At 70.0% G+C, this 55,578-nt stretch carries 55 protein-coding genes, 1 tRNA gene and 2 riboswitches (2 of these 58 running past the window's edge); of the genes, 16 read left to right on the top strand and 40 right to left on the bottom strand.

The genetic code is table 11. The annotated features are described in order from the left end of the window. From IEZ08_RS18750 to IEZ08_RS18725, 6 genes are all read right to left on the bottom strand, one after another. Positions 1 to 135 carry the start of a TIM barrel protein gene (locus IEZ08_RS18750; protein ID WP_068928082.1) on the bottom strand. The gene continues 816 nt to the left of window position 1, outside the view, so 135 of the gene's 951 nt are visible here — the first part of the coding sequence; the start codon lies at positions 133 to 135; its stop codon lies off the left edge, out of view. A 372-nt stretch (positions 136 to 507) separates the two neighbouring features. After that, positions 508 to 3,009 (bottom strand): ATP-dependent Clp protease ATP-binding subunit, encoded by a 2,502-nt coding sequence (locus IEZ08_RS18745; RefSeq protein ID WP_068928083.1) that lies wholly within the window; start codon positions 3,007 to 3,009, stop codon positions 508 to 510. A gap of 483 nt (positions 3,010 to 3,492) precedes the next feature. After that, on the bottom strand, positions 3,493 to 3,825 hold the full coding sequence (locus IEZ08_RS18740; RefSeq protein WP_068928084.1) for a histone-like nucleoid-structuring protein Lsr2: 333 nt from the start codon (positions 3,823 to 3,825) through the stop codon (positions 3,493 to 3,495). A 538-nt stretch (positions 3,826 to 4,363) separates the two neighbouring features. Then, positions 4,364 to 4,894, bottom strand: coding sequence for an RDD family protein (locus tag IEZ08_RS18735; protein ID WP_268249345.1), 531 nt, complete (start codon positions 4,892 to 4,894; stop codon positions 4,364 to 4,366). Positions 4,895 to 5,349: 455 nt separating this feature from the next. Continuing rightward, positions 5,350 to 6,450: an RDD family protein gene (locus IEZ08_RS18730; RefSeq protein WP_203863161.1), complete on the bottom strand. Its 1,101-nt coding sequence runs from the start codon at positions 6,448 to 6,450 to the stop codon at positions 5,350 to 5,352. Between the two features lie 215 nt (positions 6,451 to 6,665). Further along, a complete protein-coding gene (locus IEZ08_RS18725; protein ID WP_084780817.1) occupies positions 6,666 to 7,250 on the bottom strand; it encodes an amino-acid N-acetyltransferase in 585 nt (194 codons plus the stop codon). 345 nt (positions 7,251 to 7,595) lie between these two features. Continuing rightward, positions 7,596 to 7,741: riboswitch (cyclic di-AMP (ydaO/yuaA leader) on the top strand. Positions 7,742 to 7,746: 5 nt separating this feature from the next. On the opposite strand from IEZ08_RS18725, the gene IEZ08_RS39625 reads away from it, so the two are divergent. After that, positions 7,747 to 8,805 carry a C40 family peptidase gene (locus tag IEZ08_RS39625; protein ID WP_229803257.1) on the top strand — a complete coding sequence of 353 codons (1,059 nt, stop codon included), beginning with the start codon at positions 7,747 to 7,749 and terminating at the stop codon, positions 8,803 to 8,805. Between the two features lie 182 nt (positions 8,806 to 8,987). Here the strand turns inward: IEZ08_RS39625 and IEZ08_RS18715 are convergent, their stop codons facing one another. The 7 genes from IEZ08_RS18715 to IEZ08_RS18685 all read right to left on the bottom strand — a co-directional run bounded on the left by IEZ08_RS18715 (position 8,988) and on the right by IEZ08_RS18685 (position 16,973). Further along, positions 8,988 to 9,155, bottom strand: coding sequence for a helix-turn-helix domain-containing protein (locus IEZ08_RS18715; protein WP_362799447.1), 168 nt, complete (start codon positions 9,153 to 9,155; stop codon positions 8,988 to 8,990). 489 nt (positions 9,156 to 9,644) lie between these two features. Further along, entirely contained in the window at positions 9,645 to 11,144 is a 1,500-nt protein-coding gene (gene lysX / locus IEZ08_RS18710; protein WP_084780818.1) for a bifunctional lysylphosphatidylglycerol synthetase/lysine--tRNA ligase LysX, read from the bottom strand. A gap of 57 nt (positions 11,145 to 11,201) precedes the next feature. After that, on the bottom strand, positions 11,202 to 11,984 hold the full coding sequence (locus IEZ08_RS18705; RefSeq protein WP_068928089.1) for a type III pantothenate kinase: 783 nt from the start codon (positions 11,982 to 11,984) through the stop codon (positions 11,202 to 11,204). Further along, on the bottom strand, positions 11,984 to 14,539 hold the full coding sequence (locus IEZ08_RS18700; protein ID WP_189242579.1) for an L-aspartate oxidase: 2,556 nt from the start codon (positions 14,537 to 14,539) through the stop codon (positions 11,984 to 11,986). The genes IEZ08_RS18705 and IEZ08_RS18700 overlap by 1 nt, the downstream gene beginning before the upstream one ends. Before the next feature lie 106 nt (positions 14,540 to 14,645). Further along, positions 14,646 to 15,062, bottom strand: coding sequence for an aspartate 1-decarboxylase (panD, locus tag IEZ08_RS18695; protein ID WP_068928091.1), 417 nt, complete (start codon positions 15,060 to 15,062; stop codon positions 14,646 to 14,648). Between the two features lie 181 nt (positions 15,063 to 15,243). Continuing rightward, positions 15,244 to 16,092, bottom strand: a complete 849-nt coding sequence (gene panC / locus IEZ08_RS18690; protein WP_189242578.1) for a pantoate--beta-alanine ligase — start codon at positions 16,090 to 16,092, stop codon at positions 15,244 to 15,246. Continuing rightward, on the bottom strand, positions 16,083 to 16,973 hold the full coding sequence (locus tag IEZ08_RS18685) for a Rossmann-like and DUF2520 domain-containing protein (protein ID WP_068928093.1): 891 nt from the start codon (positions 16,971 to 16,973) through the stop codon (positions 16,083 to 16,085). The genes panC and IEZ08_RS18685 overlap by 10 nt, the downstream gene beginning before the upstream one ends. A gap of 487 nt (positions 16,974 to 17,460) precedes the next feature. Between IEZ08_RS18685 and IEZ08_RS18680 the strand changes: the two genes are divergently transcribed. Next, positions 17,461 to 18,447 (top strand): SAM-dependent methyltransferase, encoded by a 987-nt coding sequence (locus tag IEZ08_RS18680; RefSeq protein ID WP_189242577.1) that lies wholly within the window; start codon positions 17,461 to 17,463, stop codon positions 18,445 to 18,447. On the opposite strand, the gene IEZ08_RS18675 is transcribed toward IEZ08_RS18680, so the two are convergent. Then, positions 18,444 to 19,646 carry a cytochrome P450 gene (locus IEZ08_RS18675; RefSeq protein WP_189242576.1) on the bottom strand — a complete coding sequence of 401 codons (1,203 nt, stop codon included), beginning with the start codon at positions 19,644 to 19,646 and terminating at the stop codon, positions 18,444 to 18,446. The genes IEZ08_RS18680 and IEZ08_RS18675 overlap by 4 nt on opposite strands. Positions 19,647 to 19,694: 48 nt before the next feature. Continuing rightward, positions 19,695 to 20,459 carry a TerC family protein gene (locus tag IEZ08_RS18670; protein ID WP_189242575.1) on the bottom strand — a complete coding sequence of 255 codons (765 nt, stop codon included), beginning with the start codon at positions 20,457 to 20,459 and terminating at the stop codon, positions 19,695 to 19,697. Between the two features lie 290 nt (positions 20,460 to 20,749). Then, positions 20,750 to 20,865: riboswitch (SAM riboswitch) on the top strand. Between the two features lie 51 nt (positions 20,866 to 20,916). Between IEZ08_RS18670 and IEZ08_RS18665 the strand changes: the two genes are divergently transcribed. Further along, positions 20,917 to 22,251 carry an aminotransferase class V-fold PLP-dependent enzyme gene (locus IEZ08_RS18665; RefSeq protein ID WP_373294365.1) on the top strand — a complete coding sequence of 445 codons (1,335 nt, stop codon included), beginning with the start codon at positions 20,917 to 20,919 and terminating at the stop codon, positions 22,249 to 22,251. A 92-nt stretch (positions 22,252 to 22,343) separates the two neighbouring features. Beyond that, positions 22,344 to 23,504: an NADH-quinone oxidoreductase subunit D gene (locus tag IEZ08_RS18660; RefSeq protein WP_068928097.1), complete on the top strand. Its 1,161-nt coding sequence runs from the start codon at positions 22,344 to 22,346 to the stop codon at positions 23,502 to 23,504. An 83-nt stretch (positions 23,505 to 23,587) separates the two neighbouring features. Here the strand turns inward: IEZ08_RS18660 and IEZ08_RS18655 are convergent, their stop codons facing one another. From IEZ08_RS18655 to dacB, 11 genes are all read right to left on the bottom strand, one after another. Further along, entirely contained in the window at positions 23,588 to 24,058 is a 471-nt protein-coding gene (locus IEZ08_RS18655; RefSeq protein ID WP_068928098.1) for a DUF3180 domain-containing protein, read from the bottom strand. Continuing rightward, positions 24,055 to 24,576, bottom strand: a complete 522-nt coding sequence (gene folK / locus IEZ08_RS18650; RefSeq protein WP_084780820.1) for a 2-amino-4-hydroxy-6-hydroxymethyldihydropteridine diphosphokinase — start codon at positions 24,574 to 24,576, stop codon at positions 24,055 to 24,057. The genes IEZ08_RS18655 and folK overlap by 4 nt, the downstream gene beginning before the upstream one ends. Beyond that, positions 24,573 to 24,944, bottom strand: coding sequence for a dihydroneopterin aldolase (folB, locus tag IEZ08_RS18645; protein WP_084780821.1), 372 nt, complete (start codon positions 24,942 to 24,944; stop codon positions 24,573 to 24,575). Before folB ends, folK begins: the two co-directional genes overlap by 4 nt. Then, on the bottom strand, positions 24,941 to 25,378 hold the full coding sequence (locus IEZ08_RS18640; RefSeq protein WP_068928100.1) for a nuclear transport factor 2 family protein: 438 nt from the start codon (positions 25,376 to 25,378) through the stop codon (positions 24,941 to 24,943). The genes folB and IEZ08_RS18640 overlap by 4 nt, the downstream gene beginning before the upstream one ends. Further along, entirely contained in the window at positions 25,375 to 26,181 is an 807-nt protein-coding gene (gene folP / locus IEZ08_RS18635) for a dihydropteroate synthase (RefSeq protein ID WP_068928101.1), read from the bottom strand. The genes IEZ08_RS18640 and folP overlap by 4 nt, the downstream gene beginning before the upstream one ends. Before the next feature lie 222 nt (positions 26,182 to 26,403). Beyond that, positions 26,404 to 27,015: a GTP cyclohydrolase I FolE gene (folE, locus tag IEZ08_RS18630; RefSeq protein WP_068928102.1), complete on the bottom strand. Its 612-nt coding sequence runs from the start codon at positions 27,013 to 27,015 to the stop codon at positions 26,404 to 26,406. Between the two features lies 1 nt (position 27,016). Continuing rightward, a complete protein-coding gene (gene ftsH, locus IEZ08_RS18625) occupies positions 27,017 to 29,008 on the bottom strand; it encodes an ATP-dependent zinc metalloprotease FtsH (protein WP_068928103.1) in 1,992 nt (663 codons plus the stop codon). A gap of 294 nt (positions 29,009 to 29,302) precedes the next feature. Next, positions 29,303 to 29,860 carry a hypoxanthine phosphoribosyltransferase gene (gene hpt, locus IEZ08_RS18620; protein WP_068928104.1) on the bottom strand — a complete coding sequence of 186 codons (558 nt, stop codon included), beginning with the start codon at positions 29,858 to 29,860 and terminating at the stop codon, positions 29,303 to 29,305. 27 nt (positions 29,861 to 29,887) lie between these two features. Continuing rightward, the gene (gene tilS, locus IEZ08_RS18615; RefSeq protein WP_189242574.1) at positions 29,888 to 30,970 is read right to left on the bottom strand and encodes a tRNA lysidine(34) synthetase TilS; all 1,083 of its coding nucleotides are present in this window, start codon (positions 30,968 to 30,970) and stop codon (positions 29,888 to 29,890) included. Positions 30,971 to 30,995: 25 nt separating this feature from the next. After that, the gene (locus IEZ08_RS18610) at positions 30,996 to 32,090 is read right to left on the bottom strand and encodes an Rv3626c family coenzyme F420 biosynthesis-associated protein (protein ID WP_176728640.1); all 1,095 of its coding nucleotides are present in this window, start codon (positions 32,088 to 32,090) and stop codon (positions 30,996 to 30,998) included. A gap of 129 nt (positions 32,091 to 32,219) precedes the next feature. Continuing rightward, positions 32,220 to 33,602: a D-alanyl-D-alanine carboxypeptidase/D-alanyl-D-alanine endopeptidase gene (gene dacB / locus IEZ08_RS18605; protein ID WP_229803253.1), complete on the bottom strand. Its 1,383-nt coding sequence runs from the start codon at positions 33,600 to 33,602 to the stop codon at positions 32,220 to 32,222. A 103-nt stretch (positions 33,603 to 33,705) separates the two neighbouring features. Between dacB and IEZ08_RS18600 the strand changes: the two genes are divergently transcribed. After that, complete coding sequence (locus tag IEZ08_RS18600; RefSeq protein WP_068928106.1) at positions 33,706 to 34,203, top strand: inorganic diphosphatase; 498 nt, start codon at positions 33,706 to 33,708, stop codon at positions 34,201 to 34,203. Between the two features lie 3 nt (positions 34,204 to 34,206). Here the strand turns inward: IEZ08_RS18600 and IEZ08_RS18595 are convergent, their stop codons facing one another. The 5 genes from IEZ08_RS18595 to IEZ08_RS18575 all read right to left on the bottom strand — a co-directional run bounded on the left by IEZ08_RS18595 (position 34,207) and on the right by IEZ08_RS18575 (position 40,831). After that, complete coding sequence (locus tag IEZ08_RS18595; RefSeq protein ID WP_068928107.1) at positions 34,207 to 35,430, bottom strand: C40 family peptidase; 1,224 nt, start codon at positions 35,428 to 35,430, stop codon at positions 34,207 to 34,209. Positions 35,431 to 35,767: 337 nt separating this feature from the next. Continuing rightward, entirely contained in the window at positions 35,768 to 37,219 is a 1,452-nt protein-coding gene (locus tag IEZ08_RS18590; protein ID WP_189242573.1) for an RNA polymerase sigma factor, read from the bottom strand. Between the two features lie 208 nt (positions 37,220 to 37,427). Further along, positions 37,428 to 38,219, bottom strand: coding sequence for a hypothetical protein (locus IEZ08_RS18585; RefSeq protein WP_068928109.1), 792 nt, complete (start codon positions 38,217 to 38,219; stop codon positions 37,428 to 37,430). Between the two features lie 333 nt (positions 38,220 to 38,552). Continuing rightward, a complete protein-coding gene (locus IEZ08_RS18580) occupies positions 38,553 to 39,038 on the bottom strand; it encodes a hypothetical protein (protein WP_068928110.1) in 486 nt (161 codons plus the stop codon). A 182-nt stretch (positions 39,039 to 39,220) separates the two neighbouring features. After that, positions 39,221 to 40,831, bottom strand: coding sequence for an ABC-F family ATP-binding cassette domain-containing protein (locus IEZ08_RS18575; RefSeq protein ID WP_068928111.1), 1,611 nt, complete (start codon positions 40,829 to 40,831; stop codon positions 39,221 to 39,223). Between the two features lie 197 nt (positions 40,832 to 41,028). On the opposite strand from IEZ08_RS18575, the gene IEZ08_RS18570 reads away from it, so the two are divergent. Continuing rightward, a complete protein-coding gene (locus tag IEZ08_RS18570; protein WP_189242572.1) occupies positions 41,029 to 41,622 on the top strand; it encodes a MarR family transcriptional regulator in 594 nt (197 codons plus the stop codon). Between the two features lie 228 nt (positions 41,623 to 41,850). Continuing rightward, positions 41,851 to 42,597 carry an MBL fold metallo-hydrolase gene (locus tag IEZ08_RS18565; protein WP_068928113.1) on the top strand — a complete coding sequence of 249 codons (747 nt, stop codon included), beginning with the start codon at positions 41,851 to 41,853 and terminating at the stop codon, positions 42,595 to 42,597. An 85-nt stretch (positions 42,598 to 42,682) separates the two neighbouring features. Here IEZ08_RS18565 and IEZ08_RS18560 read toward each other — a convergent pair whose 3' ends face one another. Further along, positions 42,683 to 42,979, bottom strand: coding sequence for a hypothetical protein (locus tag IEZ08_RS18560; protein ID WP_141704310.1), 297 nt, complete (start codon positions 42,977 to 42,979; stop codon positions 42,683 to 42,685). 214 nt (positions 42,980 to 43,193) lie between these two features. On the opposite strand from IEZ08_RS18560, the gene IEZ08_RS18555 reads away from it, so the two are divergent. The 5 genes from IEZ08_RS18555 (at position 43,194) to IEZ08_RS18535 (ending at position 48,373) form a co-directional block, all read left to right on the top strand. After that, positions 43,194 to 44,438, top strand: coding sequence for a cytochrome P450 (locus tag IEZ08_RS18555; RefSeq protein ID WP_068928115.1), 1,245 nt, complete (start codon positions 43,194 to 43,196; stop codon positions 44,436 to 44,438). Between the two features lie 140 nt (positions 44,439 to 44,578). Beyond that, positions 44,579 to 45,574 (top strand): LLM class flavin-dependent oxidoreductase, encoded by a 996-nt coding sequence (locus tag IEZ08_RS18550; RefSeq protein WP_068928116.1) that lies wholly within the window; start codon positions 44,579 to 44,581, stop codon positions 45,572 to 45,574. Positions 45,575 to 45,632: 58 nt separating this feature from the next. Next, the gene (locus tag IEZ08_RS18545; RefSeq protein ID WP_068928117.1) at positions 45,633 to 46,112 is read left to right on the top strand and encodes a hypothetical protein; all 480 of its coding nucleotides are present in this window, start codon (positions 45,633 to 45,635) and stop codon (positions 46,110 to 46,112) included. 136 nt (positions 46,113 to 46,248) lie between these two features. Next, positions 46,249 to 47,427, top strand: a complete 1,179-nt coding sequence (locus IEZ08_RS18540) for an NAD(P)/FAD-dependent oxidoreductase (protein WP_068928118.1) — start codon at positions 46,249 to 46,251, stop codon at positions 47,425 to 47,427. Positions 47,428 to 47,437: 10 nt separating this feature from the next. Next, on the top strand, positions 47,438 to 48,373 hold the full coding sequence (locus IEZ08_RS18535; protein ID WP_068928119.1) for a sigma-70 family RNA polymerase sigma factor: 936 nt from the start codon (positions 47,438 to 47,440) through the stop codon (positions 48,371 to 48,373). A gap of 167 nt (positions 48,374 to 48,540) precedes the next feature. On the opposite strand, the gene IEZ08_RS18530 is transcribed toward IEZ08_RS18535, so the two are convergent. Beyond that, positions 48,541 to 48,900: a 5-carboxymethyl-2-hydroxymuconate Delta-isomerase gene (locus tag IEZ08_RS18530; protein ID WP_068928120.1), complete on the bottom strand. Its 360-nt coding sequence runs from the start codon at positions 48,898 to 48,900 to the stop codon at positions 48,541 to 48,543. Here IEZ08_RS18530 and IEZ08_RS18525 point away from each other — a divergent pair. Next, a complete protein-coding gene (locus IEZ08_RS18525; RefSeq protein ID WP_176728641.1) occupies positions 48,899 to 49,042 on the top strand; it encodes a hypothetical protein in 144 nt (47 codons plus the stop codon). The two genes, IEZ08_RS18530 and IEZ08_RS18525, sit on opposite strands and share 2 nt — an antisense overlap. On the opposite strand, the gene IEZ08_RS18520 is transcribed toward IEZ08_RS18525, so the two are convergent. After that, positions 49,023 to 49,370, bottom strand: a complete 348-nt coding sequence (locus IEZ08_RS18520) for a MarR family transcriptional regulator (RefSeq protein WP_068928121.1) — start codon at positions 49,368 to 49,370, stop codon at positions 49,023 to 49,025. The two genes, IEZ08_RS18525 and IEZ08_RS18520, sit on opposite strands and share 20 nt — an antisense overlap. A 253-nt stretch (positions 49,371 to 49,623) precedes the next feature. Between IEZ08_RS18520 and IEZ08_RS18515 the strand changes: the two genes are divergently transcribed. Both IEZ08_RS18515 and IEZ08_RS40275 read left to right on the top strand, forming a co-directional pair. Next, positions 49,624 to 50,022, top strand: a complete 399-nt coding sequence (locus tag IEZ08_RS18515) for an STAS domain-containing protein (protein WP_189242571.1) — start codon at positions 49,624 to 49,626, stop codon at positions 50,020 to 50,022. Positions 50,023 to 50,032: 10 nt separating this feature from the next. Further along, on the top strand, positions 50,033 to 50,278 hold the full coding sequence (locus IEZ08_RS40275; RefSeq protein WP_268249344.1) for a tyrosine-type recombinase/integrase: 246 nt from the start codon (positions 50,033 to 50,035) through the stop codon (positions 50,276 to 50,278). A gap of 51 nt (positions 50,279 to 50,329) precedes the next feature. On the opposite strand, the gene IEZ08_RS18505 is transcribed toward IEZ08_RS40275, so the two are convergent. Both IEZ08_RS18505 and IEZ08_RS18500 read right to left on the bottom strand, forming a co-directional pair. Further along, positions 50,330 to 50,406 (bottom strand) — tRNA-Thr (locus IEZ08_RS18505). A 116-nt stretch (positions 50,407 to 50,522) separates the two neighbouring features. Then, positions 50,523 to 51,296, bottom strand: a complete 774-nt coding sequence (locus tag IEZ08_RS18500; protein WP_189242570.1) for a metallophosphoesterase family protein — start codon at positions 51,294 to 51,296, stop codon at positions 50,523 to 50,525. A gap of 147 nt (positions 51,297 to 51,443) precedes the next feature. Here IEZ08_RS18500 and lepB point away from each other — a divergent pair, with 147 nt between their 5' ends. Further along, positions 51,444 to 51,980, top strand: coding sequence for a signal peptidase I (gene lepB, locus IEZ08_RS18495; RefSeq protein ID WP_068928132.1), 537 nt, complete (start codon positions 51,444 to 51,446; stop codon positions 51,978 to 51,980). A 15-nt stretch (positions 51,981 to 51,995) separates the two neighbouring features. Here lepB and IEZ08_RS18490 read toward each other — a convergent pair whose 3' ends face one another. The 4 genes from IEZ08_RS18490 to IEZ08_RS18475 form a co-directional block, all read right to left on the bottom strand. Next, positions 51,996 to 52,853: a PSP1 domain-containing protein gene (locus IEZ08_RS18490; RefSeq protein ID WP_373294362.1), complete on the bottom strand. Its 858-nt coding sequence runs from the start codon at positions 52,851 to 52,853 to the stop codon at positions 51,996 to 51,998. A gap of 272 nt (positions 52,854 to 53,125) precedes the next feature. Then, complete coding sequence (locus tag IEZ08_RS18485) at positions 53,126 to 54,280, bottom strand: glycosyltransferase family 4 protein (protein ID WP_189242569.1); 1,155 nt, start codon at positions 54,278 to 54,280, stop codon at positions 53,126 to 53,128. Next, positions 54,277 to 54,981, bottom strand: coding sequence for a hypothetical protein (locus IEZ08_RS18480; RefSeq protein ID WP_141704313.1), 705 nt, complete (start codon positions 54,979 to 54,981; stop codon positions 54,277 to 54,279). The genes IEZ08_RS18485 and IEZ08_RS18480 overlap by 4 nt, the downstream gene beginning before the upstream one ends. A gap of 282 nt (positions 54,982 to 55,263) precedes the next feature. Continuing rightward, on the bottom strand, positions 55,264 to 55,578 hold the final stretch of the coding sequence (locus IEZ08_RS18475; protein WP_068928136.1) for a DNA polymerase III subunit delta'. The gene runs 876 nt beyond the window's last position; only the last 315 of its 1,191 coding nucleotides appear in the window; its start codon lies off the right edge, out of view; its stop codon occupies positions 55,264 to 55,266.

Genomic DNA, 55,578 nt, shown 5'->3' with positions numbered 1-55,578 from the left:
CACGCCCAGGCGCCTGCGCACCGGGACCGCGTAACGGGTCAGGTGGGCGATCAGGTTCTCCAGGTCCTCCGCCGGGTGCACACCCGCGTTGTAGGCCAGGTGAACGAGCGTTCCATCCTCGTGCCGCAAACGCATCCGATGCCTCCCAGGCGTGCTCTGGGTAAGAGGCTTGATCGCCCCACACCCGTGGTCCCGGCCTCATGGGCCGGAGTCCCTCTCCTGCCGGGAACTCGGCCCCGTCCGCCGAGAGCATCTCGCGTGCACACCGGTCTCCGCGTCACTCCTGGAGCGGATTCCGCCGTACGCCGCTGGGCTGATCTCGGGAACGTTCCGGTCCCGTGCGGGCGGCTGGTGAGCCGCGGGACAGGACGTGACCCAGTTCGCTCTACAGAGTGTAGTACTACTTGTGGTGGCGGAAAGGTGTTCCTTGGGTAACGAATAGGCAGACCCCGCGGTGAGCCTGGTCACCGCGGGGTCTGCCTATTGTGCTTTTTCGTGCTTGTGGCGTCAGTGCTGGATGGGCTCCGCGATGGACGCCGCCGAGTCGGGAACCGGGTTGGTGGCCTCGCCGCTGAAGATGAACTTGGCGTTGTCGCCCTCACCCTCAATGGTGATCTTGATGGTCTGGCCCGGGCGGAGCTCGCCGTACAGGATCTTCTCGGAGAGGGTGTCCTCCAGCTCGCGCTGGATCGTACGGCGGAGCGGACGGGCGCCCATCACCGGGTCGTACCCGCGGTCGGCCAGCAGCTGCTTGGCCTCCGGCGAGACCTCCAGGCCCATGTCGCGGTCCTTCAGGCGTTCGGCGACCTGGCCGAGCATGAGGTCCACGATCTGGATGATCTCCTTCGGCGTCAGCTGGTGGAAGACCACGATGTCGTCGACGCGGTTGAGGAACTCGGGCCGGAAGTGCTGCTTGAGCTCCTCCTGGACCTTCGCCTTCATCCGGTCGTAGTTCGACTCGGTGTCGTTGGACTTGGCGAACCCGACCCCGATGCCCTTGGAGATGTCCCGGGTGCCGAGGTTGGTCGTCATGATGATGACGGTGTTCTTGAAGTCCACCACACGACCCTGGGCGTCGGTCAGGCGACCGTCCTCCAGGATCTGCAGCAGCGAGTTGAAGATGTCCGGGTGGGCCTTCTCGATCTCGTCGAAGAGGACCACGGAGAACGGCTTGCGCCGCACCTTCTCGGTGAGCTGGCCGCCCTCCTCGTATCCGACGTAGCCGGGCGGGGAGCCGAACAGCCTGGAGACGGTGTGCTTCTCCATGAACTCGGACATGTCCAGCATGATCAGCGCGTCCTCGTCCCCGAACAGGAACTCGGCCAGCGACTTGGACAGCTCGGTCTTACCGACACCGGACGGGCCGGCGAAGATGAACGAGCCACCCGGGCGGCGCGGGTCCTTCAGACCGGCGCGGGTGCGGCGGATCGAGCGGGACAGACCCTTGACGGCGTCTTCCTGACCGATGATCCGCTTGTGCAGCTCCTCCTCCATGCGGAGCAGCCGCTGGGACTCCTCCTCGGTGAGCTTGAAGACCGGGATGCCGGTGGCGGTGGCGAGGACCTCGGCGATGAGCTCCTCGGTGACCTCGGCCACGACGTCCATGTCGCCGGCCTTCCACTCCTTCTCCCGGCGCTCGCGCTTGAGCTGGAGCTGCTTCTCCTGGTCACGCAGGGCCGCGGCCTTCTCGAAGTCCTGCGCGTCGATCGCGGACTCCTTCTCGCGCCGCACGTTGGCGATCTTCTCGTCGTATTCGCGCAGGTCCGGCGGGGCGGTCATGCGGCGGATGCGCATGCGCGAGCCGGCCTCGTCGATGAGGTCGATCGCCTTGTCCGGCAGGAACCGGTCGCTGATGTAGCGGTCGGCCAGCTGCGCGGCGGCCACGAGGGCCCCGTCGGTGATGGAGACCCGGTGGTGCGCCTCGTAGCGGTCACGCAGACCCTTGAGGATCTCGATCGTGTGGCTGAGGCTGGGCTCGGCCACCTGGATGGGCTGGAAGCGCCGCTCCAGGGCGGCGTCCTTCTCCAGGTGCTTGCGGTACTCGTCCAGGGTGGTGGCACCGATGGTCTGCAGCTCGCCGCGGGCCAGCATCGGCTTGAGGATGCTGGCGGCGTCGATCGCGCCCTCGGCGGCGCCCGCACCGACGAGCGTGTGCAGCTCGTCGATGAACAGGATGATGTCGCCCCGGGTGCGGATCTCCTTCAGGACCTTCTTCAGGCGCTCCTCGAAGTCGCCTCGGTAGCGCGAACCCGCCACCAGCGCGCCCAGGTCCAGGGTGTAGAGCTGCTTGTCCTTGAGCGTCTCGGGGACCTCGCCCTTGACGATCTTCTGGGACAGGCCCTCCACGACGGCGGTCTTGCCCACGCCGGGCTCGCCCACCAGGACCGGGTTGTTCTTGGTCCTCCGGGAGAGGACCTGCATGACCCGCTCGATCTCCTTGTCACGGCCGATGACCGGGTCCAGCTTGCCCTCGCGGGCGGCCTGGGTCAGGTTGCGGCCGAACTGGTCGAGCACGAGCGAGGTCGAGGGCGCGGCCTCCTGGGGCCCGCCCGAGGCGGCCGGCTCCTTGCCCTGGTAACCGTGGAGCAACTGGATGACCTGCTGCCGCACCCGGTTGAGGTCGGCGCCCAGCTTCACCAGCACCTGGGCCGCCACGCCCTCGCCCTCACGGATGAGGCCGAGCAGGATGTGCTCGGTGCCGATGTAGTTGTGCCCCAGTTGCAGGGCCTCGCGGAGCGACAGCTCAAGGACCTTCTTGGCGCGCGGGGTGAAGGGAATGTGCCCCGACGGCGCCGACTGGCCCTGGCCGATGATCTCCTCGACCTGCTGCCGCACACCCTCAAGACTGATGCCGAGGCTCTCCAGAGCCTTGGCGGCAACGCCTTCACCTTCGTGGATCAGACCAAGAAGAATGTGCTCCGTACCGATGTAGTTGTGGTTGAGCATCCTTGCCTCTTCCTGGGCAAGGACGACAACCCGCCGTGCGCGGTCGGTGAACCTCTCGAACATCTCGTCGCTCCTCACAGAGCGGTCAGGCAGGTCCGGGATATCCGGGCCCTGTCCTCCCGCATGGTAGCCCTGACCCGGAGACCGCTCTATGCCATAGGACGTTCCCCGAGAGCAGGGCGTTCACGCTCCATCCAACTACTTGTCGGGGGTGTGATGTTCCCACTACGCCGCAAGCGAACGACGTTTATTGACCATCGAGAGCCGTCGTGAAGCTCATCGGCCGTCAACGGCGATCCGGAAGGACGGCTCGGAGCGGAAGAAGGGGGCGCGACAGGGCCCCGTACGGCGGTCATCCGGCGGGGAGAGCCGGGGAAGGGAACGGGAAAGCGGGACGGCCGCCGGGAAAGCGAGGACGGCCGGACAGGAAAGCCGGGGCAACGGACGACCCCGAAATGCATCATGCGGTCATGGCCGCCACCGGACCCCACCGTGGCCGCCATAACCGCATGATCACGAACGGCGAACCGTTTCGCCGGCCGTGCCTCAGTGAGCCTGCTCGTACTTCTCGACGATCGAGGATGCGATCCGGCCGCGCTCGCTGACGTTCATACCTTGGGACTTCGCCCACGCACGAATGTCGGCGCTCTTCTCCCGGGTCAGGGCACGGGCGCTGCCACCACGACGGCGCCGAGGGGCCACAGCGGTGGAACGGCGGGCGCTGCTGACGAAAGGAGCGAGGGAGTCGCGGAGCCTCTTCGCGTTTACGTCGCTCAGGTCAATCTCATAGCTGGCACCGTCAATCGCGAAGCTGACGGTCTCATTGGCCTCGCCTCCATCGAGGTCGTCGATGAGAATCTCCTGGATCTGCTTGGCCATGTAAGGAACCCTTTCACGGGGCATTGTTTCATTGCTAGCTAAACATATACCCGCGCTGTCTGGGCAGCAATTCCAGGATCCCGGGCGATTCCTCGGGCAAACCGGGAGGAAGGAAGGAGGGGGGATCAGCCGTTCTGAGAGTCGGCTTGATCGATTGGTTTCGACGACCGGCGACCTGCGGCCTCACTGCGGAAGAGCTTGAAAACTGCATACACAATAACCCCGCCGACCACCACGGGGGGCGTCAGCGCCGCTATTACGTCGTACATGTCCTCGCTCCGCAGGGTCGGCATTCAGGATCCGCGAAATCGTCGGCCACAGGGCCCCGGCTGACCGGGAACACACCCGCGCGGGCGTATCCGCTCACCTATGACCATAGCGGCTTCCAGGAGCGATGTGCGTCCCAGGGGCAACTCTACCGCTCCTCCGTCCACTCTAATACGTCTCTCCAGACGTCTTACCGGTTGCACTCGTAAAGTGCTCCAGAAAAGTCCGGCGGAGTGGTCACACGATGATCTTTATGCCGCCTGAGCCAATGTCAGCCCAGGTCTTTGACCACGAGAGTACCCGCCACCCGATCGTGGAACCCCCGCAGAAGAGGCCCGTCGAGGAGGATCGACAGACCCATCAGGAAGCCGAAGACGGCCGCCGGCAGGTTCAGCACGGGAATGCCGACGGTCAGGAGAACGCCCGGATACAGAACCGCCCGCTTCAGCAACCCGCCGGGTTCCGGAGCCGCCCCGCACGGGACCACGCGGATCCCCATCACTTTCTTGCCGAGGGTGCGGCCGCTCCGGCGGTGCAGCGCATAGTCATAGAGCGTATAAGCGCCAAAGGCGATCAGTCCGGCGAACAACCCCGGAAGCACCCGGGGGTCCCTCACCTGATCTCCACCCTCCGGCGCGAAGGCGGCGTAGAAGAGGAATGACAGAATCCAGTGGAGCACCACGAAGGGGGCGCCGTCGATGATGCGGGCGAGCAATCGTTCCCGCCACCCGGCCGGCGGTGCGGGAACTCCGGGGGGCGGTATCCCGCCTATCGGGGCTTCCGGGAGGCCCGCCGATCCCATTGCGGCCGGTCCCATTGCGGCCGGGTCCATTGCCTCCGGCCCGATCGGCGTTGAGCTCATTGCCGCCGCGCCGGGGCCTATTGGAGCCTCACGGCGGGCATCAGGAGCGCCGGACGGTCGGTGACGGTTCTCGCCTCCGGAGCGCGAGGAAGAGTCCATGACACTCCTCTCACCGACGTGAATGGGTTTGCCCTTCGGACCGAGCCTGCCCTCGGAGCGTTACTCCACACGGTTTTCCCGCCGGGAAGTGAAGGCGGCCCGATGCGTGCCTCCGCGGCCGTAGTCCGATACGTGCCCACGTCGGCACGACCTGATACGTGCGTCGGCGGGGACGTGCCCGCGAACCTCTGAAGCCCGCCCGCGAACCGCTCAAGAGCCCGCCCGCATATGAAAGCGCATATGAAAGCGGGGCCGGTGGACGAACCACCGGCCCCGGCAATCACCGAACCAGGGGACTACTTGACCTTGACGACCACCGTCGAGGCGACCTTGTCGTGCAGGGCCTGCTGGAGAGGCTTGTCCCACAGCAGCCAGAGCACGTTCAGCAGGCTGAAGAGGCCGACGACGGCGTCGAGAATGCCGATGTACCCCCGCAGCAGCTGCGGGCCGTAGAGCACACCCGCCCGCTTCAGGGCGGCGTCGGCGGGCAGGCCGCCGGCGGTCGAGCCGCTGCCCACCTGGACCACCTTGATGCCCATGACCATCTTCCCGACGGTCTGCCCCTTCTGCTTGAGCATGAAGAACTCGTAGGCGATGAAGATCAAGCCCGAGATGATGGCCGTGAGGAGGCTGGCGAGGAAGTACCCACCCCCCGGAGTGACCTCGCCGGTCTCCAGGTTGAAGTCAGGACTCGTGATCAGGATCGCTGCCAGCACGAAGGTCAGGATGAACAGCGGGATCGCCAGGATGACGGCGTCGATGAGCCGCGCCACCAGGCGCTGCCACCACTCCGCGAGGGGCGCCGGAGCACCCGGGACCATCGCGCCCTGCGGACCGTAACCCTGGCCGTAGGCGGGCGCCTGGTGGCCGTAGGACTGCGGCTGCCCGTAACCGGGCTGCTGACCGTAGCCGGGCTGCTGGCCGTAGGCCGACGGGTCGCCGTAGCCGGGCTGCTGACCGTAACCAGACTGCTGCTGACCGTAACCCTGCTGCTGGCCATAGCCGGACTGCGGCTGCTGGCCATAGCCCTGCTGCCCGTAACCGGGCTGCTGACCGTAGCCGGGCTGCTCCTGGGACGCGGCCTGCTGACCGTAGCCCTGCTGCTGGCCGTACCCGGACTGCGGCTGCTGCCCATAACCGGACTGCTGCTGGCCATAGCCCTGCTGCCCGTAACCGGGCTGCTGGCCGTAGCCGGGCTGCTCCTGGGACGCGGCCTGCTGACCGTAGCCCTGCTGCTGGCCATAGCCGGGCTGCGGCTGCTGCCCATAACCGGACTGCTGCTGGCCGTAGCCCTGCTGCTGACCGTACTCCTGCTGCTGACCGTAGGACTGCTGGCCGTAGCCGGGCTGAGTCTGCCCGGGTCCGGTGTTCTCCGACCGGTATCCGACGATCGTCACATCGGGGTCGAGCCCGCCCTGGGCGCGACCCGCGTTCTGCTGTCCGTATTCCGGCTGCCCCGACGGTGTGCGATCGCGGTCGGGATCATCCTGCGGATACGGCGGCTGTCCGGTGCTCACCGCGTCACCTCACTTCGACTGGGCATGTGACTTATGCCAGGCACATGCGTGCTGGTGCACAAGGTATCGATATAGGTAACAACAGTCACCTTTTCCTATGAGTCAGCGCCCGGTTCACTCGCCTCCAGATGGAGCAGCATCCTGGTGTTTCCCAAGGTGTTGGGCTTGACGTGTTCCAGGTCCAGGAACTCGGCGACCCCTTCATCGTAGGAGGCGAGGAGTTCCGCGTAGACCTCGGGTGACACGGGCGTGCCCTGGATCTCCCGGAAACCGTGCCCGGCGAAGAACGCCACCTCGAAAGTCAGGCAGAAGACCCGGCGCAGGCCGAGCTCGCGGGCGGTGCGGATGAGGGCGGCGACGATCAGGTGACCGACGCCCATCCTCCGGCAGGAGGGGTCGACGGCGACGGTCCGGATCTCGGCGAGGTCCTCCCAGAGCACGTGGAGCGCCCCGCAGCCGACCACCTCGCCCTCCCGCTCGGCGACCCAGAACTCCTGGACGTCCTCGTACAGCGTGACCGTGGCCTTCTCCAGCAGGCGCGGGCCGGCTCCCGCGTAGGTGTCGACAAGCCGCCGGATGGCGCGTACGTCCGGGGTGCGGGCGCGCCGGACCGTGATCGCGCCGGAGTCCCTCCGCTCCGAAGCCTCCTGACCCGGCGATTGCTCCACAACCTGCTCCATGACTGATCAGAGTACGTCCTCGGAGCACCTGGATTACGGCCCATCCCTAACTCGCGTCCCATTGTTATCCGTGACGACGCGTGGACAGCCGATCACGATGCGCTGGCCGCACCGGCCGTACCCGGCTATCAGCCCGCAGAAGGCGGACGGACCTGCGAAGACCTGGGCGAAGTCCGGCCGTGAACAGACGTGAGCAGATCAGCCCAGGGTAATACCCATGTTGATCAATCTTTCATGTGATCTGTCCGTGATCTTCCGGTTGTGGAACCTCTACCCAGTTAGCAGTTCTGGTTGAGCACGAACCTCCATTGCACTAATGTCCAGGCTCGGTACCGGCCTGCCCGAAGGGCCGGTTCGCCGAATCTCCGAACCTGGGGAACCGGGGACCCATACCTCCGGGGTGAATCCGTGGTGCGCCCGCGCGCCACGGTAGGGCTGTCTCCCGGCCCGAACCCGTCAGCTAACCCGGTAGGCGGCAGAGGAGAGGAGCCTGTTGGTGAAGCGCACGCGCGATCGTGGAGGAAGGCATGCGGGCAAGCGCGCCCGCTGCCGAGAACGCGGCCCGCACGAATTCTCCCGGAGGTTCTCCGGAAAGATTGCGATCATCGGGATCGCCTTCGCCTCTCTCACCCTCGGCACCCCGTTGAGCACGGCCGTCGCCGATCCCCAGCCCAGCATCCGCGAGCTCGCCAAGCAGGCCGACAAGCTCCACACGGAGATCGCCCGGCTCACCGAGCAGTACAACGGCGAGCGGGTCAAGCTCAAGCAGGCCGAGCGGGTGGCCGAGGCGGCCAAGAAGACCCTGTCCATCAGCGAGGCCGAGCTGGAGGAACGGCGACGCAAGGCCCGCCTGGTGGCGCAGCGGAACTACATGACCCGCGGCATGGGCCCCGGGCTCACCTTCATCTCCTCCGGCGACCCCGACGCCTTCCTCGACCAGGCCACCACCGCCTACGCGCTCCAGCAGCGGCAGAGCGAGGAGGTCGCGCAGGTCAGCCGGGCGATGGAGGTCGCCGAGAAGGCGAAGGTCACGGCCAAGGCCCGGACCACCGAGGTCAAGGAGCTCCTCTCCGAGATCGGCACCAAGCGCACCAAGATCGAACGGTTGGTCGCCAGGGTCGAGAGCGACCTGTTCAGGGAGGTGCGCGAGCAGGCCGGGGGCCGGGGCCGCCGCGTGAAGGTCGACATGCCCATCATCGGCGACGGCAAGGCCGCGGAGGCCGCCCGCTGGGCGCTCACCCAGCAGCTCAAGCCGTACGTCTGGGGTGCCGAGGGTCCCAACGGCTTCGACTGCTCAGGCCTGGTCATGTGGGCCTACCAGAAGGTCGGCATCAGCCTTCCGCACTACACCGGTGACCAGTGGACCGCGGGCACCCGCATCTCCAAGGAGCAGTTGCGCCCCGGCGACCTGGTCTTCTTCTACAGCGACCTGCACCACGTCGGGATCTACATCGGCGGAGGCCTGATGGTTCACGCGCCCCGGACCGGGGACGTCATCCACATCGCCCCGATCGCGGGGCGCCCGTTCGCCGGAGGCGTCCGGATCGCGGAGTGACGCGGGGCGCCACGGGGTCCGCGGAGCGGATCCCGCCATCGGGCACCAGGACGCCTGACGCCCTGACAGCGGGCACTCAGCCGACGGCCACCGGGATGCCGGACATCCGGACACCCTCGGGCGCCGGACATCCGGATAACGGAGACCCGGACGACGACGGCCCGGGTCCGGATCGGGCGGCTTCAGATCAGGCGGCGGCGGGCCGCCCAGGCCACCGCCTCGATCGCGGTGGCCACGCCGATGCGGTCGCAGATGCCGCGGAGCCTGCGCCGGACCGTCCGCCCGCTGATATCCAGGCGCCTCCCCACACGGTCCACGGTGACCCCCTTGGCGAGCTCCGCCAGGAGCACAAGGTCGTCGTTACTCAGGCCGGCCGCACGCGCGTCCGGAAGACTGTCACTGCGATGGGAATCCACAACAGCTTCTGGATATGCCATCTCTAGATCCTCCCCCCGCACCGGAACCCAGCCGAGTGTGCTCGGGTGAAACGCCGCCCGCCGGGAACGGTACCGTCAGGAACGTTAAACGCCTTCTTCAAAGGTCGTCAAGCTTCGTTCTCCATAGAGCCGATACGCAACGTTGACATAACAGACAGCCCATGAACTACTCACGATATGTCCACGCCTTTCCGGTTAAGCGGATTAGATACACGACTCATGTGATATGCGCACGCGCAAATGAGGTTTCCGAACTGCGCGTTAATCCGCCCGGAGGCGTGCCCCGGCTCCCCGCGAACCGCACACCGATCCGGCCCCGGCCACGTCATGATCTACTCCGGACCGTGGGGGACAACGACGAGCCGCCCGGCCCGTGATCGGGCCGGGCGGCTCGCCCCGAACTCATCCAGCCGGCTTGACCAGCGGGAACAGGATCGTCTCGCGGATGTTCCTACCGGTGAAGGCCATGATCATACGATCGATGCCGACCCCCACGCCTCCGGTGGGCGGCATCGCGTATTCCAGGGCGGTGAGGAAGTCCTCGTCAAGCTGCATGGCCTCCGGGTCACCGCCCGCGGCCAGCAGCGACTGCTCCACCAGCCGGCGGCGCTGCTCGATCGGGTCGTTCAGCTCCGAGTAGGCGGTGCCCAGCTCGGTGCCGAACCCGATCAGGTCCCACTTCTCCGTCACCAGCGGGTTGTCGCGGTGCTGGCGGGCCAGCGGGGAGGTCTCCAGCGGGTAGTCCATGACGAACGTGGGCTGGATGATCCTGTGCTCGACCAGCGCCTCGAACAGTTCCTGGACGACCTTGCCCTGCCCCCACTTGGGGTCCCAGTGGATCTCCCGGGCGTCGGCCAGCTTGCGGACCGTCTCCAGGGGGGTCTCGGTGGTGATCTCCTCGCCGACCGCCTCCGAGACGGAGCCGTACAGCGTGATCCGCGGCCACTCGGGCAGCCCGAGATCGACCTCCTGGCCCTCGTGCACCACGACCGTGCTGCCCAGCGCGGCGACCACGGCCTTCTGGTACATGCGCTGGGTCAGGTCGGCCATGTCGTTGTAGTCGAGATACGTCCCGTACGCCTCGAGCATGGTGAACTCGGGGTTGTGGGTGGCGTCCGCGCCCTCGTTGCGGAAGTTGCGGTTGATCTCGAAGACCTTCTCGACACCGCCCACCACGAGCCGCTTGAGGTAGAGCTCGATCGCGATGCGGAGGTAGAGCTCCATGTCGTAGGCGTTGATGTGGGTCTTGAAGGGCCGGGCCGCCGCGCCGCCGTGGATCGGCTGCAGCATCGGCGTCTCGACCTCCAGGTAGCCCTCCTGGTGCCAGAAGTCGCGCACGGCCCGCACCGTGTCACTGCGCAGCCGGGCCATCTTGCGGGCCTCGTCGTTGACGATGAGGTCCACGTAGCGCAGCCGGACCCGCGCCTCGGGGTCGGTGAGCCCTGCGTGCTTCTCCGGCAGCGGGCGCAGGCACTTGGAGGTGATCATCCACCGGTCGGCCAGGATGGACAGCTCGCCCCGCTTGGAGGTGATCACCTCGCCCTCGACGCCGATGTGGTCGCCGAGGTCGACGTCGCGCTTCCAGGCGGCGAGGGACTCCTCGCCGACCTTGTCCAGCGAGATCATGACCTGGAGGTCGCCGGAGCCGTCCCGGATCGTGGCGAAGCAGAGCTTGCCGCCGGTCCGGGAGAGCATGACGCGGCCAGTGACGCCCACTTTGTCGCCGGTCGCGGTGTCAGCAGCGAGATCGGCGTACTTCTCGCGGATCTCGGCGTTGGTCGCGGTGCGCGGGAAGTTCACCGGATAGGGGTCGACGCCCTCGGAGCGGAGGCGGTCGAGCTTCTCCCGGCGCACGCGCATCTGCTCGGGCAGATCCTCGGCTGGAGTCACATGGTCGGTCACGCAGCCAAGGGTACCGACATCACGGAACTGACGCTGATTCGCACGGACAGGTAGCGATCAGGCGGTGTTGCGGTGATAGATGAGCCGGAGCCCGATCAGCGTCAGCCACGGCTCGTGCACGTCGACCGTGGCGGCCTCGCCGACCACGAGCGGCGCCGCGCTGCCCGTCGCGACCACGGTGACGTCGTCGGGGTCCTCGGCCAGCTCCGCGGCCATCCGCTCCACGATCCCGTCCACCTGACCGGCGAAACCGTAGATGATGCCCGACTGGAGCGCCTCGACCGTGTTCTTCGCGATCACCGACCGGGGCCGGACCAGCTCCACCTTGTGCAGCTGCGCCCCGGCGGCGGCCAGGGCGTCCACCGAGATCTCGATCCCGGGCGCGGTGACGGCCCCGACGTACTCCCCCTTGGCGGAGACGGCGTCGAAGGAGGTGGCGGTGCCGAAGTCGACGATGATGCACGGCCCGCCGTACAGCTGGATGGCCGCCAGCGCGTTGACGATCCGGTCGCTGCCGACCTCCTTGGGGTTGTCCATCCGGACCGGCACCCCGGTCCGCACGCCGGGCTCCACGATGACCGCGGTGACGTCGCCGTAGTAGCGCCGGCACATCTCGCGCATCTCGTTGAGCACGGAGGGGACCGTGGAGCAGATCGCGATGCCGTCGACGTCGGCCCCCTTGAGCAGGGGCGACTGGGCGAGCAGACCCTGCAGCACGACGGCGATCTCGTCGGCCGTGCGCCGGGCGTCGGTCGCGATCCGCCAGTGCTCGATGACCTCCTCGCCCTCGAACAGGCCGAGAACGGTGTGCGTGTTGCCGACGTCGATGGCGAGCAGCATCAATTCCCCCGAAGGTCCAAGGCGATGTCCAGGGCCGGCGCCGAGTGCGTGAGGGCGCCCACGGCAAGGTAGTCAACGCCAGTTTCGGCTACGTCACGGGCCGATTCCAAGGTCAACCCCCCGCTGGACTCCAGCCGTGCCCTGCCGTTCACCAGCCGTACGGCCTCCGTCAGCTCGGCGACCGTGAAGTTGTCCAGCAGGATCTCCTCCGCCCCCTCCGCGAGCACGGGCTCGATCTGGTCGATCCGGTCGACCTCGACCTCGATCGGCAGGCCGGGGTAGGCGTCCCGGACCGCCCGGAAGGCCTCGGCCACCCCGCCCGCGGCCACGACGTGATTGTCCTTGATCAGTGCGGCGTCCGACAAGGACATGCGGTGGTTGACCCCGCCGCCCGCGCGGACGGCGTACTTCTCCAGCGCGCGCAGGCCCGGCAGGGTCTTGCGGCTGTCCCGGATGCGGGCCCCCGTCCCCTCGACCGCCCGGACCCACCGGCCGGTGAGCGAGGCGACGCCGGACAGGTGGGTGAGCAGGTTCAGCGCGGTCCGCTCGGCCGTCAGCAGGTCGCGGGTGGCGCCGGTGACGGTCATCAGCACGTCCCCCCGGCTCACCCGCTCGCCGTCCTTGACGTGCCGCTCGGCGCGGCTCACGCCGAAGCGCGCGAACACCGCCTCGGCGACCGCGAGGCCCGCCACCACGCCGTCCGCCCGCGCCACCACGTCGGCCGTGGCGACCTGGCCGGCCGGGATCGTGGCGATGCTCGTCACGTCGCCGGCCTCCTGGACGTCCTCCCGGATCGCGGTCTCGATCACGGCGCCGACCTCCGCGGGGTCCAGCCCCGCCGCGGTCAGCTCGTCGGCCACGTGCGCGGGCAGGGCCTGCCGGGCGGCGGAGTGCGGGCGGTAGCTCATCGTCAGTCCCTCTCCTGTCAGGGTCGTGTCGAGGTGGCTCAGCCACCGGGCGTCGTCGCGCTCGGGGAAGTCCTCCCGCCAGTGTGACCCGCGGGTCTCCTGACGCGTGCGAGCGGCCTCCACCAGCGCCGAGGCGACGGTCAGCAGGTTGGTGGTCTCCCACGCCTCGGTGCACGGCTCGACCGCCACCGGGGTCCAGCGGAAGTTGACCAGCGCCCGGCTGACCTCGTCGAGGCTCTGGCCGCTGCGCAGCACGCTCGCGCCCCGGCTCATGTGCCACTGGAGCCTGGACCGGGCCCGGGGGTCCACCAGGCCGGTGGGGCGGCCGTCGGCCACCGGTTCACGGGGCGAGAGCCGTACGGCCTCGTCCGCCCCCGGAGCCCGCCGCGCGTGGATGTCGGCGGCGATCCGCTCGGCGAAGACCAGTCCCTCCAGCAGCGAGTTGGAGGCCAGCCGGTTGGCGCCGTGCACGCCGGTGCAGGCCACCTCGCCGCAGGCGTACAGGCCCGGCACGCTGGTACGGCCGTGCAGGTCGACGCGGACGCCGCCGCTGGCGTAGTGGGCGGCCGGAGCGACCGGGATGGGCCGCGTCACCGGGTCGATGCCGTGCTCCAGGCAGACGGCGTGGATGGTCGGGAAGCGGATGCGCCACTTCTCCTCGCCGAAGTGCCGGGCGTCGAGGTACATGTGGTCGGCGCCCGTCTCGCGCATCCGCCGCATGATCGCCTTGGCCACGACGTCGCGGGGCGCGAGGTCGGCGAGTTCGTGCACGTCCTTCATGAAGCGGACCCCGCCGGCGTCGATCAGCACCGCGCCCTCGCCCCGCACCGCCTCCGAGATCAGCGGCTGCTGGCCGGTGGAGCCCTCGCCGAGCCAGAGCACGGTCGGGTGGAACTGGACGAACTCCAGGTCCCGGACGACGGCCCCGGCCCGCAGCGCGAGCGCCACCCCGTCCCCGGTGGAGACCAGCGGGTTGGTCGTGGCGGCGTAGACCTGCCCCATGCCGCCGGTGGCGAGCACCACCGCCGGGGACCGGACCGCGCCCACGCCGTCGCGCGTGCCCTCCCCCATCACGTGCAGGGTCACTCCGGCCGTACGGCCTTGCGCGTCCTTGAGCAGGTCGAGGACCAGCGCGTGCTCGATCACCTCGATGCCCGGCGTCGCCCGGACCGCCGCGATGAGGGCCCGCTGCACCTCGGCCCCGGTGGCGTCGCCGCCCGCGTGCACGATCCGGTCGCGCCGGTGGCCGCCCTCCCGCGTGAGCTGGAGCTCGCCCGCGGCGTCGGTGTCGAAGCGCGCGCCCGCCGCGATCAGGCGGCGCAGCGCGTCCGGGCCCTCGGTCACCAGGACCCGGACCGCCTCCTCGTCGCAGAGGCCGACTCCGGCGATGAGCGTGTCGGACAGGTGCTCGGCGGGACTGTCCTCGGGGTCGAGCACGGCGGCGATGCCACCCTGCGCCCAGCGTGTGGAGCCCGCCGAGAGCACGTCCTTGGTGACGACCAGGACGCGCGCCCCGGGGTCGAGCACGGCCTGGCGCAGCGCCAGGGTCAGGCCCGCGATCCCGGAGCCCACCACGGCCACGTCTGCCTCGACCGTCCAGCCCGGCTCGGGCGCGGTCAGCCGCTGGGGGATGGCGGGGATGCTCATGATCGTCTCCTGTTCGTGGCGACGCTGCGAGGGACCACATATTCGTCAACATGACGATAACGCCCCGCAGGAGACGGATCTTCCCCGGGTACCCCGGCCGGCGGGATCAGCCCGTGACCAGGTCACCCCGGAGATCGGCGGAGCCGGGGACGGGCTCGGCGGGGTCGTCGCCGAGGTCGACGATCCGGTTCTCCCGGTCGACGTGGACGACGCGGGGGCGGAAGACCCGGGCCTCGGCGTCGTCCATCTGGCCGTAGGCGATGATGATCACCAGGTCGCCCTGGTGGACGAGACGGGCGGCGGCGCCGTTGATGCCGATGACCCCCGAGCCGCGCGGCCCGGTGATGGCGTAGGTGACCAGCCGGGCGCCGTTGTCGATGTCCACCACGTGGACCTGCTCGCCGGGGAGCAGCCCCGCCGCGTCCATCAGGTCCTCGTCGATGGTGATCGATCCCACGTAGTGCAGATCCGCCTGGGTGATGGTGGCCCGGTGGATCTTGGAGGTCAGCATGGTTCGCAGCATGCGTCGTCTGCCTTTCTCAGGGTCGCGTCGCCGTGTGGCTCAGGGTCGTCCGTAGAGCTCAGGGTCGTGTCGCCATGGGGCTCAGGATCACTTCGCCACGGGGCGTGCACGCCGGACAGAAGAGATGCCAGGGTATAGATCGACCTTGTACGAGGACAATGCCGCCGATCGATACCGCCGATCAGCCCAGCGTGAGGACAACGTTGTCGATCAGGCGGGTAGTCCCGACCCGGGCCGCGACGGCGAGGATCGCCTCTCCCCGGTGGTCGTCGCCCGCCTCGGCGAAGGTCGCCGGGTCCGCCAGGATCAGGTAGTCGACGTCCACCGCGGGCTCGGCGTCGAGTACGGCGCGCGCCGCCCGCCGGATCTCCGCGGGCGTGTTCCGCTCCGCTCCCGCGAACAGCGCCCGGGACAGCGCGAGGGCCACGGCCCGGTCCTCCGCCGACAGGTAGCGGTTCCGGCTGGACATCGCCAGGCCGTCCGCCTCCCGGACCGTGGGGGCGCCCACGATGGAGATCGGCAGGTTGAGGTCGGCGACCATCCGCCGGATCAGGGCGAGCTGCTGGGCGTCCTTGCGGCCGAACACCGCCACGTCCGGCTGGACCAGGTTGAACAGCTTGAGCACCACGGTCAGCACGCCGTCGAAGTGCCCCGGCCGGAACGCCCCCTCGGCGACCGTGCCCATCGGGCCCGCCGAGACGCCGACCTGACGGTCCGGCAGGTACATCTCCTCCGCGGAGGGGGCGAAGACGACGCCCACGCCCTCGGCGGCGCAGATCTCCAGGTCGGCCTCGAACGTCCGCGGGTAGCGGGCGTAGTCCTCGCCGGGACCGAACTGGAGGGGGTTGACGAAGATGCTCACCGCGACGTGGTCGGCGTGCTCCCGGGCCAGCCGCATGAGCGAGCGGTGCCCCTCGTGCAGCGCCCCCATGGTGGGCACCAGTGCCAGCGTGGCGCCCTCCCGCCCCGCTCCGAGCGCCTTGCGCGCCTCGGCCAGCCCGGCGCGGTCATCGGCCACGATCACGTCCATATGTTCCCTCCCAGCGCGTCCAGGAGGCGTTCCGCGGCCTCGGGCTTCAGCAGCCCGGCCGCGAGCGCCCGGTCCGCCGTGAGCCTAGCGAGGGCCACGTAGGCGTCCGCCGCCTCGGGTGCCGCCAGGATCAGCGCGTCCACGTGCTTGCGGACCGTCCCCGCGTCACCGCGCACCACGGGGCCGGTGAGTCCGGCGATGCCGAGCCGCAGCACGTTGTCCAGGGCCGCGCCGAGCAGCGGCCCGAGCATCCGGCCCGGCTCCTGGACTCCGATCTTCTCCAGCAGGTCGGAGGACTCGGCGATGAGCGTGACCATGTGGTTCGCCGCGCCCGCCAGAGCCGCGTGGTAGAGCGCCCGGTCCTTCTCCTCGATCCAGACCGGCTCGCCCTCCATCTCGATGACCAGGGCCTCGGCCACCATGCGGAGCTGGTCGGGCGCGGTGACCCCGAACGAGATGCCGGTCAGGCGGGCGAGGTCGTCGTCCCTGCCGGTGAACGTCATGACCGGGTGCAGGGCCAGCGGCAGCGCCCCCGCCCGGGTCGCCGGGTTCAGCACCGCCAGGCCGTACGCGCCGCTGGTGTGGACCACCAGCTTGCCCCGCAGGTCGGCGCCCGTCTCGGCGAGACCCGTGACCAGGTCGGGCAGGACGTCGTCCGGGACCGTGAGGAGGACGAGGTCGGCCTTGGCCACCACGTCCTCGGGGCTGCTGGGGGCCAGGCCGAGCCGGTCGGCGGCCCGCTGCCTGGAGGCGTCGGAGACGCCGCTCGCGGCCACGATCCGATGGCCCGCGCGCGCGAGCGCGGCCCCGACCACCGAACCGACCCGTCCGGCTCCGAGCACCCCGACTGCCAGCCGCGCCGGGCGATCACCTGTGTCCACGACGTCCCGTCCTCCGACTACTCAGGGCTTCTCCCGCCGAACTGCGCAACCTCTGCCCCGTCACGTCGTCCGGGGCGGTGCTCCTCTGGGAGCGATGTTGCCGGTCGCGGTACCGGGGCTCCGCTGTCCAGCGCTCCGGACCCAGTTGACCAGCGTAATGGGCGGCACTTCCCCAGCCGTGCGGCGGCATGCGCAGGAGCGGTGGTGGCGCGATGCGGGAGCGGGAAAACCCCACGGGGGAACGCCCGGACCGCGCGGAGAAAGCCGGTGGCGGGCGCCGGACCCTGCCACGGGCCCGGCGCCCGCCGGGAATCCGACCGGCCGAGACGACGCGGACCGCGCCCGCTGGGGGAGCGGGCCGGGACGACTGTCGCCGCCGGTAAGGCAACGATAACGCAAAGCGATGACAACACGCCGTCATCGATCCGCCGCGCGTGTCATGGGGATCCCATCGTCCGTCCTGCTCGGGCGGGTAACGTCTGCTGTCATGTGGCTCACCTGGCGGGCGGCGATGGAGCGGGCACTCTACGGCGAGAGAGGCTTCTATCTCCACGAACGCCCTTCCGGGCATTTCCGCACCTCGGTCGGGGCCTCCCCGGTCTTCGCCGAGGCCCTCTCGCGCGAGCTCGTCGCGGTGGACCACGCGCTCGGCCGGCCGCCGGCCGTCGACCTGGTGGACATCGGCGCGGGCGAGGGCATGCTCGCGACCGGGATCATGGCCGCCGTACCGCCTGAGCTCCGGGCCAGGCTACGGGTGACGGCGGTCGATCTGGCCCCCCGGCCCGCCCGGCTCCCGGAGGAGGTCGTGTGGGCGGAGACCCCGCCGGAGGAGATCCACGGCCTGGTGGTCGCCAACGAGTGGCTGGACAACGTTCCCGTGGACATCGCCGAGCAGACCCCGCAGGGACCCCGGCTCGTGCAGGTCGATCCGGCGACCGGCGAGGAGCGGCTGGGAGGGAGCCCGGACGAGGCCGATCTCGCCTGGCTGGCCCGCTGGTGGCCGATGCGGGCGGCGGGCGGGCGGGCGGAGATCGGCAGGCCGCGCGACGAGGCCTGGGCATCGGTGATCGTACGGCTCGCGCGCGGACGGGCCATCGCGATCGACTACGCCCACCTGTCGGGGGAGCGCCCCCCGTACGGCACGCTGGCCGGTTACCGTGACGGCGCGGCCGTCGCACCGGTCCCGGACGGTTCGTGCGACATCACCGCGCATGTCGCCCTGGACGCGTGCGCGGCAGCCGGAGAGCGGGCCGGGGCCGTCGCGACGACTCTGACCACGCAGCGCGCGGCCCTGCGGGCCCTGGGCGTCACCGGCGAGCGCCCGCCCGCCGAGCTCGCGCGGACCGACCCGTCCGGCTACCTGCGAGCGCTCGCGCGAGCCTCGGAGGAGGCGGAGCTGATCGCCCCCGACGGCCTGGGCGGCTTCGGCTGGCTCGCCCAGAGCCGCCTCCAGGAGATGCCGACCTCCCTCTAGGAGATGCCGACCTCCAGGGACCGCAGGCCGCGGATGATGTAGCCGGGGCCCCACTCCGGTTCGGCGGCGAGCTCCATCTTCGGGGCCCGGCGCAGCAGCGCCCCGAACGACTCGGCGAGCTCGATCCTGGCCAGCGGCGCTCCCAGGCAGAAGTGGATGCCGGCGCCGAAGGAGATGTGCGGGTTGTCGGCCCGCCCCACGTCGAGGCGGTCGGGGTCGTCGAACACCTCGGGGTCGCGGTTGGCCGAACCGAACAGCAGCGCCACCTCGCTGCCGCGCGGGATGTCCACTCCGCCGACCGAGATGTCCTCCAGCACCCAGCGCTCGAACATCTGCAGCGGGGTGTCCCACCGCATCAGCTCCTCGATCGCGGTCGGCAGCAGGCCGTGGTCGGCGCGGAGCCGCTCCAGCTCGGCGGGGTTGCGGAACAGCGACCACCAGCCGTTGCCGGTGACGTTGACGGTGGCCTCGTGCCCGGCGTTGAGCAGCAGCACGCAGGTGCCGACCAGTTCCTCCTCCGTCAGGGTGTCCCCCTCATCGGTGACCTGCGCGAGGGCGCTGATGAGGTCGTCGCCGGGGTCCGCCCGGCGGGCGCGGGCCAGCCCGATGAGGTAGTCCGAGAACTCGGACGCGGCCCGCACGGCGGTGTGCTGGGCCTCGACCGAGGGGTTGAGCTCGTACATCCCGCAGATGTCCGCCGACCACGGCCGCAGCAGGTGCCGGTCGGCCTCGGGCACGCCGAGCATCTCGGCGATCACGGTCACCGGGAGCGGCTCGGCCACCTCGGCGATCAGGTCTCCCCCGCCGCGTTCGACGAAGCGGTCCACGAGGCCCCCGGCGATCTGGGCGATCTTGGGCCGGAGCGCCTCGACCATGCGGGGGGTGAACGCCTTGGACACCAGCCGCCGCAGTCGTGTGTGGACCGGTGGCTCGACGTCGAGCATCCCGGCCCTGATCACCCGCCAGAACGGCTCCTGGAACTCCGGGTCGTCCGGCCTGCCGAACTCGGCGTGGGTGGCCAGGTGCAGGTAGGAGCGGCCGAGTCTGCGGTCGCGCAGCAGCGCGTTGACGTCGGCGTGCCGGGCGATCAGCCACTGGCCGGTCGGCTCGAAGAAGCTGACCGGCCGCTCGCGCCTGAGCCCGGCGTAGACCCCGTAGGGATGGGCGACGAATTCCGGATTCCAGGGATCAAAGTGCACAAAGCCATCGTAATTCCGGCTCGGCAGAAAAGAACCCGGGTGGACGCGTCAGGACGTGGTGCGCTCGCCCCCGTCGTACCGGTGGTGCAGCTCGACCGGCTCCGCGCGGCCGGCCTTGGTCCGCGCGCGGATGTTGAGCAGCTCCACCACCAGGGAGAAGGCCATCGCGAAGTAGATGTAGCCCTTGGGGATGTGCTGGTCGAAGCCCTCGGCCAGGAGCACGACGCCGATCAGGACCAGGAAGGACAGGGCGAGCATCTTGATGCTCGGGTGCTTCTCCACGAAACGGCTGATCGGCCCGGAGGCGACGAGCATCACGACGACCGAGACGATGACGGCCGCGATCATGACGCCGATCTCGTCCACCATGCCGACCGCGGTGATCACCGAGTCGAGCGAGAACACGATGTCCAGGATCATGATCTGGATGATCACCGCGGTGAAGGAGGCGGCGACCTTGCCGCTGGCGTGACCGGACTTGCCCTCCAGGCTGTCGTGCATCTCGAAGACGCTCTTGCCCAGCAGGAACAGGCCGCCCAGGATGAGGATCAGGTCGCGGCCCGAGATCTCCTGCCCGAGGACCTCGAAGAGCGGGTTGGTGAGCTGCACCACCCAGGAGAGCGCGAGCAGCAGCGCCAGGCGGCTGATCAGCGCCGCCGCCAGGCCCAGCCTGCGTGCCTTGTCCCGCTGCTCGGGCGGGAGCTTGCCCGCCAGGATCGAGATGAAGATGACGTTGTCGATGCCCAGGACGATCTCCAGGCCGACCAGGGTGAAAAACCCTATCCAGATCTGCGGGTCGGTCACCCAGTCCATCGTTCTCTCCTCCGGGAAGCCGTGTGAAGCCACTGTGAAGCCACTGTGAAGCCAGCTGCGAGGTCGCCGCGGGACCGCTGTGAGGCCGCTGGGGAGCGGCTGCGAATCCACAACGAGACCGCGACGAGGCCGCATCGTGCGTCCGCCGAACCACACCACGCAGGCCACGCATCCGCAGCATCACGTCACAAGACGATCGGGAGACGCCACGAGTTCCTGCCCGACGTGATCGGGTTATCCCATCGCGGACTTGCAAAAGCATGCCGGGTGATGGTTATAGTTCGGCCGTAGGTCATGAGTGCCAGCGACAAGCCCCGGCTAGCTGGCCGGCAACCCTCGCGCTCGCGGCGGGGTGCCCCGGGTGAGGACCTGGTCCGGCACGAGGTGTGCCGGGCAAGCGCGGGCTCCACGCACCAACGCCACGGCTTGGGGTCCGATGACCCCGAAGGAGTCTGGCGTGTCCGCACTCAGCATCTTCACCGCCTCCGCCGCCGGTCCCGACGGCGCCCTCCGGTCCGCCTGCGCCGTCCCCGCCACCAGGCCGTCAGGCGGACGGGAGATCCCCGCGGTGCTCGGCGCCGACCTGGAGGTCCCGGTCAAGGGCGGCAGGCTCGTCCCCTACGCCAACCTCGACTACGCCGCCAGCGCGCCCTGTCTGGAGCCGGTGAGCGCCGCCGTCGCCGCCGCGCTCCCGGCCTACTCCAGCGTCCACCGCGGCGCCGGGTACGCCTCGCAGCTGACCACCGCCCGCTACGAGCGTGCCCGGCACACGGTCCGCGCCTTCGTCGGCGCCCGCCCCGGTGATGCGGTGATCTTCACCCGCAACACCACCGACGCCACCAACCTCCTGGCCCGTGCCGTTCCCGAGGGAACCACCGTGGTGGTCTTCGACACCGAGCACCACGCCTCGCTGCTGCCCTGGGCCGACGCCGTACGGCTCGCGCCGCCGGCCTTCCCCGGCGAGGCGGTCCGCGCGGTCGACGACGCCCTGACCGGGATCGACGGGCCCGCGCTGCTCGTCGTGACCGCCGCCTCCAACGTCACCGGCGAGCTCTGGCCGATCGCCGCCCTCGCGCACATCGCCCACCGCCACGGCGCCCGCATCCTCGTCGACGCCGCCCAGCTCGTCCCGCACCGCCGCCTCAACCTGACCGCGCTCGACCTGGACTACGTGGTCTTCTCCGGCCACAAGCTGTACGCCCCCTTCGGCTCGGGAGCGCTCGTCGGCCGCGCCGACTGGCTGGCGGAGGCGGAGCCGTACCTGCGGGGCGGCGGCGCGGTGAAGGCCGTCGGTGACGCGGACGGCGAGGCCGCCGGGATCGAGTGGTACGACGACCCCGAGGCCCGCCACGAGGCGGGGACCCCGAACGTCCTGGGCGCCGTCGCCCTGGCCGCCGCCTGCGACGCACTGACCGCCACCGGCTGGACCGCGCTGGTCCGCGAGGAGGAGCGGCTCCTCGCCCGCCTGCGCGCCGGGCTGGACGGTATCGAGGGCGTGCACCAGCTCTCCCTGTGGGACCACGACCACCCCCGGGTGGGCATCGTCTCCTTCGTGGTGGAGGGCTTCACCGCCCGTGAGATCGCCGAGAGGCTGTCCGGTGAGTACGGCATCGGCGTCCGCGACGGCAAGTTCTGCGCCCACCCCTTCGTCCGGTACCTGCTGGGTTCCAAGGACGGCGGCTGCGACGACGTCACGGCCTCCGCCGTCCGCGCCTCCATCGGCATCGGCACCACCGACGAGCACGTCGACCGCCTGATCACCGCCCTGAAGGACCTGACCTCCCGCGGCTGACGGCCGTCCACGCCGTACGGCGGCGCCGGGAGCGGGTGAGCGGGGCGAGCCGGTGTATGGGCGGGGCGGCGGGGGCGTGGCAGCATGGCCCTATGACGGAACGGGTCGTGGGAGTCGGTGCGGGCGCGGACGCGGTGGGCGGCAAGGAGCTCGCGACCGAGGACATGATCCTCAACATCGGGCCGCAACATCCGTCCACGCACGGGGTGCTCCGCCTGCGGCTCACGCTGGACGGTGAGCGGATCAGCTCGGCCGAGCCGATCGTCGGCTACATGCACCGCGGGGCCGAGAAGTTGTTCGAGGTCAGGGACTACCGCCAGATCATCGTGCTGGCCAACCGGCACGACTGGTTGTCGGCCTTCGCCAACGAGCTCGGCGTGGTCATCGCCGTGGAGCGCATGCTCGGCATGGAGGTGCCGGTCCGGGCCGTCTGGACGAGGACCCTGCTGGCCGAGCTCAACCGGGTGCTCAGCCACCTGATGTTCCTCGGGTCCTACCCGCTGGAGCTGGGCGCGATGACCCCGATCTTCTACGCCTTCCGGGAGCGCGAGACGCTCCAGGCCGTCATGGAGGAGATCTCCGGCGGCCGCATGCACTACATGTTCAACCGGGTCGGCGGCTTGAAGGAGGAGCTCCCCGAGGGCTGGCTGGACCGGGTCTCCCAGGCGGTCACCGACGTGCGGCGGCGCCTGCCCGACATCGAGGCCCTGCTCGTCGAGAACGAGATCTTCCTGGCCCGCACGCGCGGCGTGGGCGTGCTCTCCCGTGAGCAGGTCATGCAGTACGGCGTGAGCGGCCCCATCGCCCGCGCCTCCGGGGTGGACCTCGACCTGCGGCGCGACGACCCCTACCTGGCCTACGGCGAGCTGCCGGTGAAGGTCGTCACCCGGACGGCCGGAGACTGCCTCGCCCGGTTCGAGGTGCTGCTGGAGCAGGTGAAGGTCTCGCTGGACCTGGCGGACGCCTGCCTGGAGCGGCTCCGCGCGCTGCCGCCGGGCCCGGTCAACCAGCGCCTGCCCAAGGTGCTGAAGGTCCCGGAGGGCCACACCTACGCCTGGACGGAGAACCCGCTCGGCATCAACGGCTACTACCTCGTCTCGCGCGGCGAGAAGACCCCGTGGCGGATGAAGCTCCGCTCCGCCTCCTACAACAACGTCCAGGTGCTGCGCGAGATGCTCCCCGGTCACCTGGTCGCCGACATGGTCGCCATCCTGGGCTCGATGTTCTTCGTGGTCGGCGACATCGACAAGTGACGGCGGGCGGCCGGTGCCCGGTGGGCCGGCGGGGCGTCGGCGGGGCACCTGTGGCGCGTCGGCGGGGCGTCGGCGGTGCCGTCTCAGCCCGCCGGGCGGGTCCTGTTGAGGTCGTCGTCGGGATCCTTCGGCACCTTGCAGCAGTGCTCCAGGTACAGGGCCGCGCAGACCAGCACCACGCAGGCGACGAACGAGCCGCCGGTGATGAAGAAGTCCTGGCGGGGCGTCTCCTTGTCGAGCTGGCCGGCCGTGTAGAGCGCGAATCCGGCGAACACGCCCGCGAAGACGGCTCCGCCGTGCGCCGAGGCCTTGGCCAGGGCGACCAGGCGTGCCACGGCCAGCGGCTCCACCGGCCGGGTGCCCGGCTTGCGGTGGATCCGCGCCCTGGCCATCCAGCCGGTGTGGGCCTCCCCGATCGCCAGCAGCAGGACGGTCGGGATCGCCGTCCACGGCACGATGGGCAGGGAACCGTACAGCTGCTTCAGGAGCACCCAGGTGAGGGCCGCCACGACGATCACGATCCCGGCGAGCACTCCGGGGCGGCTCGGCCTCACGCGGGCTCCTGCAGGGTCAGGTCGGCGCGGAGCCGTACGGAGTTCTTGTCCAGCCCGGCCAGCAGTTCGGCCACCGGCCGCCCGCCGAGGGTCGCGCCGGGGTCGGCCTGAGCCCACGGGACCAGCACGAACGCGCGCTCGTGCGCGCGCGGGTGCGGGAGGGTGAGCCGCGGGTCGTCGGAGACGACCTCGCCCGGCGCGCCGGCCGCCGGGCCGCTCATCGTGATCACATCGACGTCCAGGGTGCGCGGGCCCCAGCGCTCCGCCCGGACGCGGCCGAAAGCGTTCTCCACACCCTGTGCACGATCGAGGATCGTCCGGGGTTCCAGTGAGCTCTCGGCGACCACGACCGCGTTGAGGTACGGGCCCTGCTCGGGGCCGCCGACCGGATCGGTCTCGTAGACCGGCGACACCGCGACGAAGTCCAGGCCCGGGGCGTCGAACAGCGAGTCGATCGCACCCTGCAGCGTCTCGAAGCGGTCGCCCAGGTTGCTGCCCAGCGCCAGTACGACCTTCATGACCGGCTCCGGATGATCGTCACGACCACGTCGCCGAACGGCAGCGGGATCGGGGCGGCCGGTTTGTGCACGCTCACCTCGGCCGACTCGACGGGCTCCCGGGCGAGGCAGACGTCGGCCAGCCGCTGGGCCAGGGTCTCGATCAGGTCGACCGGCTCCCCCTCCACGACCTTCACCAGATCTTCGGCGAGTTCGCCGTAGTGCACGGTCTTGGTCAGGTCGTCCCCCGCCGCGGCAGGCGCCGTATCCAGAAAAAGCGTGACATCGATGATGAACTCCTGGCCGAGCTCACGCTCGGCCGCCAGTACGCCGTGCCGCCCCCGGGCACGCAGCCCCCGCAGAGCGATCCGGTCCAGCGTCCTCGTCACGGCGTCTCCTCTTCCTCCTCGTCGTCACCCTGCAGCACCGGCGAGCCGTGGTGGAGCCAGAGCCGCCAGCCCTCCGGAGTCCGGACGAAGGTGTTGCTCGCCACCACCTTGCCCGCGGCGAAGCTGGCGTCACCCTCGTCCCCCGCGGTGAGGATGTTCTCCTCACACGTCAGGAGGGCGACATCGCCGAGGACCGTGACGCGCACGTCGGTCAGCACGAACTGGATGTAGGGGGTGTTGGCCATGATCAGCGCCCAGGAGCGCAGCACCTCGGCCCGGCCGCTCACGATCGGCCAGCCCGGGTGCACGCAGCTCACCCGGCCACCCCCGGACTCCTCGGCCCAGATCTCCGTCATCCGATCCAGGTCGGCGTTCTCGATGGCGGTGTAGAACGCCTGGTTGACCGTCTCGACGGCCGCGGTGTCGACGCTCATGCTCTCGCCCTCGCTCCTCGGACTGCGGCGGCCACGCGGACGGCGTCCGCGTTCGGGGCCACGTTGTGGACACGCACGCACCACGCCCCGGCGTGCGCGGCGATGGCGGTCACGGCCAGCGTGGCGTCGTCACTGCCGTCGAAGGGACGCGGGGAGCCGTCGGGACCGGCCAGCAGACGGCCGAGGAAACGCTTGCGCGAGGCCCCGATGAGCAGCGGGTATCCCAGCTCGGCCAGCTGGCCGATGCCCGCGAGCAGGGCCCAGTTGTGCTCGGGGTTCTTGGAGAAGCCCAGTCCCGGGTCCAGCACGATCTGGCTCTCCGCGACCCCCTCGGCCAGCACCGACGCCACCCGCTTGGACAGTTCCTCGCGCACCTCCGCCACGACGTCGCCGTAGACCGCCCGGCTGTCCATCGTGTGGCTGTGCCCGCGCCAGTGCATCACCACGTACGGCACACCCGAGGCGGCCACCACCCTCGGCATGTCGGGGTCGGCCAGGCCGCCGCTGACGTCGTTGACCAGCTTCGCCCCGGCCTCCACCGCGACCCGGGCGACCTCGGCCCGCATGGTGTCCACGCTGACCGTGACACCCTGGCGGCTCAGCTCCCGGATGACCGGCTCGACCCTGGCCAGCTCCTCCTCCAGCGACACGCGCGCCGCGCCCGGCCGGGTGGACTCCCCGCCCACGTCCACGATGTCGGCGCCCTGCTCGACCAGCTCCAGGCCGTGCCGTACGGCCGCCGCCGGATCGAACCAGAGCCCGCCGTCGGAGAAGGAGTCGGGCGTCACGTTGACCACCCCCATCACCAGGCACCGTGACGGTGCCAATGGCGACGCTGACGCGTCGGCGCCCGGGGGCTGGTGACGCGGCGTGTCACGAGGGGCGGAGGTCGTCATATATCAAGCCTAGGCGCTCGTAAAGGGCGAACCGGCGGGCGGGTGGCGCCCGCCGGTAACGGATCGGATCCACCGGCGGCCCGGCGCGGGAAACCGCTCGGGGCGGTCCTCAGCGCGGAGACGCGGTCTTCAGCGCAGGATGAGGGCCATCGCCTCGGCTCGGGTCTTGTCGCTGTCGCGGAACATTCCGCGGACCGCCGAGGTGGTGGTCTTGGCGCCGGGCTTGCGGACACCGCGCATGGTCATGCACAGGTGTTCGCACTCGATCACCACGATCACCCCGCGCGGCTCCAGCACCCGCATGAGCGCGTCCGCGATCTGCGAGGTCATCCGCTCCTGAACCTGGGGGCGCCGGGCGTAGACGTCGACCAGGCGGGCGAGCTTGGACAGCCCGGTCACCTGGCCCCTGTCGTTCGGGATGTAACCGACGTGGGCGAGCCCGTGGAAGGGGACCAGGTGGTGCTCGCAGGTCGAGTAGACCTCGATGTCCCGGACCAGGATCATCTCGTCGTGGTCGACGTCGAAGACCTTGGTCAGCACGTCCTCCGGGACCTGTCCCAGCCCGGCGAACTGCTCGGCGTAGGCGCGGGCGACGCGGGCCGGGGTGTCCTGGAGGCCGTCGCGATCGGGGTCCTCCCCGATCGCGATCAAGATCTCCCGGACGGCCTTCTCGATGCGGGCGTGGTCCACCTGGAGCGGCTCACTCCCGATCTCGTCGTCCTGGAGGGGTTCCCGGTCCACGTCAGTTTCCGTCCACGGCGGTGGAGTCGGAGTGGCTGCCCGCCGGGAGCGCGCCGTTGCCGGCCTGCTCCTTCGGGGTGAGGATCGGCGGGCGGTTGGAGGGCAGCCGCTTGCCGTAACCGGAGTAGGACGGGCGGTGCTCCTTGACCACGACCGGGGCGAAGATCTGCAGGACCTGCTCGCGGGAGAGGGTCTCCTTCTCCATCAGCTCCAGCACCAGGTTGTCGAGCACGTCGCGGTACTCGACGAGGATCTCCCAGGCCTGGTCGTGCGCGGTCTCGATGAGGCGGCGCACCTCCTCGTCGATCGTGGAGGCGATCTTCTCGGAGTAGTCGCGCTCGTGGCCCATCTCCCGGCCGAGGAAGACCTCCGCCTGACCGCTGCCGAACTTGCGGGCGCCGAGCTGCTCGCTCATGCCGTACTCGGTGACCATGCGGCGCGCGATGGAGGTGGCCTTCTCGATGTCGTTGGAGGCACCGGTGGTGGGCTCGTGGAAGACGAGCTCCTCGGCGGTGCGTCCGCCCAGCAGCATCGCCAGCTGGTCCATCATCTCCGAGCGGGTGGCCAGGAACTTGTCCTCCATCGGCAGCGTCATCGTGTAACCGAGGGCGCGTCCGCGGGACAGGATCGTGATCTTGTGGACCGGGTCGGACTTGGGCAGCGCGTGCGCGACCAGGGCGTGACCGCCCTCGTGGTACGCGATGATCTTCTTCTCCTGGTCCGACATGACCCGGGTCTTGCGCTCGGGACCGGCCATGACGCGGTCGATGGACTCCTCCAGGAGTTCCATCGTGATCAGCTTCTGGTCGGCGCGCGCGGTGAGCAGCGCGGCCTCGTTGATCACGTTGGCCAGGTCGGCGCCGGTGAAACCGGGCGTCCGGCGGGCGATGATGTCCAGGTCGACGCCCTCGGCGAACGGCTTGCCCCGGCCGTGGACCTTCAGGATGCCCTTGCGGCCCTCCAGGTCGGGACGGTCGACGGTGACCTGCCGGTCGAAGCGGCCCGGGCGCAGCAGCGCCGGGTCGAGGATGTCGGGACGGTTGGTCGCGGCGATGAGGATCACGCCGCCCTTGACGTCGAAGCCGTCCATCTCGACGAGGAGCTGGTTCAGCGTCTGCTCGCGCTCGTCGTGGCCACCGCCGAGACCGGCGCCGCGGTGGCGGCCCACCGCGTCGATCTCGTCGATGAAGATGATCGCCGGGGCGTTCGCCTTGGCCTGCTCGAACAGGTCGCGGACGCGCGAGGCGCCGACACCGACGAACATCTCGACGAAGTCGGAGCCGGAGATCGAGTAGAACGGCACGCCGGCCTCACCGGCGACGGCCCGGGCGAGCAGGGTCTTACCGGTGCCGGGCGGGCCGTACAGCAGCACGCCCTTGGGGATCTTCGCACCGATCGCCTGGAACTTGGCCGGGGCCTGGAGGAACTCCTTGATCTCCTGGAGCTCCTCGATGGCCTCGTCGGCGCCCGCGACGTCGGCGAAGGTGGTCTTGGGGGTGTCCTTGCTGATGAGCTTGGCCTTCGACTTGCCGAAGTTCATCACCCGGGAGCCGCCGCCCTGCATCTGGTTCATGATGAACAGGAAGAGCAGCACGATGAAGACGATGGGCAGGAAGCTCACCAGCAGGCCGAGGAGGAAGTTGTCCTGCGGGACGTCGGCGGTGAAGCCCTCCTTGACGCTCCCGGCCTTCTTCTGGTCGTCCAGCTCCTTCATGATCTGGGTGCCCTGACCCTCGACCCAGAAGGCCTGGATGCGATCCGTCGACTTGCCCGCGACGGCCACCGGCTTGACGAGCGTCAGCTCCGCCCGCTGCTCCTTGTCGATGACCTTGGCGCTCTTGACGTTCCCCGAGCGGATCTGCTCGAACAGCACCGAGGTGTCGGCCTTCGTGAAGTTGCCGTCACTGCCCCACATCGTGGTGACGAGCAGGAGCAGCACGACGATACCCAGGATCCACAGCAGTGGCCCACGTGTAAATCGCTTGAGATCCATCCGATGCGGAACCCCGGCGGGCCCGTCCCTTCCTGACCAAGGCCTGGAAGCCCCGGGCGGACCCGAGGCCGCGGCATCCCTAACCGCTCCAACTGACTACCCAGAGATGGCGCGAAGCCACCTCTTGGCGTCCGAAGGTACACCGGTGCGCCGCGCAGAGTAACCGCCCGGGCGGCACCGGCTCTTCCTTAACCAACGTACGTCAAGGGAACCCTGTTCCCTGACGCTGTGGCCAATGTTGATGTTCTGGAGCGGTCGTGAAGGGCCCTAATTCGCCCAGGGCGTATTTTCGGTCTAGCTCGCGCCGTACACGTGCGGGGCGAGCGTCCCGATGAAGGGGAGGTTGCGGTACCGCTCCGCGTAGTCGAGGCCGTACCCGATCACGAACTCGTTCGGGATGTCGAAACCGACATACTTCACGTCGATCGGGACCTTGATAGCTTCCGGCTTGCGCAGCACGGTGCAGATCTCGACGGAGGCCGGGTTGCGCGACTTCAGGTTCTGCATCAGCCACGACAGGGTGAGGCCGGAGTCGATGATGTCCTCGACGACCAGCACGTGCCGGCCCGCGATGTCGGTGTCGAGGTCCTTCAGCACCCGGACCACGCCCGACGACTTGGTGCCCGCGCCGTAGGACGACACGGCCATCCAGTCCATCTGGACCGGCAGGCTCAGCGCCCTGGCGAGGTCGGCCATGGCCATGACCGCGCCCTTGAGCACGCCGACGATCAGCAGCTCCTTGCCCGCGTAGTCCGTGTCGATCTGACCCGCGAGCTCCTTGATCTTCGCCTGGAGCTCTTCCTCCGAGATGAGGACCTTCTCGAGGTCCTTACCCATGTCGGCTGCGTCCACCTGGGGTTTCCTTACTGGGGCTGCTGGTTATGGGGCTGCTGTCCGCGTCGCGGCGAATATCAGGGTGCCATACCGGCGGAGCGCTCCAACCCCTCCCGCCACTTCCACACGCCGCTGTCCCCGCCAGCCGGTGATCAGGCGGTCCACCTGGAGGATGTGCGCGGCCGAGAGCGTGCCCGGCGGCGCTCCCGCGGTGATGGCCGCGCGCCGCAGCACCCGCCGCCGCACCGCGGGGGGCAGCGTCTCCAGCTCGGGTACGGCCAGCGTCACCGTCGGCCCGTCGCCCGGAGCACCGCCCGGGACGTCGCTTGGGACAGCACCCGGAATGATGGGGACATCACCCGGAATATCGCTGAGAGCGCAATCCCCACCGGCGGTGACCGCCGCCCGGGCGTAGACGGCGTCGGCCCAGGCGTCCAGGGCGTCGGCGTCGTCCCGGCACAGGCTCGCGGTACGGGCGAGCGCCTCGGCGACCCCCGGGCCCAGCTCCTCCTCCAGGGCCGGGAGCAGCCGTTCCCTGACCCGCACCCGGGTGTAGCGGGGGTCGAGGTTGTGCGGGTCCTCCCACGGCACGAGCCCGAGCGCCGCGCAGGCCGCGACCGTCGTGGCGCGTCCCAGCTCCAGCAGCGGCCGGCGGTAGACGCCGGTCCGCGCCGGCATCCCGGCGAGCGAGCGCGTCCCGCTCCCCCGGGAGAGCCGCATCAGCACGGTCTCGGCCTGGTCGTCCCTGGTGTGCCCGAGCAGGACGGCCACCGCCCCGAGCCGGTCCGCCGCCTCCGCCAGCGCGGCGTACCGGGCCTGCCGGGCGGCGTTCTCCGGTCCCCCGGCGGTGCCCACCTCGACGGTGAGCACCTCGGCCGGGTCGAGGCCCAGCGGGAGCCGCACCACCTCGGCGGCCTGCCGCTCCGATCCCTCCTGGAGCCCGTGGTCGACGGTCAGCAACCCGGCGCGGAGCCCGGCCCTGGGCGCGACGAACCCCAGGGCGGCGGCCAGCGCCAGGGAGTCGGCGCCGCCGCTGCAGGCCGCCAGCACGAGGTCTCCGGGTTCCAGGTCGGCCAGCGCGAGCCGTACGGCACGGCGGACGTCGGCCACGGCGGGATGAGGACCCATGGTTGGTCGCCGGGGGTCTTCGGGGTCAGCCGGTGGTGCCGTCGGCCTCGGGGAGGGCGGGGGCGCCGTCGACGCGGGCGATCCACAGGTCCGGCCGGGCGATCTCCTCCTGGGTCGGGAGGGTGTCGGGGGACGTCCAGACCCGGTTGAACCCGTCGATGCCGACGCGGTCGACGACGGTGCGGACGAAGGCGGAGCCCTCGGCGTACTGCTTCATCTTGAGGTCGATGCCGAGCAGCCTGCGCATCGTCCGGTCGATGCGGGAGCCCCCCTCGCGGCGGTGCTGGAACTTCGCGCGGATGTCGGCGACCGAGGGGACCGCGGCGGGGCCGACGGCGTCCATCACGTAGTCGCCGTGCCCCTCGACCAGGGTCATCACCGCGGTGAGGCGGTTGAGGATCTCCTTCTGCTCGGGCGTCTGGATCGCGTCGATCAGGCTGCCCTCACCGCCCCGGACGACGTCGGCCACCGCGTCGGCGGCGGAGCGGAGCCGGTCGAGCAGGGTGGGCAGGTCCAGGTCCGCGGCGAGGAGGAACTCGGTCATCTGCGACCGGACGTACTCCCGCAGCCAGGGGACGCCGGTGAACTGCACCCGGTGGGTCTCCTCGTGCAGGCAGACCCAGAGGCGGAAGTCACGCGGGTCGACGCCCAGCTCGCGCTCGGCGTGGACGATGTTGGGCGCGACCAGCGTGAGGCGGCCGACCGGCGCCGCCCCGGAGGGGTCCGGCGGGAGGAACAGCTCGTACTGCCCCAGCACACGGGAGGCGAGGAAGGCGAGGACCGCCCCGACCTCGACACCGGTGATGCGGGACCCCACGGCGCTCACGATCGCCGGAGCCTGGTCCTTGCGGGCCGCCATCCGCTCCGTCAGCGGCTCCAGCACCACCCGGAACCCCTCGACGTTGGCCTTGATCCAGCCGGGCCGGTCGACGATCGTGGCGGGCTGCGGCGCGCTCTCAGTGTCGATCCGGGTGAATTCGAGGACGTGGCCCTCGGCTTCACGGGAAAGCCGCCTCAGCTCGGCGACTGCGTGCCGGGCCTCCTCTCGGCTCACTTGCGGTCCGGGGCGCACCAGGCGCGTCCCGGTCGCTACGGCCAGATCCCAGTCGATCACCTGCATACCGTCCACCGTACGTGCTCTCCACCCTCATCGCGTGAATTACCCGGATTACCCGCGAGAGTCCTCCACTCCCGCGAGAGCGCTTCACTTACGCGTGGGAGCCCCGTAGCCCATGAGGGCCGGGGAGGGTCAGCCCGCCACGGCCGCGGCGAGCCGGTCGAGCGCGGCCTCGGCCTTGCCCCAGCCCGGCGGGACGTCGTCGGCCATGAAGGCGAACGCCACCAGCCTGCCGTCCTTCGTGGTGGTCACCCCGGCCAGGGTGCTGACCCCGTCGAGCGTGCCCGTCTTCGCGCGGACCAGGCCGTAGGCGGAGTCGCTCTTGCCGAACCTGTACCCCAGGGTGCCGGTGAACCCGGCGACGGGCATGCCGCTGATGGCCGGGTGCAGATTCGGGTTGGCGGGCGAGGAGGCCACCGCGACCAGCCGCGCCAGGGCGAGGGGGGTGATGCGGTTCTTCGGTGACAGGCCGCTGCCGTCGAAGACCGTGATGCCGTCGGCCGCCCTCAGCCGGGTCAGGACCGTACGGACGGCCGCCGCGCCGCCGTCGAAGGACGCGGCCTGCCCCTCCTTGAGGGCGATGTGCCGGGCCAGCGCCTCCGACAGGTCGTTGTCGCTGAGCGTCAGCGCCCGCTCCACCAGGGCGTAGACGGGTGCGGACTCGACCCGGGCGATCTCTTCGGCGTTCGCGGCGGCCCCGGTCCGCCGGGCGGTCCTGTTCGCGACCTTGATGCCGTACTTCTTCAACTGGGAGATGAACGCCGCGCCCGCGCTCCTGGAGGGGTCGGAGACCCGCTGGCGGCTGCCGGGGGCGACCTTGCCCGAGTCGGTCATGAGCGCCGTCACCGGGGCGACGCTGCCCTCGGGCACGTATCCGGGCTTCCAGCTGGCGGCGGTGCGCGGTCCCGTGTAGAGACCGTCGTCGTAGGACACGCTCACCCTCGTCGTCCCGGCGGCCTTGAGCGCCTTGGCCGTGCGCATGGCCAGAGTCGCCAGCGAGGCCGGGCGGGGATAGACGGAGGGATCGATCCGGTTGGCCGTCAGCGTCGGGTCGCCGCCCCCGACCAGGATGATCGAGTTCGGCGAGGGGCCGCGGACCACGCGGGTGCTCAGCCGGGCGTCCGGCCCCAGGGACGCCAGGGCCGCGACGGCCGTGACGATCTTGGTGGTGGAGGCGGGGGTGATTCCCGTGCCGGCCTCACTGGCGAACAGCGACGTGCCGGTCTCGGCGTCGACGACCGCCGCGCCGACGCTGTCCCCCAGCGCCGGGTCACCCAGCGCCTCGGCGAGCCTTGCGGTCAAAGTACCCTTGGTGGGGAGAGGTCCGTTCCCACCCGCGGCCAGCACCGGACCCGCGGTGATGACCGGGACGGGCGGCGGCTCGGGCGAAGCGACCGGCACGGGTTTCTTCTCGACCAGCTCATCGCTGGCGAGCAGGTGCACACCGGCCGCGACGACGAACAGTTGCAGCATGACGAGAGTGGCCAAGGCCACCCACCGATCGCGCCGCATCATGTCGCCGACCTCTCATCGATCCGGGTAATCACCCGGATAACAACGCCTACGAGACATTAACGCCCGGCCGGGAGTTCCCGGGGGCTTGAGCGGAGGAACCGCGGTGGAGTTCGACGTTCTCGTTGAGATTCCCAAGGGACAGCGGAACAAGTACGAGGTGGACCACGAGACCGGGCGCATCAGGCTCGACCGGATGCTGTTCACCTCCACTCAGTACCCCGCTGACTACGGCTTCATCGAGGACACCCTGGGCGAGGACGGCGACCCCCTCGACGCCCTGGTCCTGTTGCAGGAGCCGACCTTCCCCGGCTGCCTGATCAAGTGCCGCGCGGTCGGCATGTTCCGCATGACCGACGAGAAGGGCGGCGACGACAAGGTCCTGTGCGTCCCCGCCAACGACCCCCGGATGGAGCACATCCGCGACATCCACCACGTTCCGGAGTTCGACCGCCTGGAGATCCAGCACTTCTTCGAGGTCTACAAGGACCTGGAGCCCGGCAAGTCGGTCGAGGGCGCCAACTGGGTCGGCCGGGTGGACGCCGAGGAGGAGATCGCGCGCTCCATCAAGCGGGCGCAGGAGCAGGGGCACGAGGGGCACTGATCCTCAGGCGGGCCGGATCGCGCCGACGAGGTCTCCGCGCCAGATCGGTGCGATCCGGACGACGTCCCCGGTCTGCGGGGCGTGGATCATCAAGCCCCGGCCGACGTACATCCCCACGTGGTGGATGTCGCCGGGATTCTGGGTGATCCGTCCGAAGAACAGCAGGTCGCCACGGCTGAGCCGGCCGAGCGGCACCCGCGGGCCGGAGGTCCACTGGGTGCCGGTCCAGTGGTCCAGCCGGACGCCGGCCCGTTCCCAGGCCCGCATGGTCAACCCCGAGCAGTCGTAGCTGTCCGGCCCGTCCGCGGCCCAGACGTACGGCTTGCCGAGCTGCGTGAGCGCCCAGTCGACGGCGACGTCACCCGGGCCCGAGGAGGTCTCCGGGCTGAACGCCCAGCGGGGGACCAGCCCGGCGGCGACCGGGTTCCATGCGCTCCCCCGCCTTCCCCACGTCTCCCGCAGGCGAGCGAGCCGCGCCCGCTCCAGCGCCGCCCTCCGCTCCCTGGCCAGACGCTCGGCCGTGCCGCGCGCGGCGTCCGCCTGGTGTTCCAGCACCGCCTGGACCGCCTTCAACCGCCGGGTCTCGGCGACCTGCCGGGCCACCGCCTGTTCCGCCGCCGCCTTGGCCACGGCCATGCGCCCGGCCGCCGCCCGCTGCGCGGCGTAGGCGGCCTGCGCCTGCTCCTGGAAGATGACGGCCACCTCCTCGGCGCCGCGCAACCGTTTCAGGGTCTCCGCCTGGCCCTGGCTCAGGTGGGCCAGGATCCCGGCCCCCCGCAGGCGGGTCGGGTCCATCCCGCTCCCGAGCCTGGTGATCAGCTCCATCGCCGGATCCATCGCGCCGTAGCTCTGGACGGCGGTGGCGACCACCGCCTTGCGGGCCTCCTCCACCTGCCTTCCGGCCGCCAGCGCCCGCTCGCCCGCCAGCCGGCTGAGCTCCCCGGCGTGGGCGGCCTTGACCAGCTCTCCGTTGTAGGCCTCGACCAGCTTCTCCGCGTGGACGGTCAGTTCCTCCAGCTCGGCCTGCGCCTCGGCGAGGCGGGCGGTGGCCGTACCGAGCCGGGCGTCGCGCTCCCGCGCCTCGGCCCTGGCCCTGGTGACCTCGTCGGCGGAGGGACCCGGCTCGCCCGGTACGGCGCCGCCGGGGATCGCCGTCCCCACGGTCAGCGCGCACACCAGTCCCGCCACCATCGCGGCGCGCGCGTACCTGCTCCCGACGGAATGCATTCATCCCCTTCCCGAGCCGCCACGCGCCCTCGGCAGGGCAGGTGGTCGCACTCAAGATTCCCTGCGGTCACACTACGCACATGCGCCGTACACGCCGGGTAGCGATATTGAGGGAGAGGATGTCTTGCCGGGAACGGGAACCCCGGGTTACCCGGGGCAGAACCAGTGCATACGGCTCCCGGGTGGAGAACCGTCACGTACGGTCCGCTCATGCGGAGGGCGGCGGGGCCGGGTCTCACACCCGTCAGAGCCCCGCCGCCCGCCGAAACGTCACCGCTGCAACCTCACCGCCGAAACGTCACCGCCGGAACCTCACCGCCGGAACGTCGCCGGTACGTCACTGCCCACCGGCCGCGTAGCCGTACGCCGGGGCGGACTGAGCGGATGACGGGGAAGCCGTGGGTGTCTCGGCCGGGGTGGGCGTCGACGTCGGGGTGGCGGTCGGAGTCACCGTCGGCGTCGAGGTCTGCGTCGGAGCCGGCGTCTGCGTCGGCCCCGGATCCGGACGGGGAGGAGCCGGGCAGGGCCGGGGGTTCGGCCGTCCGCCCTGGTGGTCGCGCGGCGGCCGGCTCGGGGGAGACGTGTCTTTGGGCGGGGTCTCACCCGTGGGAACCGGCCGGACCGGGGAGGGGGGTCTCGCGGGGTCCGCCGGATCGCGCCGCGGCGCGGAGACGCCGCTGCCAGGGAGGTCTCGTGATCTCATGGCCGTGATCGGCTCCTCCGGGGCCTCCACGCGCGCGACCGGCCTGCGCGGGATGAGCTCCAGTGCCATCGGGCCGTGCTCGACTTCGGGATCCCACAGCAGGCCGACACCGGGGGGGTCTTCCGCCGAGGGGAGGGTGGAGGACGCGGTGCCGGAGGTCTCGCCGGGCCGTCCGCCGAACTGGGCGAAGATCAGGATGACGGCGGCCGCCGCCGCGACCGCAGCCGCAGCACCGGCCATCGCGTGAGTCCAGCGAGAGCGCCGGCCCATCCTCGCGACGGGAAACCCGGCGGCGTCGAGGAGCCCGATCCGCTGGGCGGCGTAGCGGCGGTAGGCGACGAGTTCGGGGTCGCTGAAGCAGCTCATCACCCGGACCCGGAGCGTCTCGGGCAGCGGCACCGGCGGCAGCAGGTCGAAGACCTTCCCCTCGGAGACCTGGCGGGACCGGTGCGGCGCGCAGGTGTCGCAGTGCCCGACGTGCTGGATCACCCGCTCGCGCATCGCCGGGGTGAGCTCCCCGGAGAAGCCGGTCAGGATCCTGGCCCGCTGTGCGCAGTCATACGGGCCCTTGCGGGCGAGGACCTCGGCGGTGATCGCGTCGCGGAGCCGTTCCCTGGCCGTCTCCAGCATCGTCTCGACGGTCTTGACCGGAACCCCCAGGACCGTGGCCACGTCGGCGAGGGAGAGGCCGTGACCGGTGCGGAGCTCCAGGACCTCCCGGTCGGCCGGCGGCAGGCTCCGGATCGCGTTCCAGGCCATCACCCCCAGGTCGGAACCACCGCGGCCGGCGGCCGGCGGCTCGGTGACCGCGGCCGGCGCACCGGAGTCCGCCACCAGGCTCCGCCGTACGCACTCTCCCCGGGCCAGCGTGTAGAGCCACACCTTGAGCCGGTCGGCGTCGGCGAGGGCGTGAATATGCGCCTCGGCCACGATCAGGGTGTCGCGGAGGGCCACCTGGGCGCCGTCGACATCGGCCACCATGGACCGGCAATATCGATGGATGCCTTCGGCGAACCTGTCGTAGAGAGCGGAGAGCGCACTCGAATCGCGTGCGCAGAGTGCTTCGACCAGGTCCCTGTCGTTCATATGACCGACGGTAATCGCTCTATAACTACAAGTTCCACCGCTTCGCCGGAGACGACTGCGACTGTATTCAGAATGTTAACCGGGCGAGTAAACCGCGTTACATGTATTGAACCCGATAAGCATTAATGGATAATCATTTGTCCGAATTAAGGGTTAGGTCCTGACATTTCTATTGATGTCGCAGCCAGCACCACCATGGGGGTCGGGGTCAGGGACGCGCGTCCCCTCCGGGAGGCAGCTGCCGTCCCCGGTCCGTCTCGAACGGGGGCATGGTGGGCTTGACCGTGTGAACCGGGATCGCGCCGCCCATCGCCAGGTCCTCGTAGGGACGGCCGCTCGATCCCCAGGTCCGCGCGACCAGCTCGGTCTCGGCCACCTTGCCGGTGCCCGCGACGCTCTCGACGTCGAGCAGGAAACGGCGCTTCCCGCCCCGGCGGACGTCGTCCACGAACGTGCTCCCGCCGCCGAGCAGCTTGCCGTCCTTGTCCCGCAGGAGGGCCGTGACCGCCAGGGTCCCGGCCGGCTGCCGGTACGGCGTGCCGACGTACCCGATGACCAGATAGGTGCCGTCCGGCTGCTTCTCGGTCTGCACCCCGGACACGGGGAACGGCTTGAAGGCCGAGACGATCCGGCCGGCGGGACGCCACTGGGCCGGGCGATACTCGATGGTCACCTTGGCCGGCCGCTCCGTCGCGAGCACCTGGCCGGTGAAGGGGAGCGATCCCGCCGGAGGCACCGCGTCCAGCGGCTGCTCCATCCGGACGATCTCCTCGCCCTCGGCGTTCCTGGCGACCACCGTGGCCACCACGTGCTCGCCGAAGTGCCAGGGGTTGGGGTTGGCCAGCACCCCCGCCCAGTTCACGACATAACCGTCGTACTCGTCGCCGCCCTTGAGGATGGAGGAGACCTGCTCCTTCACCATGAGCGGCCGGAGCTCCGGGGCGTCTTCCCGGTCCTCCCCGGAGCATCCGGTGGTCGGGAGAGCGGCGAGGAGGATCATGGCCAGGGCGCTGGCGGCCCGAGTCCGGTGCGCCGTCCTGTGCGCCGTCCTGTGCGCCGTCCTGTGCGTCGTCCTGTGCGTCACCCAGCCGTCATAACCTCCGGCCGCGGCGCCTCCGTCCCGGGCACGCCGCGGCCAGGCAAACTCTTTTGAGGAGCACGGCTCTTTCCATGAGAAGGGCTCTTGCGGCGGTACGGCCCCGGCCGGAGGGGCGAGCCCGCCACAGCACCGGTCACGACACCGGCCACAGCACCGGCCACAACGCCAGCCACGACACCGGCCACCGCGCCGGGCCCGCCGTGGCCGGCGGCCCCCGGTGGTTCGCCGGCGGTCCTAGAAGAAACCTTCCTCGATGTTGGAGTCGTCGCTGATGGTCCCGCCGTCGCCGTCGATGAACTTCGCGGTGATGTAGACCTCGTCGCCGTTGTTGGCCCAGCCGTTGTCCTCGTTGAGGAACGACCCCGGGGGCACCTCCCAGGTGTACTGCAGCCGGATGCCGTCCGGCCCCGCCGTCAGGCCGTGGTCCCCCCTGTACCAGGTGATCGGGCCGTGGAGGAACTGGTCGGTGCCCGGGTCGCTGCCGTAGAAACGCACCTGGATCTTGGCGCCGTGGATCAGATAGCCGTTCGCGTCGTACTCGTTCATGGGCACGTGGACGTCCAGCGTGATGGTGCGGGCGGCGGGAACACCGGTGTTGAAGCCGATCTCGAGCTGGGCGGTGATCTCGGTCGCCGCGTGGGCGGGCGTCACGGCCAGCACGACGACGCCGGCGGCGGCCGCCAGGGCGGCGGCCAGTCTGGTACGGATCCTGTTCTTCATGATGTGTCTCTCCGGTTGCGGTCGCCGGGCTCGCGGCCGGGCGATCGAGGGGCATGGGACGCGACCGGCCGCGTTCCGGGGAAGGCCGGAGCGCGGCCCGCTCACCCGTACGGCGTTCCATCCCGTTCCACCGCGTTCCAGAGCGCCCGGGAACCCTGACCCCGCACTCCGGGACGACGCCCCTAACGCCGGCGGACCACCCGGGTCTCGTCCCACACCGGCTCCGGCGACTCGTACACCCGCCCGTCGGACCCGAAGACCAGGTGGCGGTCGAAGTCCTCGGCGAACCAGCGGTCGTGGGTGACCGCGATCACGGTCCCGTCGAAGGCGTTCAGTCCCTCCTGGAGCGCCTCGGCACTGGCCAGGTCCAGGTTGTCGGTCGGCTCGTCCAGCAGCAGAAGCGTGGTCCCCGACAGCTCCAGCAGCAGGATCTGCAGCCGCGCCTGCTGCCCGCCCGACAACGTCTCGAACCGCTGTTCGGCGATCGACCCGGCCAGCTCGTAGCGGGCCAGCACCTTCATCGCCTCGTTCTTCAGTTTCGCGTGCTCGGTCATGACGATCTCGCAGGGCGTCCGGCCGACGAGTTCGGGACGGGCATGGGTCTGCGCGAAGTGCCCGGGGACGACCCGCGCGCCGAGCCTGGCCACGCCGCCGTGCCGTACCTCCTCGCCGGCGAGCAACCGCAGGAAGTGCGACTTGCCCGAACCGTTGGAGCCCAGCACCGTGACCCGCTCGCCGTACCAGATCTCCAGGTCGAACGGCTTCATCAGGCCGGTGAGCTCCAGCTGCTCGCAGATCACCGCCCGCTTGGCGGTCCGGCCGCCCTTGAGCCGCATGCTGATGAGCTGGTCCCGGGGCGCGGCCTCGGGCGGGCCCGCCTCCTCGAACCTGCGCAGCCGGGTCTGGGCCGAGTGGTAGGCGGCGGCCATGGTGTCCATGTACTTCGCCTTCTGCTTGAGCATGTTCACCAGGCGCTTCAGCTTCGCGTGCTCCTCGTCCCAGCGCTTCTTCAGCTCGTCGAGGCGCTCGTTGCGCTCCCTGCGGGCCTGCGCGTAGGTGCGGAAGCCGCCGCCGTGGACCCAGACGTTCCCCGACTCCACGGTGATGATCCGGTCGGCCGCGTTGGCCAGCAGCTCCCGGTCATGGCTGACCAGCAGCACCGTCTTGGGCGTCTCGCGCAGCGCCTGCTCCAGCCAGAGCTTGCCCGGCACGTCCAGGTAGTTGTCCGGCTCGTCCAGCAGCAGGGTCTGGTCCGGCCCGCGCAGCAGCGCCTCCAGCACCAGCCGCTTCTGCTCGCCCCCGGACAGCGTGTTGACCTCCCGGTACTTGCACCGGTCGTACGGCATGCCGAGGGCCGCCATGGTGCAGGTGTCCCAGAGCACCTCGATGTCGTAGCCGCCCGCGTCGGTGTAGTCCGTGATGGCCTGCGCGTAGCGCATCTGGGCCTTCTCGTCGTCGCGCTCCATCATCACGAGCTCGGCGGTCTCCAGCGCCGCGGCCGCCCGCCGTACGCGCTCGGGAGCCACGCTGACCAGCAGGTCGTGCACGCTCCGCCCGTCCCGGAGGTTGCCGATGAACTGCCGCATGACCCCCAGTCCGCCGGAGCTCGCGACGGTCCCGTCGACCGGCTGGAGGTCCCCCGCGACCAGCCGCATCAGCGTCGTCTTCCCCGCCCCGTTGGGCCCGACGAGCGCCGCCTTCACCCCCTCGCCGACCCGGAAGGACACATCGTCCAGCAGCGGCCTGCCATCCGGCAGCACATACGTCAGATGCCCGACCTCGACGTGTCCCACGACAATTCCCCTCCTGCGATCCTCGCGCAGGGTACATGCCGGTTTCGAGCACTGGCATCCGATTTCCGCCGCGATGACAGAGCACCATGATCGACATCACCGCGGGGAGGTGATCGCGCCCCAAAATGAGAACAGATTGAAATCCGGCAACTACACAGGGTTGCAATCATGCTATAGACGCATAGTATTATTCATCTATGAGGGATCTTCCTCCCCCGCTCCTTCCCCTGATCCGGTCCAACGCCGTCGGTGAACTGCTCGCCCGGCTCTACCTCCACCCGGAGAAGGAGTACTCGACAACCGACCTTGCCAGGCGGACGGGTATATCCCAGCCGACGGTGAGCCGCGAGGCGGACCGGTTCGCCGCCGCCGGCCTGACCAGGGAAAGACGGCACGGCAACCTCCGTCTCATCCGCGCCAACACGGACACCATCGTCGCCAAGCCACTCACCGACCTGCTGGCGGTGACCTTCGGACCGGCAGCCGTCCTGCCGCCCCTTCTCCAGCCGGTTCCAGGCATTGAGGAGGCGTACATCTACGGCTCCTGGGCCGCCCGGCACGCGAACCAGCCCGGACCGCTCCCACGTGACGTCGATGTCCTCGTGGTGGGAGCCGCCGACGAAGACGAGCTGTACGGCGCGGCGCGAGCGGCGGAACACGTCCTCGGCCGCGAGGTGAACATCAGCCGGATCTCACCTGTGTCGTGGAACGCCGACCAGAGCGACCCGTTCGTGACATCTCTGCGGAGCAAACCCCTCCACCCCCTGATTCAGAACCGGAGCACGCCATGAGGTGGATGCAAGGACGCGACCGGATCGACGCGATGCTGGACGCGGGTCGACTGGAGCGGGTGCCGCCGAACCGGAACACGCCGACACCATGCTCGCCCAGGCCGAGCGGCACATCGCCCTCGCTCGCAGCGGTTCCGGAACCGGCCGCCTGATCCCACCGGCCGCCGTCAGACTCGAACCGTTCCTGTGCCACAGCTATATGAACGGTTAGTCGGTAAAGTCGCACTCGTGAAGCTCACGGTGCTGGGAGCCTGTGGAGCGTGGCCCGCGGCCGGTCAGGCGTGCAGTGGTTACCTCGTCGAGCGCGACGGGTTCCGGATGCTCCTGGACCTCGGCTACGCCGCCCTTCCCCGCCTGCTCGAGCATGTGCCGGCCGAACGGGTGGACGCGGTGTGGATCAGCCATGGACACCCCGACCACTGCGCGGACCTGAGCCCCCTGCTGCGTGCCCGGACCCTACGGGACGAGCCCGCGCCGGCGCTTGCCGTGTTCGCGTTACCCGGCGCGCTGGATGCGGTTCTCGCCCTCGACGGGCCCGGCGGGCTGAGCGACGCCTACGTCCTTCACGACGTCGTCCCCGGTGAACCGTTCGAGGTGGGCCCGTTCCGGGTGGACACCCTTCTGCTGCCGCACCACGTTCCCAACGCGGGCGTCCGGTTGAGCGCGGGGGGCACGGCCCTGGCCTACACCGGAGACACCGGGCCGAGCCCCGGCGTGGTCGAGCTGGCCCGCGATGCCGATCTCCTGGTGGCCGAGGCGACGTACGTCGACGCGGTACCCGACAGGCATGCCCGCTATCTCACCAGTGCCCGGCAGGCAGGCGTGCAGGCGGCCCGGGCAGGCGCGGAACGGCTGATGCTGACGCATCTGTGGCCGGACACCGACCGCGAGGCCGCCCGGGGGGCGGCCCGTGACGCGTTCGACGGTCAGATCAGCGTCGCGGAGATCGGACAGGTCGTCGACCTCAGCCGCTGAAGCCGCCGCCGTCAGTTCCCGGTATGCCCTCGATCATCAGGGCCCCGGGCAGGGAAACCCGGCCACGGGCTAGAGATCCCACGGGCTAGAGATCCTCGTCCCGTACGACGTCGAGGTCGAGGAACCGGGGCGGCCCGTCACAGAGATCCTGCATCCGGCGGGACATCTCCTGGGTCTTCGGCAGGTCGCTGTTGCGCATCGCCTCCTCGTACGACGGGAACTGCACGATGGCCACGTAGTGACCGGTACCGCCGTGATCTCGGGTGAGAGTCGTGTGCGTGGCCGTGCTCTCTCCCGCCGTCGTCTCCCGCCACTCGTCCATCAACCGCTGGACGTCCTCCCCGCGCTGGGTGTCGAACTCGATGACCTGAACGAAGCTCATCGGACTCGCCTCCTCCGTGTCCTTCCCCTCGGCCGTCACTGTCGACGCGGCCGTCACTATCGACTCCACGCCCGGGGAGCGGGCGTGAACAAGCAGGGACAGGTCAAGATGGGCCCGTCTTTCCATGACGCGGGGGACGATGACCGCAAACCTTGAGCTTCGCCGGGATCCGCCGCACTATGGGCGGAACAAAGTTCTATGGGCGGGAGCGGGTATGACGGCGACCACGCGGGACCACACTCTCCTGGAACTGATCGGCATGCTGATCGATCCGGCGGCGCGGCCCGATCCCTACCCCCTCTACTCCCGTATCCGGGAGCTCGGACCGTCGGTGCTGGACCTGGCCCTCTGGGAGAACCCCGGAATCGTGATCTCCTCCTACCGGGAGTGCGAGGCGGTGCTGCGGGACCCGCGGATGAGCAGCCAGCGCGGCCGCGACCGGAACCTGGCCGACCTGATGCCGTCCGGCGCCCCGTCCTCGGTGCGGCAGCGGTGGTTCCTCTCACTCGACCCGCCGGACCACACGCGGCTGCGGCGGCTGGTCTCGGCGGCGTTCACGGCACGGCGGATCGGCCGGCTCTCGGAGCGGATCTCCGAACTGGTCGACGAGCTGCTTGACCGGGCCGCGGAACGGGACGCGCCGTTCGACATCGTCGAGGACCTCGCGTACCCGCTGCCCATGACGGTGATCTGCGAGATGCTCGGTGTGCCCGCGGCCGACCACGAACAGGTGCGCGACTGGTCGTCCCGGCTGACCCGGCTGATCGACGGCTTCGGGGCCCCGCCGACCGGGGAGTCCGTCAGCGGCCTGCTCGCCCTGAACGTCTACCTGAACGAACTGATCGCGAGCCGTCAGGCGGATCCGGGCGACGACCTGGTCTCCGCCCTGATCGCGGTCCGGGAGGGCGGCGACTCCCTCAGCCACGACGAGCTCGTCTCCATCGTGGCCCTGCTGCTGGTGGCGGGGCACGAGACCACCGTGAACCTGATCGCCAACGGTGCGCTGGCGCTGCTGCGCCACCCGGACCACTTCGCCGCACTACGCGAGAACCCGCAGCTCGCGGACGCGGTGGTGGAGGAGACGCTGCGCTACGACCCACCCGTGCACATCACCGCCCGGGTGGCCACCGAGGACATGGAGCTGTCCGGCGTACGGCTCCGGCGGGGCGCCATGGTGGTCCTCCTGCTGGCCGCCGCGCACCGCGACCCCGGAGAGACCGACAACCCCGACGCCTTCGACCCGTACCGCCCCGAGATCAAGCATCTGGCCTTCGGGCTCGGCCCGCACTACTGCCTGGGAGCCCCGCTGGCCCGCCTGGAGGCCCGGCTGGCGCTGACCCGCCTGGTCCAGCGGCTCCCGGAGCCGGCCCTGCTCCAGGATCCGCCCCCGTACCGCGACCACGTCAACCTGAGAGGCCCGCTGAGCATCACGGTCCCCCGCCCCTCGCTCCGCGCGTGACCTCCGTACGGGACCACGACGATCCCTGAAGGCGGCACCGCGAAATAATCGCGGTGCCGCGGCGGTTGCACAGCGTGCATCGAGACGACCTCCCACGGCCGGGATGCACGTCCCCGTCCTCCGCGAAAGGCCCGCCTTCCATGGCTCTTCCCCTCTCCATCCTCGATCTGGCGTACATCGGCAGCGGAGAGACGGCCAGTGACAGCCTGAACGCCAGCGTGACGCTGGCCCAGCGCGCCGAGGAGTGGGGCTACCGGCGGATCTGGTACGCCGAGCACCACAACATGCCCACCATCGCGTCCTCGGCGACCAGCGTGCTCATCGCGCACGTCGCCGCGCACACCCGGAGCATCCGCCTCGGCGCCGGGGGGATCATGCTCCCCAACCACTCCCCGCTGACCATCGCCGAGCAGTTCGGCACCCTCGAAACCCTGCATCCGGGCCGCATCGACCTCGGCCTCGGCCGGGCGCCGGGCAGCGACCAGCAGACCGCGCGGGCCCTGCGCCGTGACCCGGCTGCCGCGGACGCCTTCCCGGAGGACGTCCTGGAACTGCGGGGATACCTGACCGGCGAGTCCCGGATCCCCGGGATCGACGCGACACCGGGGAAGGGCACCGATGTGCCGCTCTACATCCTCGGCTCCTCGCTGTTCGGGGCCCAGCTCGCCGCCGTGCTCGGACTTCCGTACGCCTTCGCCTCCCACTTCGCCCCGGGCGCGCTCCACGACGCCGTCGCCCTCTACCGGCGCGAGTTCAGGCCGTCCGCGCAGCTCGCGGAGCCGTACGTCATCGCCGGGGTCAACGTCATCGCGGCCGACACCGCGCAGGAGGCGCAGGAGCAGTTCCTGGACGCGCAGCGCAGGCGGGTGGGCCTGTTCCTCGGCCGGGGCCGTACGTTCACCCCGGAGGAGGCGGACGACATCCTCGGCTCCCCGGCCGGGCGGCAGATCCTGCAGATGACCAAGTACTCCGCGGTCGGGACCCCCGACCAGGTGAAGGACTACCTCGACGATTTCGCCGAGCAGGCCCGGGCCGACGAGCTGATCGTCGTCTCCGCGGCCCCCGACCGGCGGGCCTGGCTGCGCTCCTTCGAACTGCTGGCGGACGTCTACGGCATGGCCCCCGCCCTGCAGTAGCTCCCGCCCTGGTCATCGCGAGAGCGGCATCGTGACGTGGCGATGCGACGATTCCCTCATGGACGTGGTCGTGCAGTGGGTCCGCACATCGTGGACCAAGCAGTCGCGCGGAGGGACCGCCGCCGCATCCCGCAACGCCCTCGCCGTCGGGTTCGAGCTGCCGGATGTCCCCCGTCCGTTCATGCACGAGATCTCCATGCGCGAAGCCGACGCCTTCCGCCCCGCGTCATCCGTACACCCCCTGACCGGTGACGTCAGAAGCGTGCGCCTGAGGGAGGCCGACGGGCGCCTGCTGGTCCAGCCGCTGATCCCGGCCCTCTTCACCCTGCCGCCCCGGCGGCGGCGTCCTCCCGCGATCCGGCTGGCCCCGGGGCAGTGGCTGAGATGGCAGCTCAACTACCGCTTCAGCAGCGCGGCAGGCATGGCCGACTGGTCCTACCACCTGCACACTCTCAACGTCGCGTACGGCCCGGCGGAGCGGGAGGTGTTCCTCGGGACCCCCACCCGGTACGTCGACGAACGCGGCTCCCTCCGCTGACCGAGGCCCGGACCGGCCGCCGGGAGCCGCCGGGTGGACCCCACAGGCGATGTGTGATCCGTTTCACAACCGGGCCCTGTCATGGATCGGCCCGCTGTCTCGCTCAATCGGCAAGCGGACAGACAGGAGCAAGACCATGAAGCACCGCATCGTCGTCCTCGGCGCCGGCTACGCCGGGGCCCATTCGGCGGGGAGCCTGGCCCGCCGCCTCGACCCCGCCGACACCGAGATCACCCTCGTCAACGCCGAACCCGACTTCGTCGAGCGGCTGCGCCTCCACCAGCTCGCGGCCGGCCAGGACCTCAGGAAACGCCCGCTGGCCCGCATGTTCGCCGGCACCGGGGTACGGCTGCGCCTGGCACGCGTCGAAGCGGTCGACGCCGAGCACAAGACCGTCACGCTGGACGACGGCGAACTCGCCTACGACACCCTCCTCTACGCGCTCGGCAGCACCGTCGCCGACCACGGCGTCCCCGGTGTCGCCGAGCACGCCTTCCATGTCACCGGCCGGGCCGCGGCGCTGCGACTGCGCGATCACCTGGACGGCCTGGGCGAGGGCGGACGCGTCCTGGTCGTGGGTGAGGGCCTGACCGGCATCGAGACCTCCACCGAGATCGCCGAGTCACGCCCCGGCCTGAAGGTGGCGCTGGCCGCCCGCGGCGAACTGGGCGCCTGGCTCTCCCCCGGAGCCCGCCGCCACCTGCGCCGGGCCTTCGACCGTCTCGGTATCACCGTCCACGAGCACACGTCCGTCGAACGCGTCGAGCCGACACGGGCGATCGCCGCCGACGGCACCGTCTTCGTGTCCGAGGCGACCGTGTGGTCCGGCGGGTTCGCCGTCCACCCCATCGCGGCCCGCAGCGGCCTCGACGTCACCGGCACCGGTCAGATCGTCGTCGACGACACCATGCGCTCGGTCTCGCACCCCGACGTCTACGCCGCCGGTGACAGCGCCTACGCCATCGGTGAGAACGGCCGGCCGCTGCCGATGTCGTGCGCCTCGGCCGGTTTCACGGGCATGCGGGCGACCGGTGCGATCATCAGGCACCTGACCGGCCGCACGATCCCATCCGCCGCGCTGAAGTACTACGGCAACCACATCAGCCTCGGGCGGCGCGACGCGATCATCCAGATGGTCGACGGCGACACCCGGGCCAAATCCTGGTACCTGCGGGGCCGCGTGGCCGCGTACCTCAAGAACGCCATCCTCAAAGGCGCCGCCTGGGGTATGGGTCACCCGACCTACGGCATGCCGGCCCGCAGGCATCGCCTGACCGCCGCGGCCGGACGCTCCGCCGAGGCGGCCGTCGCCTAGAGTCGGCCGCGTGGACGCCCTCGCCACCGAGCAGTTCGAGGCCAGCCGGAACCGGCTGGCCTCGCTCGCGTACCGCCTGCTCGGCTCGGCCGCCGACGCCGAGGACGCCGTACAGGACGCGTTCCTGCGCTGGCAGGCGGCTGACCGCGACCGGGTCGAGGTGCCGGAGGCGTGGCTCACCAAGATCGTCACCCACCTGTGCATCGACCGGCTCCGCTCCGCGCGGGCGAGGCACGAACGCGCGGTCGGCGCATGGCTGCCCGAACCGCTCCTCGACGGCGACCCGATGCTCGGCCCGGCCGACACCGTCGAACAGCGCGAGTCGGTGTCGCTGGCCATGCTGACCCTCATGGGGCGCCTCTCCCCCAACGAGCGTGCCGTCTACGTGCTGCGCGAGGCATTCTCGTACAGCCACGCCGAGATCGCCGACATCCTCGACATCACCGAGTCCGCCAGCCAGCAGCACCTCCACCGGGCCCGGCGACGCGTCGCCACCGCGCGCCGCGGCGGCATCACCGACAACGCCGGCGCGCGCCGGATCGTCGAGGCCTTCCTCGACGCCGCCGCCTCGGGGCAGACCGAACGGCTGATCGCGCTGCTCACCGAGGACGCGACCGCGATCTCGGACGGCGCCGGGCTCACCGAGAAGCTGCTGCTGTTCCCCACTCCGGAACGGATGGCCGCCGCGGCGCGGGGCGCGCTCAAGCCGAGTGAAGGCAAACGGCGGCGGGTCGGCGGCTCCCCCGCGCTGCACGCCGGTGTGGTCAACGGCTCTCCCGCCCTGATCGCCGTGTTCGGCAACCGGGTGGTGGGCCTCCTCGTGCTCGAAATGCGCGAGGGCAAGATCGCCTTCGGTCACGGCATCGCCTCCCCGAAGCGGCTCGGCCGTCTCACCGCGATGTGGTCGGAGCAGGAGCACGACGCACCGATCGTCGAGTCCTGGTGATCGGTGCCGCGGAGAAGCCCCGCGGCGAGGTCGAGACGGAGCTTCCGCCGCGAACGGCGCGCCTTCCGATGATCAGCTCGAAAGGCGCGGAGAAGGCTCCCATCGACGGCCCGTGGTTCCCCATGGCTTCCCGGGCTCCCCTGGCGGGCCTCGATCCGCGCATCCAGCTATCGCGCCAGGACACGCTTGTGGTAGCCCCCGATGTCCCGGACCTCGACGGTGACCTGGGTGTTCAGCCCCGTTCCGGGCTTGATGTGGTCACACAGCATCGCGAGGGTCAGCTCTCCCAGCCGGGCTTTGATCTCAGGGCTGCGGCCGGGCAGGATCGACATCCCTACGTGGATCATCGCCTCGGTGGCCGCGCCGTCGCCGATGACCGCTTCGGTGACGGGACGGAAGCGCGTTTTGAAGTCCGGCAGGGCGCTGCCGATCAACTCGGCCGCGGCCGGGTGCAGTGCCAGCGCGAATCCGCGCCGGTCGAACGCCTCGGCGAGGGATGCGGAGTACTCGACAATGATCTGCGGCATGCCCCTCATTGTCGAGGCCACCCGCACCACAACCAAGCCGCCCGTGCTCACCGTCGCCGAAGAGGCGGCCCACCTGCGCCTGGCCGACCCGCTCAACGGCGTGCGGAAGCCCGACGGTCCGGTCAGCTGGTTCCTCCACTGAGTTCGGAGGAGGCGTCATCCGGCAGATCGTGCTGGGTGAACATGTCGATCAGCAGCCCGACGGGCAGGCCGGCCTCGGTCGGATAACGGAAGCCGCGATCGAGGTTGAGGGTGTAGTGGTTGCGGCGGCCGACTTTGCTGAAGGTCAGGTAGCCCTCCTGATGCAGGTCGGACACGATGTTCTGCACGGCGCGCTCGGTGATGCCGATCCGGGCGGAGATGTCGCGCATACGGGTTTGCGGATCGCGGGCGATCTCCACCAGCACCCGGGCGTGGTGGGTGAGAAACGTCCAGCTGGAAGGGGACTCACCACCGTTGGTCGCGACCATGTCACCTCTCTTCAGGGCTGGGCTGATCCGGCCGGGAGTGACGGCGGGACATCTTTACCCTAAGATTATTACCTGAAGTTCATTTCCGGTATGTCCTTTCCTGAAAGAGGTCGCGGGTGAGATGATGCCAGTCAACCGGTCTCCCTCCGCCAGTGGGGGTCCTCATGCCTGCGTCTCCGTCTCCGCGCCTTCACGCCCGTCCCGCCCGCAGGGGCACAGCCTGGCCCGTCTGGCCGTTGTCCGCAGCACCGTGATGCTCCCGCACGAAGACGCCTCCCGCCTTCCCGCATCCGAGAGTGCCTCCTCCGGCGTCCTCGGCGCGGTCCTGTATGCCGATCGCCTCGTGCGGCTGACCTACCATCCTCAGCCCGGCGCCACCCTGATCCGGCTGACCGGACAGATCGACGCCACCAACCACGCCGCACTGGAGGAGACGCTGCGACGTGTCGGGCACGGCGAGGATCGCCTCCTGATCGACCTGCGCGACCTGCACTTCATCGACACCGCCGGGATGCGTCTGCTGGTGCGGCTGTGCAGCACGGGCGCGGCCCGGCTGGTCAACGTGCCCCCCTTCCTGCAGCACTTGACGGAGCTGCTGAACCTGCCGCTGCGCATCAGCGCCCCGGACGGCCCGGCAGCAGAAACCCGGTAGGCAACCACCCATCAAAGCCGGACGGGTTCAGGCTCCCTCCGAACCGCTCCCCTACGCCCGGCTAGACGATCTCCGCCACATCCACGCGACAACGCTTCTCCTGGCGGGCATCCCCGTTCACGTGGTCGCGTCCCGCCTTGGCCACGCCGACCCGGCGATCACCCTTCGTGTCTACGCCCACGTGATCCGCTCAGCGGAGGCCGCCGCCGACGTCTTCACGAAAGCCCTCAGGAATGAGTCTGAGGACGTCTGTTAGCAAGGGTGTTAGCAAAAAGCCCTCTCGGATGATCCGAGAGGGCTTTTGACCTGGAGCCGCCTTGGGGAATCGAACCCCAGACCCCTTCATTACGAGTGAAGTGCTCTGGCCGACTGAGCTAAGGCGGCGTGCCGTGCATGTTCGCACGGCCTAAGGCAGTCTACATGGTCTCGGGCGTTACTCGCGCCGTCATACCACCCGATCCCGGGCAGCCGGCACCGTTCCCGGGGGGACGGCCGGGCTGTCAGACGGGATGCGGCGCGGGGACGGTCTCCTTCAGGGTGCCGTCGGGGGTGAGGTCGAGCACCGCGACCGTGTCGGCCGGGGCGACGCCGGGGGCGACGATCGACAGGCAGACCACGTCCGTGGACCCGATCCGTTCCCGGAAGGGCACGTGCGTGTGTCCGCAGGCGTGCACCTGCGGTCTGAGGGTGTCGGTCAGCATGCGGATGCGGTCGCATCCCACGGGGGTCTTGCCGTGGTGCCGGTAGGACAGCCCGGCGGGCCAGTCGTGGGTGATCAGCAGGTCGATCCGCCTCCCGTGCGCCCGACGGAGGAGGTGGTCGACGTGCGGTTTGGTGAAGTAGCCGTACTCCTTCAACCGCTCGGGGGTGACGGCGGGCGGCTGGTCGGGCTCACTGAAGTGGCGTGAATAGATTCCTGACAGGTACGCGACCCGGAGTCCGGCGATCTCCGCCACCCCGGAACGCCCCAGGAAGTGGAAGCCCGGCGCCCACTCCCCGGGACCGTGCGCGTCGAGTGCCGGCCACGGCTCGTGGTTGCCGCCGATGAAGTACACGGGCGCGCTCATGCTCTGCAGGCCCTCGGCGAACCGGGGGAAGTCGCCCACCTTCCGGTATTTGGCGGGGCCGCCCACTCCCAGGCTCTCGGCCTCGTCCCGGTTCGGCTCGGCGTCCCCCACGCTGAAGATGGCGTCGACGGGGCCCGCGTGTTGCCGGATCATCGCGTCGGCCAGGGTGAAGTCGGCATGGATGTCGCCGACGAGCGCGAATCTCATGCGCTCGATGATGGCCAGCGGCCATCCCCGCGAACAACTGGATTTCCCGAGACCGGCGCACCATCGGGACGATCAGCATCCCAGGCCCCCAGGGGATCTAGAGGGGCAATTAACCGTTTAGATGCACGAATCATCAATAATGTCCGGGTGCTTGCCTCCCGGTTCCGCCTCCTGATCGCTGCGTCCCTGGTTACAGCCCTCTCCGGCTGCAGTGTCGTGATAGACCGCGCGACCTCCGCTGTCCTCGGGGAGAAGGGCTACGTCATGACCGGCGAGTCGATGGAGCCCACCCTCATAAAAGGCGGGCAGTTCACCGCCTCTATGATTCGCGGTGAGTATATTCCGAGGATCGGCGACGTCGTCGTGTTCGACGCACCGGACTGGGAAGAGAAGCACTCCTTCGTCAGCCGCGTCATCGGCGGCCCGGGGACTCGTGTGGAGTGCTGTCATTCGGACGGCAGGCTGCTGGTGAACGGCGTTCCTCTGGAAGAGCCCTACTTGTACCCGGGCGACGCTCCCAGCGACTACCCCTTTGCCGTGACCGTCCCCGCCGGACGGTTGTGGCTGATGAGCGACCACCGGGCCGTCGCCCTCGACTCGCGTGCCCACCAGGGAGATCCCGGAGGAGGGACCATCGCGGTGACCGACGTTCTCAGCGTCGTGGAGACCGACGACTCCGAATAGGACCGGCCGGCCGGGTCATCCCTCCGGGCCGCTCTCGGCGACCGTGACCGCGTCGCCGTACATCTCGTCGTGCTGCTTGCGCGGTGAGCAGACCGAGGCCGACGGGCACGCGCAGCGCCGCCCGCCGTCCTCCAGCCGGACCACGACGGAGTCGGAGGGGACGTTGCGCCCCACCACGGTCCCCGGCCCCTGCGGGGTGTCCACCTTCAGGCCGGGGCGGGGCATCCTGCTGTGCGCCTCCATGTAGAGCGGGTGCTCGTACTTCAGGCAGCACATCAGCCGCCCGCACGCGCCCGCGATGCGCATCGGGTTGACGGGGAGGTCCTGGTCCTTGGCCATGCGGACCGAGACCGGCTCGAAGTCCTTCAGGAAGGTGGCGCAGCACAGGTCACGCCCGCAGGGGCCGATCCCGCCCTGGAGGCGGGCCTCGTCGCGGGGACCGATCTGGCGCAACTCGACCCGGGCCCGCAGGTTGCGGGCGAGGTCGCGGACCAGGGCGCGGAAGTCGACGCGGTGCGGGGCCGAGAAGTAGACCGTGTAGACGTTGTCGGCGTCGAGGTAGTCGACGCCGACGACCTTCATCGGCAGGGAGTGCCGCCTGATCAGGCGCTTGGAGACGCTCCTGGCCTCCGCCCGGTGCCGCCTGTTGCCCTCGTCGCGGGCCAGGTGCTCCTCGGTGGCGATGCCAGCGCAGACCGGCAGGCCGCCGATCTCCTCGCTCGTCCACTGCGGCGCCCATACGCACTCGGCCACCTCGGGCCCGGCGTCGGTGGGCACGAGCACCTTGTCACCGACCTTGGGACTGTGCTCGCCGGGGTCGAGGTAGTACAGCCGGCCGTAACGGGTGAAGCTCACGGCCATGATCATGCTCATGCGGCTCCCAGACCAATCCCAGACCAAGCGAGTGGTACGGCTCACGCCCACACTACGCGCCGTTCCCGCCTCTGCGGGAGACCGTAGGGCCAGGCGGCCCCGTACCGCGCGGCATCGTCTGGGAGAGCAGTTCTGTCTCGGGTTCCGGGGTCGTCCCCGACAATGACATGGTCACATCACAGAGACGCCGTGGCGGGCCGTCTGCTGCTCGGATCTCCGGAGCCCGCGGAAATCACCCCGGCCACCGCCCGGGTCGCCAGAGCTCCCGGAGATCACCCCACCAGTTCGGTGAAGGCGTCCTCCCAGCGGTCCGCGATCGTGGAGATGGCGTACTCGCGGGCCGTCTCCCGGGCGTTGGCGGCCATCCGGCGGCGGCCGTCCTCGTCGTCGATCATCTTGAGCAGGCCCGCGGCGAGGGCGTCGACGTCGTCGGGCGGGACGAGCAGCCCGTCGTGCCCCGAGGTGATGATCTCCCTCGGCCCTCGCGGGCAGTCGAAGCTGACCACCGGCACCCCGCACGCGAACGCCTCGATGATGGTCATGCCGAAGCCCTCGAACCGCGAGCTGACCGCGTGGATCGAGGCCTTGGCCAGCTCGCCCTCGATGTCCCCGGTCGAGCCCATGAACATGACGTTGTTGTGCAGGCGCAGCTTGGTGGCCAGCTTGACCAGTTTGTCGCTGACCCGGCCCTCTCCGTAGATCCGCAGCTTCCAGTCCGGCCGGACCTCGACGACCTGCGCGAACGCCTTCAGCAGCCGGTCGTACCCCTTGACCGGCACCAGCCGCCCGGCGGCCAGGACGATCCGGTTCTCCTGCCGGGACACCGGGCGCGGCCCGCCCGCCAGCCCGTTGCCGATGGTGAACACCCCCGTGCCGAACCGGTCGAGCATGCCCCGGTAATCCTGTTCGTCCGCCTCGGTGAGGGTGACGACCGCGTCCAGCTTCGGGTACCACTGCCGGATCTCCTCAAAGATCCCCGGCTTGTGCGCCTCGAAGTGCAGGTGCTCCTGGGCGATCGTGACGACCCGCCTGCGGGCGAACCGGGCGGCCAGGATGTTGAGCCCGGCCCGGGTGGTCACGAGCACGTCGGTGCGGAGCCTGCTCAGCTCACGCCGGAGGACCTCGTCGCTCCAGGCGGTGAAGGAGGCGTAGGCCCGCTCCTCCGGGTGGACCAGCGCGCTCGGTTCCTGGCTCAGCCGTTCGGCCCGTTTCGTGTACGGCCAGCGGACCTTCGCCCCCGGCCGCAGGTCCACCAGCGAGCGGAGCCGGACCTTCGGGCCCAGCGGGAGGAAGGGCCGGTCGGCGTGCTGGAAGACGCTGATGACCTCGACGTTGTGCCGGACGGACAGCTCGGTGGCGAGGTCGAGGGTCGCCCGGATGGTGCCGCCCATCCCGTAGGCGTTGAGGATCAGGAAGGAGATCTTCATGAGGTCTTCTCCTCGATCGTGCACGCGACGGCCAGGCTGTCGGCGTCGGTGAAGTACGGCCGCACCCGCACCTGCCCCACGTACTGCGCGGGGAACCTCACCCTGCTCTTCTTCTCGGTGACGTCGTCGAGCCGGGCTGCCAGCGGGAGCCGTACCCCGTCGATCTCGGCGAACAGGTCCCAGAAGACCCGCCGCTTCGTCTGGCCCTCGGTCAGCTGCGCGATCGGGACCTTTCCGGTGAACCGGCGTCCCCTCACCGTCCCGCCGCCGGCTGTCTCGGGGCCCTTCCTGGCCACGGCCACGAGCCAGGCCGATCGTGCGGCCGGGCGCGGCTCTCCGTACGCGAGCATGCCCTCGACGCCGACCATGCCGTCCTCCGGGCAGACCCGGGCCACCTCGACGTACGGCCCGACCTCGCGGACCAGTACATGGAGGATTCCCTCCGGACTCCGTACCGCGCGGATCTCCCTGTCACGCGCCCGTCCCGCGTAGGCGACCAGCCCGTCGAGGGAGAAGCCCGGATCGTCGGTGACGAGCGGAGCGCCGTGCTTCGACACCGTCCACGTCCCCGCCGCGAGACCGGACAGATCGATGCCCTCGTGTTCCTCTCCCGTCTCCGTGTTGCGGAGGAGGATCTTCCCGTCATCCGGTTCGGGCCATTCGATCCTCAGTGTGTCGTCATCGTCCACACGGCTCGTCACGGCTCTCCCGACCCCCGTCGGAACGGTCTCATAACGTGTTTCCCTGCTGGCCAACAGACTCCTGGCCCCTTCTGCTCATCCCCGTAGCGCAGGACACACTGACATCATTTATAACGAAAAGGTAGATTTTTTCTGTGATTCTAACGATCTTCTCCCTCATTTGGAGGGGCGTTAACGGATATCGGTTCCATCGCCGCGAAAAATACGAAAAGGAGCTATCCGATTACGGATAGCTCCTTTCCCTCTCCGGTCGGCCGGAGACCGTACGGAAGGGGTCAGAAATCAGGGGAGGAGTCGGGGACTGCGCAGGGAGAGGGTCATGGCCTCGACGGCCATCTGCGGACTGACGTTGGCGGCCAACCGCCGGCGGCAGAGCATGATCGCGTCTATCCTGCGCAGGTTGTCCTCCGGCGTGGAGGACCGCGCCACCTTCTCCAGATCGGCCCGACGGTCCTCGGTGGCCAGTTCCACCCCCTGCGCCCCGAACTGTACGGCCAGCACGTCACGGTAGAACGTCACCAGGTCGAGCAGGGCCGCGTCGATGACGTCGCGCTTGGTCCGGGTGGCCCGGGACTTCTGCCGCTCCTCCAGTTCCTT

Source organism: Planobispora rosea (genome assembly GCF_014648175.1).
Taxonomy (GTDB): domain Bacteria; phylum Actinomycetota; class Actinomycetes; order Streptosporangiales; family Streptosporangiaceae; genus Planobispora; species Planobispora rosea.
The sequence above is the reverse complement of the archived record's forward strand: the minus strand, read 5'-3'. Positions and strand labels throughout refer to the sequence as shown.

Excerpts from the sequence above, each read along its gene's own strand:
- IEZ08_RS18745 (WP_068928083.1), bottom strand. The coding sequence starts at position 3,009 with ATGTTCGAGAGGTTCACCGACCGCGCACGGCGGGTTGTCGTCCTTGCC.
- IEZ08_RS18740 (WP_068928084.1), bottom strand. The coding sequence starts at position 3,825 with ATGGCCAAGCAGATCCAGGAGATTCTCATCGACGACCTCGATGGAGGC.
- IEZ08_RS18735 (WP_268249345.1), bottom strand. The coding sequence starts at position 4,894 with ATGGGATCGGCGGGCCTCCCGGAAGCCCCGATAGGCGGGATACCGCCC.
- IEZ08_RS18725 (WP_084780817.1), bottom strand. The coding sequence starts at position 7,250 with ATGGAGCAGGTTGTGGAGCAATCGCCGGGTCAGGAGGCTTCGGAGCGG.
- IEZ08_RS18705 (WP_068928089.1), bottom strand. The coding sequence starts at position 11,984 with ATGCTGCTCGCCATCGACGTCGGCAACACGCACACCGTTCTCGGCCTG.
- IEZ08_RS18700 (WP_189242579.1), bottom strand. The coding sequence starts at position 14,539 with ATGAGCATCCCCGCCATCCCCCAGCGGCTGACCGCGCCCGAGCCGGGC.
- panD (WP_068928091.1), bottom strand. The coding sequence starts at position 15,062 with ATGCTGCGAACCATGCTGACCTCCAAGATCCACCGGGCCACCATCACC.
- panC (WP_189242578.1), bottom strand. The coding sequence starts at position 16,092 with ATGGACGTGATCGTGGCCGATGACCGCGCCGGGCTGGCCGAGGCGCGC.
- IEZ08_RS18680 (WP_189242577.1), top strand. The coding sequence starts at position 17,461 with ATGTGGCTCACCTGGCGGGCGGCGATGGAGCGGGCACTCTACGGCGAG.
- IEZ08_RS18670 (WP_189242575.1), bottom strand. The coding sequence starts at position 20,459 with ATGGACTGGGTGACCGACCCGCAGATCTGGATAGGGTTTTTCACCCTG.
- IEZ08_RS18660 (WP_068928097.1), top strand. The coding sequence starts at position 22,344 with ATGACGGAACGGGTCGTGGGAGTCGGTGCGGGCGCGGACGCGGTGGGC.
- folK (WP_084780820.1), bottom strand. The coding sequence starts at position 24,576 with ATGAAGGTCGTACTGGCGCTGGGCAGCAACCTGGGCGACCGCTTCGAG.
- IEZ08_RS18640 (WP_068928100.1), bottom strand. The coding sequence starts at position 25,378 with ATGAGCGTCGACACCGCGGCCGTCGAGACGGTCAACCAGGCGTTCTAC.
- folP (WP_068928101.1), bottom strand. The coding sequence starts at position 26,181 with ATGGGGGTGGTCAACGTGACGCCCGACTCCTTCTCCGACGGCGGGCTC.
- ftsH (WP_068928103.1), bottom strand. The coding sequence starts at position 29,008 with ATGGATCTCAAGCGATTTACACGTGGGCCACTGCTGTGGATCCTGGGT.
- tilS (WP_189242574.1), bottom strand. The coding sequence starts at position 30,970 with ATGGGTCCTCATCCCGCCGTGGCCGACGTCCGCCGTGCCGTACGGCTC.
- IEZ08_RS18610 (WP_176728640.1), bottom strand. The coding sequence starts at position 32,090 with ATGCAGGTGATCGACTGGGATCTGGCCGTAGCGACCGGGACGCGCCTG.
- dacB (WP_229803253.1), bottom strand. The coding sequence starts at position 33,602 with ATGATGCGGCGCGATCGGTGGGTGGCCTTGGCCACTCTCGTCATGCTG.
- IEZ08_RS18595 (WP_068928107.1), bottom strand. The coding sequence starts at position 35,430 with ATGCATTCCGTCGGGAGCAGGTACGCGCGCGCCGCGATGGTGGCGGGA.
- IEZ08_RS18590 (WP_189242573.1), bottom strand. The coding sequence starts at position 37,219 with ATGAACGACAGGGACCTGGTCGAAGCACTCTGCGCACGCGATTCGAGT.
- IEZ08_RS18585 (WP_068928109.1), bottom strand. The coding sequence starts at position 38,219 with ATGATCCTCCTCGCCGCTCTCCCGACCACCGGATGCTCCGGGGAGGAC.
- IEZ08_RS18580 (WP_068928110.1), bottom strand. The coding sequence starts at position 39,038 with ATGAAGAACAGGATCCGTACCAGACTGGCCGCCGCCCTGGCGGCCGCC.
- IEZ08_RS18570 (WP_189242572.1), top strand. The coding sequence starts at position 41,029 with ATGAGGGATCTTCCTCCCCCGCTCCTTCCCCTGATCCGGTCCAACGCC.
- IEZ08_RS18560 (WP_141704310.1), bottom strand. The coding sequence starts at position 42,979 with ATGAGCTTCGTTCAGGTCATCGAGTTCGACACCCAGCGCGGGGAGGAC.
- IEZ08_RS18555 (WP_068928115.1), top strand. The coding sequence starts at position 43,194 with ATGACGGCGACCACGCGGGACCACACTCTCCTGGAACTGATCGGCATG.
- IEZ08_RS18550 (WP_068928116.1), top strand. The coding sequence starts at position 44,579 with ATGGCTCTTCCCCTCTCCATCCTCGATCTGGCGTACATCGGCAGCGGA.
- IEZ08_RS18545 (WP_068928117.1), top strand. The coding sequence starts at position 45,633 with ATGGACGTGGTCGTGCAGTGGGTCCGCACATCGTGGACCAAGCAGTCG.
- IEZ08_RS18540 (WP_068928118.1), top strand. The coding sequence starts at position 46,249 with ATGAAGCACCGCATCGTCGTCCTCGGCGCCGGCTACGCCGGGGCCCAT.
- IEZ08_RS18525 (WP_176728641.1), top strand. The coding sequence starts at position 48,899 with ATGCCCCTCATTGTCGAGGCCACCCGCACCACAACCAAGCCGCCCGTG.
- IEZ08_RS18530 (WP_068928120.1), bottom strand. The coding sequence starts at position 48,900 with ATGCCGCAGATCATTGTCGAGTACTCCGCATCCCTCGCCGAGGCGTTC.
- IEZ08_RS18520 (WP_068928121.1), bottom strand. The coding sequence starts at position 49,370 with ATGGTCGCGACCAACGGTGGTGAGTCCCCTTCCAGCTGGACGTTTCTC.
- IEZ08_RS18515 (WP_189242571.1), top strand. The coding sequence starts at position 49,624 with ATGCTCCCGCACGAAGACGCCTCCCGCCTTCCCGCATCCGAGAGTGCC.
- IEZ08_RS18500 (WP_189242570.1), bottom strand. The coding sequence starts at position 51,296 with ATGAGATTCGCGCTCGTCGGCGACATCCATGCCGACTTCACCCTGGCC.
- IEZ08_RS18490 (WP_373294362.1), bottom strand. The coding sequence starts at position 52,853 with ATGAGCATGATCATGGCCGTGAGCTTCACCCGTTACGGCCGGCTGTAC.
- IEZ08_RS18485 (WP_189242569.1), bottom strand. The coding sequence starts at position 54,280 with ATGAAGATCTCCTTCCTGATCCTCAACGCCTACGGGATGGGCGGCACC.